50 protein-coding genes and 2 pseudogenes (1 of these 52 only partly in view) are annotated in these 57,003 nt (G+C 57.0%); 22 read left to right on the top strand and 30 right to left on the bottom strand.

Annotated features, from left to right (window positions below):
* The 3 genes from PSH64_RS23320 to PSH64_RS23310 form a co-directional block, all read left to right on the top strand.
* Positions 1-242, top strand: the final stretch of a protein-coding gene (locus PSH64_RS23320) for a phosphate/phosphite/phosphonate ABC transporter substrate-binding protein (protein WP_305478856.1). 550 nt of this gene lie to the left of the window's left edge; 242 of the gene's 792 nt are visible here — the last part of the coding sequence; the start codon falls outside the window, past its left edge; the stop codon is at positions 240-242.
* A gap of 158 nt (positions 243-400) precedes the next feature.
* On the top strand, positions 401-949 hold the full coding sequence (locus PSH64_RS23315; protein WP_305478855.1) for a sigma-70 family RNA polymerase sigma factor: 549 nt from the start codon (positions 401-403) through the stop codon (positions 947-949).
* Positions 946-1,959, top strand: coding sequence for an ABC transporter substrate-binding protein (locus PSH64_RS23310; protein ID WP_305478854.1), 1,014 nt, complete (start codon positions 946-948; stop codon positions 1,957-1,959). Before PSH64_RS23315 ends, PSH64_RS23310 begins: the two co-directional genes overlap by 4 nt.
* A gap of 143 nt (positions 1,960-2,102) precedes the next feature.
* Here the strand turns inward: PSH64_RS23310 and PSH64_RS23305 are convergent, their stop codons facing one another.
* The 4 genes from PSH64_RS23305 to PSH64_RS23290 all read right to left on the bottom strand — a co-directional run bounded on the left by PSH64_RS23305 (position 2,103) and on the right by PSH64_RS23290 (position 5,346).
* Complete coding sequence (locus PSH64_RS23305) at positions 2,103-2,474, bottom strand: DUF6124 family protein (protein ID WP_305478853.1); 372 nt, start codon at positions 2,472-2,474, stop codon at positions 2,103-2,105.
* A gap of 461 nt (positions 2,475-2,935) precedes the next feature.
* Positions 2,936-3,316: a hypothetical protein gene (locus PSH64_RS23300; protein ID WP_105346479.1), complete on the bottom strand. Its 381-nt coding sequence runs from the start codon at positions 3,314-3,316 to the stop codon at positions 2,936-2,938.
* A gap of 301 nt (positions 3,317-3,617) precedes the next feature.
* The gene (locus PSH64_RS23295; protein WP_105346476.1) at positions 3,618-4,250 is read right to left on the bottom strand and encodes a glutathione S-transferase family protein; all 633 of its coding nucleotides are present in this window, start codon (positions 4,248-4,250) and stop codon (positions 3,618-3,620) included.
* Positions 4,251-4,314: 64 nt separating this feature from the next.
* Positions 4,315-5,346, bottom strand: a complete 1,032-nt coding sequence (locus PSH64_RS23290; protein ID WP_105346473.1) for a LacI family DNA-binding transcriptional regulator — start codon at positions 5,344-5,346, stop codon at positions 4,315-4,317.
* Positions 5,347-5,561: 215 nt separating this feature from the next.
* Between PSH64_RS23290 and PSH64_RS23285 the strand changes: the two genes are divergently transcribed.
* Positions 5,562-6,095: a gluconokinase gene (locus PSH64_RS23285; protein WP_305478850.1), complete on the top strand. Its 534-nt coding sequence runs from the start codon at positions 5,562-5,564 to the stop codon at positions 6,093-6,095.
* Between the two features lie 81 nt (positions 6,096-6,176).
* The gene (locus PSH64_RS23280) at positions 6,177-7,529 is read left to right on the top strand and encodes a GntP family permease (protein ID WP_105346470.1); all 1,353 of its coding nucleotides are present in this window, start codon (positions 6,177-6,179) and stop codon (positions 7,527-7,529) included.
* A 118-nt stretch (positions 7,530-7,647) separates the two neighbouring features.
* On the opposite strand, the gene alaC is transcribed toward PSH64_RS23280, so the two are convergent.
* On the bottom strand, positions 7,648-8,865 hold the full coding sequence (gene alaC, locus PSH64_RS23275; RefSeq protein WP_105346467.1) for an alanine transaminase: 1,218 nt from the start codon (positions 8,863-8,865) through the stop codon (positions 7,648-7,650).
* Between the two features lie 139 nt (positions 8,866-9,004).
* Here alaC and PSH64_RS23270 point away from each other — a divergent pair, with 139 nt between their 5' ends.
* The 3 genes from PSH64_RS23270 (at position 9,005) to PSH64_RS23260 (ending at position 11,035) form a co-directional block, all read left to right on the top strand.
* Positions 9,005-9,667: a LysE family translocator gene (locus PSH64_RS23270; protein WP_305478849.1), complete on the top strand. Its 663-nt coding sequence runs from the start codon at positions 9,005-9,007 to the stop codon at positions 9,665-9,667.
* Between the two features lie 69 nt (positions 9,668-9,736).
* On the top strand, positions 9,737-10,222 hold the full coding sequence (locus tag PSH64_RS23265) for a GyrI-like domain-containing protein (protein WP_018926435.1): 486 nt from the start codon (positions 9,737-9,739) through the stop codon (positions 10,220-10,222).
* Between the two features lie 324 nt (positions 10,223-10,546).
* Positions 10,547-11,035, top strand: a complete 489-nt coding sequence (locus tag PSH64_RS23260; RefSeq protein WP_305478846.1) for a GNAT family N-acetyltransferase — start codon at positions 10,547-10,549, stop codon at positions 11,033-11,035.
* Positions 11,036-11,163: 128 nt separating this feature from the next.
* Here PSH64_RS23260 and PSH64_RS23255 read toward each other — a convergent pair.
* Positions 11,164-11,250, bottom strand: a pseudogene (locus tag PSH64_RS23255) (pyridoxamine 5'-phosphate oxidase family protein); the annotation flags it as partial.
* A gap of 1 nt (position 11,251) precedes the next feature.
* The gene (locus PSH64_RS23250) at positions 11,252-11,737 is read right to left on the bottom strand and encodes an N-acetyltransferase (protein WP_105346459.1); all 486 of its coding nucleotides are present in this window, start codon (positions 11,735-11,737) and stop codon (positions 11,252-11,254) included.
* A 141-nt stretch (positions 11,738-11,878) separates the two neighbouring features.
* On the opposite strand from PSH64_RS23250, the gene PSH64_RS23245 reads away from it, so the two are divergent.
* From PSH64_RS23245 to PSH64_RS23230, 4 genes are all read left to right on the top strand, one after another.
* Positions 11,879-12,304: a nuclear transport factor 2 family protein gene (locus tag PSH64_RS23245; RefSeq protein WP_305478845.1), complete on the top strand. Its 426-nt coding sequence runs from the start codon at positions 11,879-11,881 to the stop codon at positions 12,302-12,304.
* A gap of 113 nt (positions 12,305-12,417) precedes the next feature.
* Entirely contained in the window at positions 12,418-12,762 is a 345-nt protein-coding gene (locus PSH64_RS23240; protein ID WP_064616415.1) for a YciI family protein, read from the top strand.
* Positions 12,763-12,788: 26 nt separating this feature from the next.
* Positions 12,789-13,280 (top strand): SRPBCC family protein, encoded by a 492-nt coding sequence (locus PSH64_RS23235; protein WP_305478844.1) that lies wholly within the window; start codon positions 12,789-12,791, stop codon positions 13,278-13,280.
* Positions 13,280-14,515 carry an RNA polymerase sigma factor gene (locus tag PSH64_RS23230; protein ID WP_305478843.1) on the top strand — a complete coding sequence of 412 codons (1,236 nt, stop codon included), beginning with the start codon at positions 13,280-13,282 and terminating at the stop codon, positions 14,513-14,515. The genes PSH64_RS23235 and PSH64_RS23230 overlap by 1 nt, the downstream gene beginning before the upstream one ends.
* Positions 14,516-14,649: 134 nt before the next feature.
* Here PSH64_RS23230 and PSH64_RS23225 read toward each other — a convergent pair whose 3' ends face one another.
* On the bottom strand, positions 14,650-15,504 hold the full coding sequence (locus PSH64_RS23225) for a LysR family transcriptional regulator (RefSeq protein ID WP_305478842.1): 855 nt from the start codon (positions 15,502-15,504) through the stop codon (positions 14,650-14,652).
* An 89-nt stretch (positions 15,505-15,593) separates the two neighbouring features.
* On the opposite strand from PSH64_RS23225, the gene PSH64_RS23220 reads away from it, so the two are divergent.
* The gene (locus PSH64_RS23220; protein ID WP_305478841.1) at positions 15,594-16,031 is read left to right on the top strand and encodes a multidrug/biocide efflux PACE transporter; all 438 of its coding nucleotides are present in this window, start codon (positions 15,594-15,596) and stop codon (positions 16,029-16,031) included.
* Positions 16,032-16,172: 141 nt separating this feature from the next.
* On the opposite strand, the gene PSH64_RS23215 is transcribed toward PSH64_RS23220, so the two are convergent.
* The gene (locus PSH64_RS23215; RefSeq protein WP_105346443.1) at positions 16,173-17,789 is read right to left on the bottom strand and encodes an inorganic phosphate transporter; all 1,617 of its coding nucleotides are present in this window, start codon (positions 17,787-17,789) and stop codon (positions 16,173-16,175) included.
* A gap of 274 nt (positions 17,790-18,063) precedes the next feature.
* Positions 18,064-19,086, bottom strand: a complete 1,023-nt coding sequence (locus PSH64_RS23210; protein ID WP_019581436.1) for a transporter — start codon at positions 19,084-19,086, stop codon at positions 18,064-18,066.
* A 275-nt stretch (positions 19,087-19,361) separates the two neighbouring features.
* On the opposite strand from PSH64_RS23210, the gene PSH64_RS23205 reads away from it, so the two are divergent.
* Together PSH64_RS23205 and PSH64_RS23200 are read left to right on the top strand one after the other, a co-directional pair.
* Positions 19,362-20,987 (top strand): methyl-accepting chemotaxis protein, encoded by a 1,626-nt coding sequence (locus PSH64_RS23205; RefSeq protein ID WP_305478840.1) that lies wholly within the window; start codon positions 19,362-19,364, stop codon positions 20,985-20,987.
* A 112-nt stretch (positions 20,988-21,099) separates the two neighbouring features.
* Positions 21,100-21,534, top strand: coding sequence for a hypothetical protein (locus PSH64_RS23200; protein ID WP_019581434.1), 435 nt, complete (start codon positions 21,100-21,102; stop codon positions 21,532-21,534).
* Here PSH64_RS23200 and PSH64_RS23195 read toward each other — a convergent pair.
* The 3 genes from PSH64_RS23195 to PSH64_RS23185 all read right to left on the bottom strand — a co-directional run bounded on the left by PSH64_RS23195 (position 21,531) and on the right by PSH64_RS23185 (position 24,458).
* The gene (locus PSH64_RS23195) at positions 21,531-22,691 is read right to left on the bottom strand and encodes a GAF domain-containing sensor histidine kinase (protein ID WP_305478839.1); all 1,161 of its coding nucleotides are present in this window, start codon (positions 22,689-22,691) and stop codon (positions 21,531-21,533) included. The genes PSH64_RS23200 and PSH64_RS23195 overlap by 4 nt on opposite strands.
* A gap of 161 nt (positions 22,692-22,852) precedes the next feature.
* Positions 22,853-23,158 (bottom strand): PepSY domain-containing protein, encoded by a 306-nt coding sequence (locus tag PSH64_RS23190; RefSeq protein ID WP_007934833.1) that lies wholly within the window; start codon positions 23,156-23,158, stop codon positions 22,853-22,855.
* 172 nt (positions 23,159-23,330) lie between these two features.
* Positions 23,331-24,458, bottom strand: coding sequence for a glycerophosphodiester phosphodiesterase (locus PSH64_RS23185; protein ID WP_105346434.1), 1,128 nt, complete (start codon positions 24,456-24,458; stop codon positions 23,331-23,333).
* 236 nt (positions 24,459-24,694) lie between these two features.
* Here PSH64_RS23185 and PSH64_RS23180 point away from each other — a divergent pair, with 236 nt between their 5' ends.
* Complete coding sequence (locus PSH64_RS23180) at positions 24,695-25,021, top strand: DUF2025 family protein (RefSeq protein ID WP_305478838.1); 327 nt, start codon at positions 24,695-24,697, stop codon at positions 25,019-25,021.
* A 144-nt stretch (positions 25,022-25,165) separates the two neighbouring features.
* Here the strand turns inward: PSH64_RS23180 and PSH64_RS23175 are convergent, their stop codons facing one another.
* A complete protein-coding gene (locus PSH64_RS23175; RefSeq protein ID WP_305478837.1) occupies positions 25,166-25,489 on the bottom strand; it encodes an antibiotic biosynthesis monooxygenase in 324 nt (107 codons plus the stop codon).
* A complete protein-coding gene (locus tag PSH64_RS23170) occupies positions 25,486-26,193 on the bottom strand; it encodes a CTP synthase (protein WP_305478835.1) in 708 nt (235 codons plus the stop codon). The genes PSH64_RS23175 and PSH64_RS23170 overlap by 4 nt, the downstream gene beginning before the upstream one ends.
* Before the next feature lie 15 nt (positions 26,194-26,208).
* Between PSH64_RS23170 and PSH64_RS23165 the strand changes: the two genes are divergently transcribed.
* Complete coding sequence (locus tag PSH64_RS23165; RefSeq protein WP_305478834.1) at positions 26,209-27,171, top strand: LysR family transcriptional regulator; 963 nt, start codon at positions 26,209-26,211, stop codon at positions 27,169-27,171.
* On the opposite strand, the gene PSH64_RS23160 is transcribed toward PSH64_RS23165, so the two are convergent.
* Positions 27,143-27,688: a DUF1003 domain-containing protein gene (locus PSH64_RS23160; protein ID WP_105346421.1), complete on the bottom strand. Its 546-nt coding sequence runs from the start codon at positions 27,686-27,688 to the stop codon at positions 27,143-27,145. The genes PSH64_RS23165 and PSH64_RS23160 overlap by 29 nt on opposite strands.
* 142 nt (positions 27,689-27,830) lie before the next feature.
* Positions 27,831-28,439, bottom strand: coding sequence for a TetR/AcrR family transcriptional regulator (locus tag PSH64_RS23155; protein WP_305478833.1), 609 nt, complete (start codon positions 28,437-28,439; stop codon positions 27,831-27,833).
* Between the two features lie 215 nt (positions 28,440-28,654).
* Between PSH64_RS23155 and PSH64_RS23150 the strand changes: the two genes are divergently transcribed.
* On the top strand, positions 28,655-29,710 hold the full coding sequence (locus tag PSH64_RS23150) for an MBL fold metallo-hydrolase (RefSeq protein ID WP_305478832.1): 1,056 nt from the start codon (positions 28,655-28,657) through the stop codon (positions 29,708-29,710).
* 52 nt (positions 29,711-29,762) lie between these two features.
* On the opposite strand, the gene PSH64_RS23145 is transcribed toward PSH64_RS23150, so the two are convergent.
* Both PSH64_RS23145 and PSH64_RS23140 read right to left on the bottom strand, forming a co-directional pair.
* Positions 29,763-30,011, bottom strand: a complete 249-nt coding sequence (locus PSH64_RS23145; RefSeq protein WP_305478831.1) for an XRE family transcriptional regulator — start codon at positions 30,009-30,011, stop codon at positions 29,763-29,765.
* An 11-nt stretch (positions 30,012-30,022) separates the two neighbouring features.
* On the bottom strand, positions 30,023-30,340 hold the full coding sequence (locus PSH64_RS23140; protein ID WP_305478830.1) for a helix-turn-helix transcriptional regulator: 318 nt from the start codon (positions 30,338-30,340) through the stop codon (positions 30,023-30,025).
* A gap of 277 nt (positions 30,341-30,617) precedes the next feature.
* Here PSH64_RS23140 and bglX point away from each other — a divergent pair, with 277 nt between their 5' ends.
* Positions 30,618-32,957, top strand: a complete 2,340-nt coding sequence (bglX, locus tag PSH64_RS23135; RefSeq protein ID WP_370694456.1) for a beta-glucosidase BglX — start codon at positions 30,618-30,620, stop codon at positions 32,955-32,957.
* Between the two features lie 89 nt (positions 32,958-33,046).
* Here the strand turns inward: bglX and PSH64_RS23130 are convergent, their stop codons facing one another.
* Positions 33,047-33,814, bottom strand: coding sequence for a helix-turn-helix domain-containing protein (locus PSH64_RS23130; protein ID WP_305478829.1), 768 nt, complete (start codon positions 33,812-33,814; stop codon positions 33,047-33,049).
* Between the two features lie 266 nt (positions 33,815-34,080).
* Here PSH64_RS23130 and PSH64_RS23125 point away from each other — a divergent pair, with 266 nt between their 5' ends.
* Together PSH64_RS23125 and PSH64_RS23120 are read left to right on the top strand one after the other, a co-directional pair.
* Positions 34,081-34,908 carry a sulfite exporter TauE/SafE family protein gene (locus tag PSH64_RS23125; protein ID WP_305478828.1) on the top strand — a complete coding sequence of 276 codons (828 nt, stop codon included), beginning with the start codon at positions 34,081-34,083 and terminating at the stop codon, positions 34,906-34,908.
* 103 nt (positions 34,909-35,011) lie between these two features.
* Positions 35,012-36,175 (top strand): hypothetical protein, encoded by a 1,164-nt coding sequence (locus tag PSH64_RS23120; protein ID WP_305478827.1) that lies wholly within the window; start codon positions 35,012-35,014, stop codon positions 36,173-36,175.
* A 7-nt stretch (positions 36,176-36,182) separates the two neighbouring features.
* On the opposite strand, the gene PSH64_RS23115 is transcribed toward PSH64_RS23120, so the two are convergent.
* The 3 genes from PSH64_RS23115 to PSH64_RS23105 form a co-directional block, all read right to left on the bottom strand.
* Positions 36,183-37,172, bottom strand: coding sequence for a hypothetical protein (locus tag PSH64_RS23115; RefSeq protein ID WP_305478826.1), 990 nt, complete (start codon positions 37,170-37,172; stop codon positions 36,183-36,185).
* A gap of 316 nt (positions 37,173-37,488) precedes the next feature.
* Positions 37,489-38,202 carry an HNH endonuclease gene (locus tag PSH64_RS23110; RefSeq protein ID WP_305478825.1) on the bottom strand — a complete coding sequence of 238 codons (714 nt, stop codon included), beginning with the start codon at positions 38,200-38,202 and terminating at the stop codon, positions 37,489-37,491.
* Between the two features lie 404 nt (positions 38,203-38,606).
* A complete protein-coding gene (locus PSH64_RS23105) occupies positions 38,607-38,816 on the bottom strand; it encodes a hypothetical protein (protein WP_305478824.1) in 210 nt (69 codons plus the stop codon).
* A gap of 715 nt (positions 38,817-39,531) precedes the next feature.
* On the opposite strand from PSH64_RS23105, the gene PSH64_RS23100 reads away from it, so the two are divergent.
* Complete coding sequence (locus PSH64_RS23100) at positions 39,532-41,490, top strand: DUF262 domain-containing protein (RefSeq protein ID WP_305478823.1); 1,959 nt, start codon at positions 39,532-39,534, stop codon at positions 41,488-41,490.
* 164 nt (positions 41,491-41,654) lie between these two features.
* Here the strand turns inward: PSH64_RS23100 and PSH64_RS23095 are convergent, their stop codons facing one another.
* From PSH64_RS23095 to PSH64_RS23065, 7 genes and pseudogenes are all read right to left on the bottom strand, one after another.
* The gene (locus tag PSH64_RS23095; protein ID WP_305478822.1) at positions 41,655-47,921 is read right to left on the bottom strand and encodes a DEAD/DEAH box helicase; all 6,267 of its coding nucleotides are present in this window, start codon (positions 47,919-47,921) and stop codon (positions 41,655-41,657) included.
* Positions 47,922-47,930: 9 nt separating this feature from the next.
* Positions 47,931-51,251, bottom strand: a pseudogene (locus PSH64_RS23090) (STY4851/ECs_5259 family protein).
* Positions 51,252-51,736: 485 nt separating this feature from the next.
* Positions 51,737-53,992 carry a hypothetical protein gene (locus tag PSH64_RS23085; RefSeq protein WP_305478820.1) on the bottom strand — a complete coding sequence of 752 codons (2,256 nt, stop codon included), beginning with the start codon at positions 53,990-53,992 and terminating at the stop codon, positions 51,737-51,739.
* Positions 53,993-54,186: 194 nt separating this feature from the next.
* The gene (locus PSH64_RS23080) at positions 54,187-54,540 is read right to left on the bottom strand and encodes a hypothetical protein (RefSeq protein WP_305478818.1); all 354 of its coding nucleotides are present in this window, start codon (positions 54,538-54,540) and stop codon (positions 54,187-54,189) included.
* Positions 54,541-54,566: 26 nt separating this feature from the next.
* Positions 54,567-55,277 carry a SprT family zinc-dependent metalloprotease gene (locus tag PSH64_RS23075; protein WP_305478816.1) on the bottom strand — a complete coding sequence of 237 codons (711 nt, stop codon included), beginning with the start codon at positions 55,275-55,277 and terminating at the stop codon, positions 54,567-54,569.
* Positions 55,278-55,290: 13 nt separating this feature from the next.
* Positions 55,291-55,584, bottom strand: a complete 294-nt coding sequence (locus PSH64_RS23070) for a hypothetical protein (protein ID WP_305478814.1) — start codon at positions 55,582-55,584, stop codon at positions 55,291-55,293.
* Between the two features lie 152 nt (positions 55,585-55,736).
* A complete protein-coding gene (locus PSH64_RS23065; RefSeq protein ID WP_007934889.1) occupies positions 55,737-56,987 on the bottom strand; it encodes a ribonucleotide-diphosphate reductase subunit beta in 1,251 nt (416 codons plus the stop codon).
* Positions 56,988-57,003: the final 16 nt, after the last annotated feature.

Here is a 57,003-nt window from a genome sequence, read left to right as displayed (position 1 = left end):
GCCTGCGAGTATTGGCGCGCACCGCGTTCAGTCCGACGTTGCCGTACATTGCGGCCGCTGGCACCACTGATGAGCAGGCTGAACAGCTTCGACAGGTGATGAATCAGACGTTGAAGGAACTGCCCGACGTCGCCGAGACGTTGGGCCTGCAAGAAGTGCTGCCCACCAGCGAAAGCGACTATCAGATTATTCTCGATTATCAGCGGGAGGCCGAAGCGCTGGGGTATGGGCGGTTGCGATGAGGCTTGCCCGCGATAGCAATGTATCAGGCGCCATTCATGTAAATTCACTTATGGAATATAAAAATTCATTTTAAGTATTTTTAACGAATAAGGCTCCTTGCTAGGATCGCGCCACCGGATCACCGGACATTCAGCGACCCCTCACCCAAGGAGCCCCTATGTCCGGCGCCGACGTTTCCCATCGCAACGACGTGGGCGGATTGTTCCGCGCCCACTACACTTGGCTGTGCGCACGTCTGCGCCGATATCTGGGAGCCAGTCCCAGTGTCGAAGACATTGCCGCCGAAACCTTCGTGCAATTGCTCGCGTCGCCAGGCCTGACGCGGATTCGCGAACCCCGCGCCTTACTCTCCACCATCGCCCGTCGGTTGATTTATCAGCTGTGGCGCCGCCGGGATCTGGAGCGCCAGCACCTCGACCAGTTACAGCCGGTTGACTCGGTCGGTGGGCCATCGCCTGAAGACCTGGCGCAGTTTTCCCAGACCCTGAAGCGCCTGGATCGAACCCTCGACCGCCTGCCTGGCAAGGTCAGGGCGACGTTCCTGTTGTCGCGAATCGACGGCCTGACCTACCCACAAATCGCCGCCGAACTGGGCATTTCCCTGCGTTCGGTCAGCGTCTACATGACCCGCTCCCAGGCACTGTGCGCGCAGCACAGCGCCAACGAACCCTTGAACCGCACATTCCTGATCCAGAGGTCCGCATGAGATCGATCAAAACCCTGCTCGGCAGTTCCCTGCTGGCCCTGAGCCTTGTGGCTGGCTATGTTCCCGCCGCTGAAAAAACCACCCCCATCCATTTCGGCGACATCACCTGGGAAAGTGGCAGCCTGATCACCGAGATCCTGCGGCTGATCGTCGAGAAGGGCTATGGCTACCCGACCGACACTTTGCCGGGCAGTACCGTCAGCCTCGAAGCAGCATTGGCGAAGAACGATATTCAGGTGATCGGCGAAGAGTGGGCGGGGCGCAGTCCGGCCTGGGTCAAGGCGGCATCGGAGGGCAAAGTGTTCGGTTTGGGTGACACGGTCAAAGGCGCAACTGAAGGCTGGTGGGTGCCGGAATACGTGATCAAGGGCGACCCGGAACGCGGTATTAAACCCTTGGCGCCGGAGCTGAAATCCGTCGCTGATCTGGCGCGCTATAAGGACGTGTTTCGCGACCCGGAAGACCCAAGCCGCGGACGCTTCCTCAACAGCCCGAGCGGCTGGACGTCGGAGATCGTCAACAGCCAGAAACTCAAGGCCTACGACCTGACCAGCAGCTACGTCAACTTCCGCACCGGTTCCGGCGCGGCGCTGGACGCCGAGGTGGCTTCATCGATCCGCCGTGGCAAACCGGTGCTGTTCTACTACTGGTCGCCGACGCCCCTGTTGGGCCGCTTCAAATTGGTGAAACTCGAAGAGCCGCCGTTCGACGCGCAAGCCTGGAAGACCCTGGCCGATGCCAACAATCCGAACCCCAAGGGCACCCGTTCGATGCCGGCCAGCCTGGCCATCGGGGTGTCGGCACCGTTCAAGGCGCAGTACCCGGACCTGGTGGCGTTTTTTGAAAAGGTCGACTTGCCGATCGATCTGCTGAACCAGACCCTCGGGCAGATGAGCGAAAAACGCCAGCCGCCGCGTCAGGTCGCCGAAGCGTTCTTGCGCGATCAGCCGCAGGTGTGGAAGGCCTGGGTGCCGGGGGAGGTGGCCACGAAGGTGAGTTCGAGTTTGTAGTTCAGCGGTATCGGATAACATAGCTATCGCGGGTAAGCCCGCGCCCATACTGGATCTTCGGTGCTCACACAATTCCTGTGGGATTTCATGTCGCAGGGTTGCCCCGCGACATGGAATCTCCCCCATTGTGGTGTACCTGAAAGCTATGCCGGGTCGACGTTATCCAGCGCCCGGTTAACCGCCAGTTCCGCCAGCATGATGCTCTGTTGAATCGCCAGCGCCGTGTAGCGCTGCGGGCCGGTCAGGTCGTTGGCGAAGTCGCTGGCCAGGACACTCGCTGTGGCCAACGATTCACAGGCGTGGGCCAGGAGGCTTTCGGTATCCATATTCGGGGCGACCATGAACATGGTGCTGGGGCGACGAGGTTTTTCGGTGTAGGGCGCCGGGGGATCGAGGTAGTAGTCGAGGGCGCGTTTGATGGCTTCGCGGTCTTTGAGTAATTCTTCGGCGCGCGAGGCTTCGGCGTTGGGGGTGGTGGTATTGAAGGGAGGATCGGGAACGATTTTTTTATTCATTAGGGGTACCAAATCAATTGGAGCCACCACTTATCGTTTCTCACGCGATGAAGGGGTGGCAGCTATGTGCGGAGTGAGAAACCGGTCGTACCCCAAACCCGGCCGGACCGAAGTCCGCCCGCACACAGCCGCCATAGAGCATTGCACGCAGCGGTAAGCTGGCGGCAATTATGGTGGTACTGATGTTGGATTAACAGGGCTACCGGGTTCTCACACCCGATCGCTGAGTTTTCAGCGACAGCCAAAGACTAGAGAGCCCGCTTCCGACGGACAACTTGAAAGATGCGTGGGAAAGGTCTGCGTTCAGACACATCCATTAAACATTCAAAAGCGGAACGCGGAGCGTCCCTGGCGGCATTCCCACCGCAGGAGCGTGGGAACGATCAATTTTACAGATCAGTTGTCGTATCCCAAGAAAGAGTCCTATAAGGACCCTTTCTTCGAAACGTCTGTGGTCACTATTATTTGAGGAAATACTGACCTTCAAATTCTCCTTTGAAGAGGATGGGACGACCAATACCGTCAAGGTAGGAGGCGTCGAATGTTCCAACTTGTTTATCCAGATCGCTACTCACCATTACCTTCACCGTCCCTTGTGGACGGTGAATTATATTTCCAACTTTGTACTCTAGTTTCGCCTCTTCCTCTGGTCCTACCTTCAGCTCATGATCGCCCGCTTCGAGGCTTTGGCCATAGAAGATTTGAACGAAATCTTGCCCCTTCTGAGCGGCGTAGAAGTTCATGGCAAATTGAATCTCTTCTGTGAAGAATTCTGTACCTACCGGATTACCGTTGTATTGAGACTTACCACTGCATTTACCGACAAATTGATTCGTCTTCATGATGAACTCCTGTTCAACGTGATAAAAACAGTGAACACGAATGTGTTCACAAGTCTTATTAAACAAATCGTATCGGAAGTCCGGCTACTATCATATTTGACAGGTTGAGCGTCTTTCTGATGAACGGTCGCGGGAAGGGGGAAAGTTTTTGGGTGATTGTTGACTGGTGGCAGGAGAATTAATGTCTTGCCAGTACCTCTTCTTAATTTGCAGAGCGAGCCAGCGGTTAGCTGTTGCCATCGGGCGGCGGAGGTCGACCGCCCATTCAGAGAAGAGGCCAGGTAAGTCGTTCAGGCGAAAATCAAGGCACACCATTACAGGCGTGTTCCATGAACCCCGGCCGCAACGCCAGTCGTTGGCAATAGGCTTCGACGGCGGGGTAATCCGGGCGCTCCATCGGCGTCATGCGCCAGCGATTGACCGACAAGCCGATGAGGATATCGGCCAGGGTGAAGCGAGGTCCGGCGACATACGCGCCCGTCGCCGCGAGTTGCTGTTCGAGGATGCCCATTTTCGCGTTCCAGCCGCGAACGCCATCCGCGATCCGCTGCGGGTCCTGGAAGTTCGGCAATTGCCGCACCAGCGCAAAAAAGGCATAGCCCCAGGACGGATTGAGTTCGGTGGCTTGCCAGTCCATCCACTGTTCCACGCGCGCACGCGCCGCCGGCTCGATGGGCAACAGGTCGGTGTTTTGGTATTTGCCCGCCAGATAGCGGCAGATGGTGTTGGACTCCCACAGCACGCCGGTTTCGTCGATCAGCACCGGCACCTGTGCGTTGGGGTTGAGCTGGAGAAACTCTGGACTCTGGGTTGAGGCAAAACCGCTGCCCCAGTCTTCCCGTTCGTAGGAAACACCCAATTCGTCGCAGGCCCACAGGACCTTTCTGACGTTGATTGACGAGGCCCTACCCAAAATCTTCAGCGCATGTCCCATTGAGCTTCTCCGTTTGCTGTTACAGGTGTCGGGAATCTAGCACGAGCAAAGGGATGATTGCGTATCAGGTACTCTCGCGCACCTTCAACTCAAACCCCATGTCTTGCACCGGTTTGGCCACCGAGTTGCCGGCCATCAAGGTCAGCATCAGTTCCGCCGAGCGACGGCCAATGGCCTCTCGCGGCGTATTGATGCTACTCAGGCGCGGTACCATGTGTTCGGACATGGGCAGGTCGTTGAAGCCGAGGATCGCCACCTGTTCGGGGATCTTGATCCCGCAGCGCAAGGCTTCGAGCAATGCGCCCTGGGCCAGGTCGTCGTTGCCGAAGAAGATCGCATCGAGGTCCGGATGACTGGCCAGCAGTTGCAGAAACAGCTCACCGCCCAAACCGACGGAGGAGGGGCGCGGGGTCAGCACTTCCAGGTCAGGATCGTATAAACCGGCCTTTTGCAGCGCACGACGGAAACCTTCGCCCCGCAGCAACGTGCGCTGATCCAGTTGCGCTCCGATATAAGCCAGGCGTTTGCGACCGCGTGACAGCAAATGCTCGGCCGCCGTTTCGCCGGCGGCCAGTTGCGAAAAGCCGACGCAATTGAGCCCGGCCGCGCTGTCCAGTTCCATCATGTAGACGCAGGGGATGTTGCTGGCCTCGATCATCCGCCGCGAACTTTCGGTACGGTCGAAACCGGTCAGCAGCAAGCCGCGCGGCTGATAAGCCATGTAGTTGCGCAGCAGGTTTTCTTCTTCGTCGCGCGAGTAATGGAAGTTACCGATCAGCACTTCGAAGCCCTTTGGTCGCAAAACCTGATGAATGGCTTCCAGCGTGTCGATGAACAGCAGGTTGGACAACGAGGGCACCAACACCACGACGGAATGGCTCTGGGCCGAGGCCAGCGCGCGTGCGGCGGGGTTGACCACATAGTTCAACTCGAGGGCCGCCTTCTGGACTTTTTCCACCAGTTCGGTGGCCACCGTGCTGACGCCACGCAGGGCGCGGGAGGCGGTAATCGGGCTGACACCGGCCAGGCGTGCGACTTCGTTGAGGGTAGGACGGCCAGTGGTGCGTGTATTTTTATCGTTTTTAGGGGTATTCATCGGACGGCTTGCCAAACAAAATTCAAGGCACTAAGGTAGCGCTGTCTCGATGCAGCTGCAAATGCGTGAGCGGGGTTTGCCTGATCCTCGCTTTTCGGCATCGGGAACGAACATGCTGCAACCCACAAAAATGACAAGAAGGCGTCGGCAACATCTGCTTTTGCACTAGAGTTTTACTTGGCAAAGGTAGCGCTGTCTGCGCGCTGAGGTGTTACATGAATCATCCCATCACCGCCCTGGTCATCATGGGCGTTGCCGGTTGCGGCAAGACGTGCGTCAGCCAGGCCCTGTGCCAGCTCAGCGGCGCAACCGCCATTGAAGGCGACACTTTCCACCCTGCCGCCAATATCGAAAAGATGAGCGCGGGTATCCCCCTTAATGACGAAGACCGTGCCGGCTGGCTCGACAGCCTGTGCGATGAACTGCGCCGCGTCGATGCCCGTGGCGAACGCCCGGTGCTGACCTGTTCGGCCCTCAAACACAGTTACCGCGAACGCTTGCGCAGTGCCTTGCCGGGCCTGGGCTTTGTGTTCCTTGAGCTGAGCCCTGAAGTCGCCGCCGATCGCGTGTCTCACCGGCCGGGCCACTTCATGCCGTCGACCTTGATCGACAGCCAGTTCGCCACCCTTGAATCGCCCGTGGGTGAGCCCCTGACCCTGGCTCTGGATGCTTCAAGTTACAGCGTCGACGAATTGGCCGCTCAGGCCCACCGTTGGTGGCTCGATCACGGCTTGAAACTCGCCAGTTGAGTTTTGCTCCAAGAGATAGCGCTGTCCTGACGGCTTTTGATTAATTGCTTTAATAACAACAACAAACAGGAGACACCCCCCATGTTTGGCATGTCCCACGAGACGTTTCTGCTGCTCGATGCAGTGGTCACGGTGATCGGCTTGATTTTCCTGATCACCAAATTCAAGTTTCACCCGTTCATTGCATTGATCATCGCCGCTGCGTTCCTCGGGCTGACCTCCGGCATGCCGATCGGCACCATCATCAAGGCGTTCCAGGACGGTTTCGGTGGCGTTCTCGGTTTCGTCGGGATCATCCTGGCGTTGGGCACCATGCTGGGCAAAATGATGGCCGAGTCGGGCGGGGCGGACCAGATCGCCCAGACCCTGATTCGAGCCTTCGGCAAGGACAAGGTGCAGTGGGCCATGATGTTCGCGGCCTTCCTGGTCGGCATCCCGCTGTTCTTCGAAATCGGTTTCGTGCTGCTGATTCCGCTGGTGTTCATCGTCGCCCGTCGTACCGGCGTGTCGATCATCAAGATCGGTATCCCGCTGCTGGCCGGTCTGTCCGCCGTGCACGGTCTGGTTCCTCCGCACCCGGGTCCGTTGCTGGCGATCGGCGTGTTCGGTGCCGACATTGGTAAAACCATTCTCTACGGCCTGATCGTTGCGCTGCCGACGGCCATCATCGCCGGTCCGATCTACGGTACGTTCATTGCCAAGTACATTCCCGGTCATCCGAACCAGGAGCTGGTGGACCAACTGGCGCGCGAGTCGGATTCCGCCGATCTGCCGAGCTTCGGCATTACCTTGGTCACTGTGCTGTCGCCGGTGTTCCTGATGCTGCTCAAGACCTTTGCCGATGTGGTGCTGCCGGACGGCAACTTCTTCCGCACCTTCATGGACCTGGTCGGTCACCCGATCTCGGCCCTCTTGCTGGCGTTGCTGCTGTCGCTGTACACCTTCGGCTACAAGCAGGGCATCGGTTCGCAACAGATGCTCAAATGGCTGGACTCGAGCCTTGCACCGACTGCCGCGATCATCCTGATCATCGGTGCCGGTGGTGGCTTCAAGCAGATGCTGGTGACTAGCGGTGTAGGTGATGTGATCGGTCACATGGCAGTGGCGGCTCAGATCTCGCCGATCCTGCTGGCCTGGCTGGTAGCCGCGGTGATCCGCATCGCGACCGGTTCGGCAACCGTGGCGACGATTACCGGCGCGGGTATCGTAGTGCCGGTGGTGGGGATGATTCCGGGTGTGAACCGTGAGCTGCTGGTGCTGGCCACCGGTGCCGGTTCGTTGATCCTGTCCCACGTCAACGATGCCGGTTTCTGGCTGGTGAAGCAGTACTTCAACATGACCGTGGCGGAAACCTTCAAGACCTGGACCGCGATGGAAACCATCCTGTCCGTGGTGGGCCTGGGCTTTATCCTGCTGTTGTCGTTGTTCGTCTAAACACACCGCAAAACCAAATGTGGGAGCGGGCTTGCTCGCGAAAGCGGACTGACATTCAACTACTACTTTGAATGTTACGTCCCTTTCGCGAGCAAGCCCGCTCCCACAGTTATTTGTGTCAGGCGTTGGTTTTGGTTACTAGCCCATCCGCCCGGAACATCCCGCGAATCCCGCGCACGGCCTGACGGATCCGGTCCTGGTTTTCGATCAGCGCGAAGCGCACATGATCATCCCCATACTCGCCAAACCCGACGCCCGGCGAGACGCAGACCTTGGCCTCGGCCAGCAGTTTCTTGGCGAACTCCAGCGAACCCAGGTGTGCGTATGCCTCGGGAATCTTGGCCCAGACGTACATCGACGCTTTCGGGTTTTCGACCATCCAGCCCAATTCATGCAGGCCTTTGACCAGCACGTTGCGCCGCTGCCGATATTGCTCGGCAATGTCTTTGACGCACTGCTGATCGCCTTCCAGTGCCGCGATGGCCGCGACCTGCAACGGGGTGAAGGTGCCGTAGTCGTGGTAACTCTTGATCCGCGCCAGGGCGCTGACCAGTTCCGGGTTGCCGACCATGAAACCGATGCGCCAGCCCGCCATGTTGTAGCTCTTGGACAGGGTGAAAAACTCCACCGCGATGTCCTTGGCGCCGGGCACTTGCATGATCGACGGAGCTTTCCAGCCGTCGTAGACGATGTCGGCGTAGGCCAGGTCGTGCACCACCAGAACGTCGTACTGTTTGGCGAGGGCGATCACCCGCTCGAAGAAGTCCAGCTCCACGCACTGGGCGGTGGGGTTGGACGGAAAGCCCAGGATCATCATCTTCGGTTTTGGGATCGAACCGCGAATCGCCCGTTCCAGTTCGGCGAAGAAGTCCACGCCAGGGATCAGCGGCACCGACCGCACCTGGGCGCCGGCAATCACGGCACCGTAGATGTGAATCGGGTAGCTCGGGTTCGGCACCAGCACGGTGTCGCCCTGGTCGAGGGTGGCCAGCATCAAGTGCGCCAGGCCTTCCTTGGAGCCGATGGTGACGATGGCTTCGTTTTCCGGGTCGATGTCGACTTCGTAGCGATCCTTGTACCAATTGGAAATCGCCCGGCGCAGGCGCGGAATCCCTTTGGACGTGGAGTAGCCGTGGGTGTCTTCGCGTTGGGCGACGGTGACCAGTTTTTCGACAATGTGCGGCGGCGTGGCGCCGTCGGGGTTGCCCATGCTCAAATCGATGATGTCTTCGCCACGACGACGGGCGGCCATCTTCAGCTCGGCAGTGATGTTGAAAACGTAAGGGGGGAGTCGATCTATGCGCGCAAAGCGGCGCGGCGAACCTTGGTCTGCCATTGTTGCCTCGGATGACGTAAGCGCCCGGAACCGTCCGAGCGACGCTGGCCACTGCGGTGGCCTGTGGCGGAATGTAAGTGCAGCTATGGCAAACTGTCCAGCCTCTACGTAAACAATTTTTTCCGAAGGAAACGGCTTGATGGAATTTACCAGTGGCTTCCTGCTTAGCCTTTCACTGTGTCTGGACATCGGCGTGGCCAATATCGCGATGATCACCCTGGCGATGCAGCGCGGCTATTTCCAGGGCTTTGCCCTGGGGCTGGGGACCTGTGTCGGCGACCTGATTTACGCGGTGCTGGCACTGGCCGGCATGACCGTGTTGCTGCAGTACGAAACCGTGCGCTGGGTGTTGTGGATCGGCGGGTCGGCGTTGCTGCTGTATTTCGCGGCGAAGATGATTCATTCGGCGATCTATCACAACGCCGTGTTGGCCGAGACGGGCGAAGTTGGCCTCAACTCCCATCGCAAAGAGTTCTTGCGGGGGATTTTCCTCGCCATGTCGTCGCCCAGTGCGATTCTCTGGTTCGCCGCGGTGGGGGGCACCCTGATTGCTCGTTCCGGTGGCGGCGGCACCCTCAGCTCGGCGTTGTTTCTCGGTGGATTTCTCTGCGCGGGAATTCTCTGGTGCGTCACGCTGTGCTTCGCGGCGAGCCATGGCGGCAAGTTGCTCGGTGACAAACTATTGCGTTATTCCTACATGGCATCGGCTGCGATCTTCTGCTATTTCGCGGTCTACGTGATTCTATCGGGTTACAACGAGTTTATCGGTGCACCCACCGCCGGGCAGCTTCCGGGGCTCTGACTGGGCGAATCGGGTTTGGCTTCTATACTCCCTGCCGAACCCACCTTTTTCGTTCCCAGGAGTCGAGTCATGGATGAGCAAAAACGCGTCGAACCGGCAGAACCACGCTTCGAAAATGGGCACTTCATGCTCATAGCGGGGCTTGGCGGGCGATTTACCCAAGAGACGGCCGGCAAGATTCCCGAGCTCTGGGATAAATTCGTTCCCCACATCGGCAATGTTCCCGGGCAAAAGGGCGAAGTGACCTACGGCGTTTGCTGCAACCCGGATGGCAAGGGCGGTTTCGAATACATCGCCGGTGTCGAGATCAGCAAGCTCGACGACCTGCCCGAGAAATACCGCTGGGTCGAGATTCAGCCCCAGTATTACGCGGTGTTCGAGCACAAGGGCTCGCTGGATACCTTGCCCCAGACCTTTCAGTACATCTGGAACACCTGGTTGCCGCAGTCCGGTCACGAGGCCGCGGATGCCCCGGAGTTCGAACGCTACAGCGAAGACTTCAACCCGAAGCTCAATACCGGCGTGCTGGAAATCTGGCTGCCGATCAAGTCTTGATCACATCTGAGGAGGCGGCTCAACCGGCCGCCTCTGAATGTCCTGCTGGCACTATTTTCCCTTGTTCACCCGTCGCGCCCGCAACAGGTCGATCGCCAAAGAAACGAAGCCGAACGTGCTGATGCCCAACAGCATAAGAAGACCGATTTGGACGCTGCTCATGGTGTGTTCCCCTCATGGTGACTAGAGACAGGCAACACAAATAGCCCCGGGCGACGCGCAATGAAAGTGCCTATACGAAGGCTTTACGGCACTCGTCGTGATCGATATGAACACCTTATTAATTTATGATCCCAGCCTTTCCCCCGCCGATTCCGAGCTGCCATGAACACCGTCATCCGCCACGTCATTCCCGCTGACCTGGACCGCTGCTACGCCATCGAAACCGTTGCCTACGAAGGCGACGAAGCCGCCACCCGCGAGAAAATCGCCACCCGCATCGCCACCTGGCCCGAGGGCTTCATCGTTGCCGAAGTGGATGGCGTTGTAGCCGGTTTCGTCAATTCCGGTGCGGCGTTCGAGGTGGAAATGTCGGACGAGGCGTTCAAGGAACTGATCGGCCACGACCCCGCCGGCCCGCACGTGGTGATCATGTCGGTGGTGGTGCATCCGGATTATCAAGGTCAGGGCCTGGCGAAACGCTTGATGGGTGAGTTCATCCAGCGCATGCGCGCACTGAACAAGGCCAGCATCCACTTGATGTGCAAAGAGCGGCATATCCCGCTGTATGCCGGGTTTGGGTTTGTCTACATCAAGCCTTCGGCGTCCGACCATGGCGGGATGGCGTGGCATGAGATGGTGTTGGCGCTGTAGCCAGCGGACAGCACAGATCCAGTGTGGGAGCGGGCTTGCTCGCGAAGAGGCCATCACATTCAACATCAATGTTGTCTGACAGACCGCTTTCGCGAGCAAGCCCGCTCCCACAGTGGTTCGTCGTCGTGTCAGTAGAGACTGTCGCGCACTCTCGCCGGCGCTTCCCGGTCATACGTCTCGGCATCGAACTGCCCATCGTTCAGCTGCTTATGAAACTCAGAAAACCAGCCCCATCCGCCGTTCGTAACCGATCCGGCCCTTGTACGCTTCGCCGCTGTCGACAAAACCGTATTTGGCATACAGCGCGATGGCCGATTCATTGTCCGCATCCACCGACAACTCCAGCCCTTTGATTTCCGGCCAGGCCTGGCGCGCCACCTCGGGCAGGGCTTGCAGGCAGGCTTTGCCATAACCTTTGCCCTGGGCGCGGTGATCGACTTGCAGGGCGTGCAGGGTGGCGCTGTGTTCGTTCGCCCAGGCCGGCAGCACCGGCGGGCGCTTGAGCAACAGGAAGGCTACTGGAACCTCTTCGGCCAGCAGGGCAAAGCCTTTGACGCCAGGGCCGGGTTTGGACAGCAAGGTGTGCAATGCACCGTGAATGTCGCCGGAGAACCTGATTTGTTCGGCGTGGATTTCGATAGCCTCGACCTGTTGGCGCTGCAGGTCGTTCAGGCTTTCGTAAGGCACGAGTCGGGCAGTCACTGGAGTGTCCTTTTTCCAACGGAATTGAACCTCGGATTCTAGCGAGTTTGCCTCCATGGATTATTTTTATTTCGGTTGTCGATTTGGCTTTTCTCCAGACGACTAAAGGTGTCTTCAACAAAAAGAACACGGAGAACCCTCATGAATGCTCAGACACACATCCATAACTTGATCGAAAACTATCGCCAGGCGGTCATCACCAAGGACGTGGAAAAGGTCATGGCCCTGTACGCCGACGACATCGTCTCCTTCGATGCCGTCAAAGCCCTGCAATTCAAGGGCAAGGCGGCCTACCGCGCGCATTGGCAGGAGTGCATGGAGATGTGCCCTGGCCCGCACATTTTCGAGTTCCACGAAATCAATATCGTGCCGTCCCAGGAGATCGCTTTCGCGCACTGGCTGGCGCATTGCGGCGGCACCAATGAAAAGGGTGAAACCCAGGCCTGCTGGATGCGCGTCACCGCCTGCTATCGGCAGGACGCAGGGCTCTGGCAGATCGTCCACGAACACTGGTCGGCACCGTTCGACATGACGAGCGGCGCGGCGCTGTTCAACCTGGAACCCTGATCGTCCGGCTGTTTATCGGAAAGCAGCGCCAAAGCGCCAATCTACAGCCATAGTTGATCCGTTCGGTCAGGGCAAAACTCCAGGAGATGGAGACCCCTGAAATGGAGAGCCCCATGAAGTATTTATGCCTGGTCTACAGCAACGAGCACGAATTGCACTCGCTGCCCGAAAGCCCCAATGACGCCGAGTGCATGGCCTACGCCGAATCGATCCAGGGCAGCGGCCGGATGATCGCCGCCGAAGCGCTGGAGTCGGTGCAGACCGCGACCACTGTGCGTATGCGCAATGGCAAAATGTCCATCACCGACGGCCCGTTCGCCGAAACCAAGGAGCAATTGGCCGGCTTCTACCTGATCGATGCCAAGGACCTCAATGAAGCCCTCCAGGTCGCCGGCAACATTCCGGCGGCCCGGGTTGGCTGTGTCGAGGTGCGTCCCGTTCGCCAGTTGAATCCCTGAATAACAATCACAACAGGAGTTCTTTCATGAGTCCGCAATCCGTCCAGCGAAAACCGGCCGAATTCGAGTTGTCCATCAGTCGCCTGATCGATGCGCCGCGCCGCAAAATCTTCCGCGCCTGGACCGAGCCCGCGCTGCTCGCGCAATGGTGGGGGCCCCACGGCATGACCACTCCCGAATGCGAAATGGACCTGTGGGTCGGCGGCCAGTTTCGCACCCTGATGCGGGCGCCGGACGGCAGCGAATACCCGACGATGGGGGTGTTTCTGGAGATCGTCGCCCCGGAACGTCTGGTGTTCACCGATGCGTTCGTCCCCGGCTGGATTCCCTCCGGCAAACCCTTCATGACCGCCGAAGTGACGCTTGAGGACCGGGACGGCAAAACCCTGTACACCGCCCGCGCCATGCACTGGAGTGAAGAAGATCGTCAGGCCCACGAGGCCATGGGCTTTCATGACGGTTGGGGGCAAAGCCTCGATCGGCTAGAGACGCTGGTGACTGAAGGCATGCCGGACTGATGCCGGGCGAGTCGGTACGGGCGCGAGTCGAACAGGTTTACCGCGAAGATTCGCGGCGGATTCTGGCGACCCTGATCCGCTTGCTCGGCGATTTCGACCTCGCCGAAGAGGCGCTGCACGAAGCGTTCTTCGTCGCGGTCGAGCGCTGGCAGCGCGACGGTGTGCCGGACAATCCACGCACCTGGCTGGTGTCCACCGGGCGCTTCAAGGCCATCGATGTGCTGCGTCGGCGCACGCGTTTCAACGCGTCCCGGCCGATGTTGATCGCTCAACTGGAAGCGCTGGAGCAGGCTGACTGGAGTGATGAAGATGTGGAAGACGATCGCCTGCGCCTGATCTTCACCTGTTGTCACCCGGCATTGGCGGCGGACGCGCAGGTGCCGTTGACCCTGCGCGAAGTCTGCGACCTAACCACCGAAGAAATCGCCCGGGCCTTTCTCTCGGCGCCGGCCACCATTGCCCAGCGCATCGTGCGGGCCAAGGCGAAGATTCGTGACGCGAAAATCCCCTACCAAGTGCCCACCCTGACGGAACTGCCCGAGCGTCTCGACAGCGTGCTGCGGGTGATTTATCTGGTGTTCAACGAAGGGTATTCGGCATCTGTCGGTAGCGAGCTGACCCGTGAAGACCTGACGCGCGAAGCGATTCGTCTTGGTCGGTTGTTGATGGAGTTGTTGCCCGAACCCGAGGTGATGGGGCTGCTGGCGTTGATGTTGTTGCATGAGTCCCGACGCCCGGCCAGGACCTCATTGAGCGGTGAGCTGATTGTGCTGGATGAACAGGACCGCTCGTTGTGGAACGCCGAGCTGATGCGCGAAGGCATTGCGCTAGTGGAGCGAGCACTGGCGACTCGACGCTTCGGGCCATATTGCCTGCAAGCGGCGATTGCCGCGGTGCATGCCGAAGCGCCCACGGCGGCGGAAACGGACTGGCCGCAGATTGTCGGTCTGTATGACGTGCTGCTGCGGGTCGTGCCCTCACCGGTGATCGAACTCAACCGCGCGGCGGCGCTGGCCAGACGCGATGGGCCGCAGGCCGGGCTGACGTTGATCGAAGGGATTCTGGCCCGGGGCGAGTTGCTGGATTACCACCTGGCACACTCGGCGCGGGCAGAGTTTTGCCGGCAGTTGGGGAGGGTGGAAGAGGCGCGGGCGGCGTATCAGCGGGCGCTGGAGTTGACGCAGCAGGTGCCGGAGCGGCGGTTTATCGAGGGGCGGCTTCGGGCGTTGGAGTGATCATGGATGTGCGGTGCGGTGGCTGGCGTCTTCGCGAGCAAGCCCGCTCCCACATTGGGTCGCTGGTGTACATAAAATATGTGCCCGACATAGAACCCATGTGGGAGCGGGCTTGCTCGCGAAGGGCAGCACCGCTATTCCAGCATCTTGCAAAGCAACCAACTCCCCGCCGGCCCCGGCGGGTGCAAACGCGACCACAGCGCATCGACGTACACCGGTTTCGGCCAGCCGCGTACCTTCAACTCCACCAACGAACCAGCCCCGAACCGCCCTACCAGCCAGCGCGGCAACGGCGCCCAGCCGAACCCGCCCTGAGCCATTTCCAGCAGCATCAAGTAACTCGGCGCCGACCAGACGCGCCCCTTCGCGCGGCTTTCATACGGATTGACGATCGTCGCCAGACGCAGCTCGCGGTGTTGTTGCAGCACGTCCTGATCGATGTCACTCAGCATCGCCAGAGGGTGCGCATGGGACACGAACAGGGCGATTTCCGTGCGCTCGTCCACCGTCGAACTGACCAGGTCCGGCGGATAGCTGTCCTGCATCTCGGCAAAGGCGATATGCGCGCGGCCGCGTTGCACCAGTGCCACCAGGTCGTCGCATTCGGCGATCAGGCATTCGAGTTCCAGGTCCGGGTAACGTTGCTCGAAAGCACTGAGCGCGGCTTCGAAACGGTCAGACTGGTAAGTGTCGGAAATCGCCACCGTCAGCTTCGGCTCGACGCCTTGGGACAGCTGGCTGGCGGTCATTTCCAGACGACTGGTGGCGGCCAGAATCTCCTCGGCCCGTTGCAGCATGACGTGCCCGGCCGGGGTCAGACTCGGCTTGCGGCTGCTGCGGTCGAAGAGGGCAAGATTCAGGTCGATTTCCAGGCTCGCCACGGCGGCGCTGATGGTCGACTGACTGCGCCCGAGCTTGCGCGCCGCAGCGGAAAACGAGCCTTGGGTCGCGGCCTGGACAAACGCCAGCAGCACTTCGTGGGAGGCCATGAACTATCGCCTTGATCGATGGTTATTGGTTATGAAGTATCGGTGTGAGGACAGATCATGGCAACCACAGTCACTCAGGGAGCCTGGCCATGAATGCCAACAAATCCATCACTGAACGAATTCTCCAGGCCATCGGTTTCGAACTGCTGGCGATATTGATCTGTACCCCGCTACTGGCCTGGGTCATGGACAAGCCCATGCTGGAAATGGGCGTGGCCACGATGGCGATTGCCGCCCTTGCCCTGGCCTGGAACGTGGTCTTCAACGGTGTGTTCGACCGCTTGCTCAAGCGCTTTGCCCTGGTGCGTAACGCCTGGGTGCGGGTGGTGCATGCGCTGCTGTTCGAAGGTGGGCTGGTCGCGTTCGGCGTGCCGTTGATTGCCTGGTGGTTGAAGATCAGCCTGTGGCAGGCGTTCCTGCTGGATATCGGCGTGCTGCTGTTTTTCCTGCCATACACCTACGTGTACCACTGGGGCTACGACGTGGTGCGTGAGCGGCTGTTGGTGCGCAGGGCTTGCGAGGGTTGAAAGCAATCGCAATGACCTGAACCACAACGCATAACCTGTGGGAGCGGGCTTGCCCGCGAAAGCGGTATTACATTCAACGATGATGTTGACTGTCAGTCAGCTTTCGCGAGCAAGCCCGCTCCCACAGGATGTCGCGGTGTTTCAGAACAGCTTGGTGAACAACCAGTACAAACTGCCCGACAACACAATCGCCGCCGGCAGGGTCAACACCCAGGCCATCAGCAGGTTGCGGATGGTCTTCATCTGCAAGCCGCCACCGTTGGCAACCATGGTCCCGGCCACGCCAGAAGACAACACATGGGTGGTCGACACCGGCAGGCCGAACATGTCGGCGGCGCCGATGGTCAGCATCGCCACGGTTTCCGCCGAGGCGCCCTGGGCGTAGGTCAGGTGTGTCTTGCCGATTTTCTCGCCGACCGTCACGACGATGCGCTTCCAGCCGACCATGGTGCCCAGCCCCAGGGCGATGGCCACCGCGATCTTCACCCACAGCGGAATGAAGCGCGTGGCGTTGTCGATCTGTTGCTTGAACAATTGCAGCTTGCCGGTGGTGTCGGCGTCGAAGTTGCCGACCTTGTTCTTGTCCATCAGGCGAATGGTTTCGCTGGTCAGGTACATGTCGTTGCGCACGTTGCCCATCGCTTCGGCCGGGACTTTCGACAGCGATCCATAACCCTTCACTTCGTTACCGATGTGGCCCGCCAGCGCGGCGAGGGCGGGGATCAGTTGCGGGGTGGCTTGCTTGCTGTGCATGTATTCGGTCAGCACCGGGCGTGGATCGGCCGGCGCGGGCAGCGGCGTGTTTTTCATCAGGGCTTGCTGGGTGACTTCGGCCACGGCCGCGAACTGCAAGGCCTGATCCGCCGGCATGGTGCGGTTCAATGCATACGCCATCGGCAGCGTGCCCACCAGAATCAGCATGATCAGGCCCATGCCTTTCTGGCCGTCGTTGGAACCGTGGGCGAACGACACGCCGGTGCAGGTCAGAATCAACATGCCGCGAATCCACCACGGTGGCGGGGTATCACCCTTGGGCGCCTTGTACAGTGCGCGATTTTTGACGAAGACGCGCAACGCCAGCAGCAACAGCGCGGCAAACGCGAAGCCGATCAGCGGCGACAGCAGCAACGCGTAACCGACCTTGGTCGCCTGGGCCCAGTCCACGCCACTGGTGCCGTCGCGACCGTGCATCAAGGCATTGGCCACGCCGACACCGATGATCGAGCCGATCAGGGTGTGCGATGAAGAAGCCGGCAAACCCAGCCACCAGGTGCCGAGGTTCCACAGAATGGCGGCGATCAACAGGGCGAAGATCATCGCGAAACCGGCGGAGGATCCGACCTGCAGAATCAGCTCCACCGGCAACAGGGCGATGATGCCGAACGCCACCGCGCCGCTGGACAGCAACACCCCCAGAAAGTTGAAGAACCCGGACCAGGCCACGGCGAAATTCGGCGGCAGGGAGTGGGTGTAAATCACCGTCGCCACGGCGTTGGCGGTGTCGTGAAAACCGTTGACGAACTCAAAGCCCAAGGCAATCAACAGGGCGACGCCCAACAGCAGAAACGGCGTCCAGGTGGTGACCACCGTGCCGAGTTCGCTCATGTCGTGCATCAGGCTGTAGGCGGTGAACAACAGCCCGCTGCCCAGCACGGCAAAGAACATCACGAAGGTGAGCAGGCCGGGTTTTTTATCGAACTGCGGCCTGGCGCTACTGGCGGGCGCCTGGGAAGCGGCAGTGAAGGAAGGCGTAGCCATGCCGGATAATCCTGAGCAGAGAAGGAGTATCGGCCATGATCGTTGCTAAATATTACAGTGAGGCTGCGCTGGGTCAGTGTTTGGTTTTTTTGTAATGCCGGATGCTAAGGCAGGCAAACACCTGTGGCGAGGGAGCTTGCTCCCGTTCGGCTGCGAAGCAGTCGTAAAACCAGAAAATGCGGTTTGAATGAATAAACCGGATAGGGGCCGCTGCGCAGCCCAACGGGGGCAAGCCCCCTCGCCACAGGATTGGGATAAGGCCCTGGTACTTTGCTTAATAATCGCGCCGCTTGCGAAACGCCCAGCGCCCGGCAATCAGGGTAAACGTCGCCACCAGCGCCACCAGAATCCAGAAGCCTTCCGGATCTCCGGCAAGCGGCACCCCGCCGACGTTCATGCCGAAGAAACCGGCGATGATGTTGATCGGCAGCGCCAGCACCGTGACCACGGTCAGGGTGAACAGCGTGCGGTTGCTCTGTTCGTTGAGGTTGGCGGCGATTTCTTCCTGCAACAGCTTGATCCGCTCACCGAGGGCTGTGAGGTCGTTGATGATCAGCGCAAACTCCTCGGTGGATTTGCGCAGCTCCTTGACGTCCTCCTTCTGCAACCATTGCGGCGGGCGATTGAGCAGGCGCAGCAACGAGCCGGGCTCCAGCGCCAGCAACCGTTGCAGGCGCACCAGCACCCGGCGGTTGGCGCCCAGTTCGGCGCGGTTGGTGGACAGGCGCGACGACAGCAATTCATCTTCGATCTGATCGACACTGAGGCTGGTCTTGCGCACGATCTGTGTCAGCACTTCGCCCTGATCGCGCAGCAAATGCACCAGCAGTTCCAGCGGTGAGCGAAAGCATTCCCCGGCCTTCACCGAAGAGCGCAGCTTGTCCACCGAGTGCAGCGGTTGCAGGCGCGCGCTGATGATCAGCCGACTGCGGGCGCAGACCCACAGTGTCGAGACATCCGAGGAAACCATGCTGCTGAGGTTGAACACCACGTCGTTGACCACCGCCAGCAACGCCGAATCGACATGCTCGATGCGCGTCGAACGGGACCCCTCGTGCAAGGCTTCGAAAAACTCGTCGGGCAATTCCAGATGGCTTTTCATCCAGCGCTCGCACGCCGCATGGGCCAGGTTCAGGTGCAGCCAGAGAAACTCATCACTGTCGTCCGGTTGTTGCAGGCAGTGCAGTGCCTTGGCCGAATCGATCTCGCGACCGCGCTCGCCGGGGCGAAAACTGAAACCGTAAAGCAGGCCGAACAGGTCGGAATCGCGATGGCGTTGGTCAATGCTGTGGTTCATGAAGTCTCGCTGCGAGGAGGCGCCTGTCGCGGGTTTCACAGGTTCACTTGAGCCCCATCATTGCAAGCGCTCATGACGGTTTTGTGACGGCAAGGTGTACGCAAACGATTGCGATACCGATGGTCGGATTTTCCTCAAGAACCGCTCTGGAACGCCGATCACGCTTGGGTTACGTTTGCGCGCCTTCGGCCAAGGGCCAACGTGGCAGACAGGGATGTCCGGATACTTTTCACGCCTTCATCCGCGTGCCTCATTCCTGTTTTGAGTACTTCCCGATGTCTTTGCAAAAGTCTCTTCGAGCACAAATTCTCGCCCTGTTGAGTGGCAGTCTGTTGGCGATGTTGTTGATCGCTTTGGCCTGCTTTCACTTTCTGTCCAATGGCGTCCAGAACTACGCGAACCTGATCGAAGGCCCGTTGCACACCTCGCAATTGATCGATGAAGCCAACCTGCAATTCAAAGTGCAGGTTCAGGAGTGGAAAAACGTCCTGCTGCGCGGCAAGCAACCCGCGGACCTGGACAAATACTGGAAGCAGTTCGAGGACGGTCAGCGCAATGTGCAGGGCATCCTCGGTGAACTGGCCGGGCAGAAGGGTATGGAGCCGCAACTCAAGACCCGCATCGAACGCCTGCGTGAGGAGCATCGTGTATTAGGTGCGGCGTATCAGAAGGGCCGTGATGCCTATGTGGCGGCCGGGGCCGACCCAGCGGTTGGCGACAACGCGGTCAAAGGCGTGGACCGTGCCGCCAGTGAGCAGATGAGCGAGTTGGTCAGCGAGTTGCGCAAGCAGGCCACCGAGAAATCGAAGCTGATTAGCGCCAGCGCCGATCAGACGGTGTTGTTGGGGATCATTGTAATGCTGGTGTCGGGTCTGCTGATTGGCCTGTTGAGTCTGTGGCTGGTCAACCGCAACCTGGTGGAGCCGATCCGCAAACTGATTGACTACGTGGCGCAACTCAGTCAGGGCCGGTTCGCCGAACGCGTGGCCAGCACCCGTCAGGACGAGTTGGGCAACCTGGCCAGGGCCGCCAACACCTTGCGCGATTTTCTCGCCGAAACCTTCAACCGCTTGCAGCGCAGCGCGTCGGACCTGGACAGTGCCAGCGGTGAGCTGAAATCGATTGCCGGCCTCATGGCCAGCGGCACCAACGAGCAGTTCAACCGCACCGATCAAGTGGCCACGGCGATGAACGAAATGTCCGCCACCGCGCAAGAAGTCGCGCGCCACGCCGCTGATGCGGCACGTGCGGCCGACGAAGCCGATCAGTCCGCCCAGCAGGGCGAGAAGGTCATGCAGGGCACCATCCACACCATCACCCAAATGCGCGGCGAAATCGCCAACACCGCCACGGTCATCCGTCGTCTGGAAGAAGACAGCGGGCGCATCGGCAAGGTGCTGGAAGTGATTCGCGGCATTGCCGAACAGACCAACCTGCTGGCGCTCAACGCGGCAATCGAAGCGGCCCGTGCCGGTGAAGCCGGACGTGGTTTTGCGGTGGTCGCCGATGAAGTGCGCAGCCTGGCCCAGCGCACGGCGGCGTCGATCATCGAGATCAACCAGATCATTCAAACCGTGCAAACCGGTGCGGTGGACGCGGCCCAGGCCATCGAAAGCGGCCAGTCGCGCAGTGAACAAAGCGTCGAGCAAGTGACCCAGGCCGGCGCCATGCTCGAGCGCATCACCCATGCCGTGGAAGCCATTCGCGACATGAACCGCCAGATCGCCACCGCCGCCGAGGAGCAGACCTCGGTGGCCGAAGACATCTCGCGCAACCTCACCGAAATCACCAGCATCGCCAGCACCAACCTGGACAACGTGCAGCGCACCGAAGCGGCCAGCCACAACCTGCACGGGCTGTCGGGGCAATTGAATGAAGTGACGGCGCGGTTGAGCGCCTAGTGAAATGGGCTGTGTACCGAATCGGTTACCGAGTCGGTACACAGTCGCTCTCAAGTTCGTGCCGCGCCTGACGATGACGGAAGTTACCCAAACTGCATATTGGATAACGCCCATGGTCAGCATCAGTTCCGTTTCGATCAACCAGACCCTGTCGACTTCTTCAAGCCAGGTTTCGATCAGCGACAACACCGAAGACAGCACCGTCGCGGCATCCACCGAGACCTCCAGTGACACCACCAAGGCTGCCGCTGGCGGCGCAGCCGCGTCGAGCGAAAGCAGCTCCAGCAGCAGTGAGTCCGATACGGTGAAAGAACTGCGCAAGCAGCTCGCCGAACTGCAAAAGCAATTGCAGGAGCAACAGCAGCAACTGCAAGCGGCCCAGGCCAAGCAGCAAAGCAGCGAAGCCAAGGCGGCGGAAGTTGCGGCGGCTCAGTCGCAAATTGCGGCCACGTCGGCTTCGATGCAAACGGTGACGGCGGCGTTGTTGCAGGCGTTGCAGGATGAGGGTGGCAGTACGTCGGGTTCGGTGGTCAGCACCACCGCTTAAGTCCTGGGGGGCAAGCTGAAGGTAAACGTCGTGCCCTGGGGCTCGGTCGATTCCACCTCCAGTTTGCCGCCATGGGCCTGCGCAATCTGGTTGGCAATGTACAGCCCCAATCCGAGGCCGGCCCGCGGTGTTCCGCCGGTCGGTCGCGAGTAGGGCTGGAACAGGTGCGGCAGTGCATCTTCGGCAATCAGCCCCTGGTTTTTCACGCTCAACACGAAGTGCCCGTCCTTGACCTGCGCACTGACCTCGACCGTGCCGTCGGGATCTCCGTGGACAATGGCATTCGCCAGCAGGTTGGACAGCAACTGCGCTACCCGTTCGCGATCGCAATGTATGTCGCTCAGGTCGTCAATCGACGCCTGAATATTGCGCTTGGGGTGAATGCTCTGGATCTCGGCGATCACATGCCGCAGCACATCCCCCAAGTCAGGGCACGGTTCGATATTCATCGGGATGCCGCGACCTAATGACCCGCGCGCGAAGTCCAGCACATCATCGACCAGTTTGGTCGCACGCCGGGCGCTGGTGAGGATATGTCGCGCCCGTTGCTCATTCGCCGGGTCTTTGACTTTGCGCAGGAGCATTTCGGCACCGGCGCTGATGGCGAACAAGGGGTTGCGCAGATCATGACCGAGCACGGCGATGAACTGCTCGCGCAGCTCAGTGGTTTTGCGTTCCTTGATCGACGCCGCTTCGGTCCGTTGCAGGTTTTCTTCGGTTTCGATCTGCAGCGCCAGCATCCGGGCGAACGATTCCATGGTGCTCCGGATCGTGCTGGACTTGAGCGGCGCGGGATCAGGATCGAGGGCGCAGAGGGTGCCGAAGAAGCGTCCATCGGTGCGAAGTATCGGCACGGCAATGTAGCTTTCGAAGGGATGATCGCGGCTGAGCGGGTCTTCACTGACCTTGTCGATGACCACCGACTGCTGGCCCTGGCGAATTTCGTCGCTCAGCGTGGAGACCAGCTGCAGTTCATCGCCCACCTGCACGCCAAAATCCAGTCGATCGAGCACCGCGCAGGCGATCCAGGTGTTGTCGATGACGCGGGCCACCGCGGCGAACCGCAACCCGGTCAGCTCACTGATCACCTGAAGAACCGCCGGCACCGCGCTGATCCGGCTGATCGTGGCGATGTCTGCTGCCGCTGTTTGCCCCATATCCGTGGTTCTCTGCTTCAACATGCTGAGTGGTGGTGTTGAGGGATTCTAGCGGGCTAGCGCAAAAGGGCGCGACTTCGTTCACCACTTCAGCGATTTGCCTTACGCCGAACGCAAAAAAGCCGCACGACCCGAAGATCGTGCGGCTTTTTGCCGTTGAATCACTTGTCTTGTTTGTTGCTCAGGACCTTGCCAGTGGCGGCATCGAAGTCCACATCCCATTCGGTGTTGTCAGCCAGACGCAGTTCAACTTCATATTCGTAACCGTTGAAGTGGTTATCCAGGTCGGTATCAGTAATTGTGGCGCCCGGATGCAACTTCAGCGCGGCCTGGTTCATTTCTTCCAGGGGTTTGATCTTGCCGCTTTTGACCAACTCGGGGATCTGGTCGACGCGAACGTCAGCTTGGGCCAGGCCAGCGGTGAGGGTCAGGGCGGCAGCGGTGAACAGGGCAGTTAAGGTTTTCATCAAGTTCTTTCCTTGGAGGAGCTGTTTAAGTGGGATCAGGTTAAACAGCGCAACTTAATTCACCCTTAAAAAAACAATCGCGGGCAACCACGCTCTCACAGGTTTTGCGCAGACCTTGTGGGAGCGTGGCTTGCCCGCGATGGGGACGACGCGGTGCAGTGCCTGGCGCCAATCAGTACCCGTTGTTCTGCAACAACTGCGCAACACTCGCCGCCGCCGGGCGCTTGTAGAACTTCAGCAGTTCGCTGGCGCGGTTGGTGAAGATGCCGTCGACACCGGCATCCGTCACTTTCTGATAATCCACGGCATCGTCGATGGTGTAGACGTGCACCAGCAGGCCCTGATCGTGGGTGAACTGGTTCATCCACGGTTTCACCAGGTCCGAATAGCTCTGATCGCCGCCCTTGGTCAGCGCGGCAGAAGGCCCGGTGCCGATAGCGCCCTGGGCCTTGGCGTACTCGACCCATTGCTGGAATTCGGCTTTGTCTTTCGGTTCCTGTTTGGCGTAGTAAGTCGCTTTGTCCTTGTCACCGGACTCGGCGAACGTCACTTTGGATTTCGGCTCGATGCTGCCTTCGCCCACCCACAACAGCAGGATTTTCGGCACTTGCGGCATTTCCTTCTCGAGCAGTTCGAGGCTGCTCTTCTCGAAGGTTTGCAGCACCACTTTGCCTTTGCCCTGGCCGACCGCCAGATTACTTTTTGCCAGTTTGGAACCGGCCGGGCTCAGCCAGCCACGGTCCTGCAATTTATCCTTGAGATCGCGCTCGATGCCGGGAAACTGCTTCGGCTCTTTGGTTTCGATGTACAGGCCAGGTTTGTGCAGCGGATTGCCTTGGGCGATGTCGATGATTTCGTCCAGGGTCAGGATCTTCAGACCCACGTAGCCCGGACGCGCGCGATCCGGGTACGCCGTGTTGAACCAGCTGCCGGCATCCAGGGTTTTCAGTTCAGCGATGGTGAATTCGTTGGCCGGGCTGTCCTTGCGCTCAGGGAACTTGGTGGCGACGTCGGTGGTGCGTTGCAGGTTGTTGTCGTGCAGGGCGAACAGCACGCCATCCTTGCTGCGTTGCAGGTCCATTTCCAGGTAGTCGGCACCCAGGTCGCGGGCCAGTTTGTAGGCGGCGGCGGTGGATTCCGGTGCATCGAAGGACGCGCCGCGGTGGGCGATCACTGCCGGGTGCGGAATGCCCAGGCGGCTTGCCAGTGCGGCAGGGCTTGGTTCGTTGGTGGCCTGTGCCTGGCCGAGGCCGAGCATCAGGCTCAGCAGCAGCGCGCTCTTGGTGAAGGTGGCAGGCATGGTCGAAGTCCTTTTGCGATGAGTTTTCAAAGACGTATCTTTTAACAAGTGAGCGGCGCTTGTGCTATCGCCAGACCGACATAAACGTGTTTAAAGAAGATTTCTTCAACGCTTTTGTGCGGCTCTTTGCAGTAATCTTCACACCGGCAGTTTCCCCGGCAGAGGGAAACCCGTTCACTTGCCCTGCGTGTAAACCATCGATCACCGGTCCTTTGCGACCTTTTGTGAGGTTTACCATGCGCATCACTTCCCAGCTCATTTGCCAGGCTGCCGACCAACTCAAAGGCTTCGTCGGCCTCAATCGCAAAACCGGCCAATACATCGTGCGTTTCAGCGAAGACGCCTTCGGTATGGACGTGGCTGACGACGGCATCATCCCCGCCAGCGAATTCGTCTGGGCACCCGGCCCCGAGCAGACCATGACGCTCAAGCGCGAACTGATTCAGTTGCTGCTGGACCAGAACATCGACGACCGGATCAACATCACCGAGCCGTTGCGGGTGTACATGAATCGACGGGACGTGCCGCAGATTACGGCGGTGAGGAGTTTGGTGCGGGGGTGAGGGTTTTGCGGTGGCTGTTCTGGCCTCTTCGCGGGCAAGCCCGCTCCCACATTGATCCCTGTTGTGCACAAATCTTGTGGACGCAGGAGATCCCTGTGGGAGCGGGCTTGCCCGCGAAGACGGCCTCCAGAATCACCGGGTCATTCACTGTTTGAATGCATAGGCCCGCTCAACCTTGCACACCCGCGTATGACACGCCGAATACCAGGTCGATCGCCCGCGCTCACGAATCGCGCTGTGTTCGGGATGATGCTTCCAGGCCAGGATCGCCGCTTCGCTGGCCCAGTAGGACACTGTAATCCCGAGCCCATCCGCGCCCCGGGCCGATTCCACGCCCAGGAAGCCGGGTTGCTCGCGGGCCAATTCCACCATGCGTTCGGCGGCCTGTTCGTAACCGTGATCGCCTTCGGTGCGCAGCGAGGTGAAAATCACTGCGTAGTAAGGTGCTGCAGGTGTCGGGGCGATCATGATTTTTGCCTCGCACAAGCCTCGACCAACGCCTTGACCAATGGCGGCAGCAGGCCCTTGAGCGCGGCGCGTTCCGGTTGGAACAGCGTTGCGACAAAGAATGGATGATCCTTCAGCTCCACCGCCCGCAGATCCCCCGCCGAATCGTGGCCAACCGCGTGCAACTGTCGCGTCAGTAGCTGCCGTTCAAACTCGGGATTCACACCGTAACGGCAGTGATAGCCTTCACGAATCTCCGCATTTTCGTACGCCTTGGCGACCAACGAGCCTTCAACCAAATGAATGCTGTCGACGGCCTCCACCAGGGCACAGGTCAGCGGTGTGAGCAGCGCCCGCGTCGCGTCGGGCGATGTTTCGCCGTGCTCGGCATCTTTCCAGCCCAGAACATTGCGGGCGAACTCCAGCACCGCGTGCTGAAAACCGCCACAGGTGCCGAGGAACGGTCGCTGTTGTTCCCGGGCAAAACGGATCGCCCGTAACGCGCCATCCATATCGCGATATGGGCTGGCGGGCACGCACCAGAAACCATCGAAGTCATCCAGCGGCGTATCGGTGGTGATGCGATCGGTGGGCAGCCATTGAAACTGCAGGTTCTGGCCTGAGTGTTCGGCGGCCATGCCGAGGGCGACGGGGATGGCTTGGTGGGCGGTGACCTGTGGGTCGTAATCGCCGATCAGGGCGATGCGGATGGCGCTGGTTTCCATGGATGACCTCGACACTTGTTGATTCCTGGCGCCCACTATAGATTGGCGTTCACGCAATCAATATTGGCGTTATCCCAAGTGATCAATGCATCGGCGCACTATCGGCTGGACTACCCGGATCTGTCGTTGATCCTCGCTTTGGTGCGCGGCGGCTCTCTGGCCCGGGCTTCGGCGTTGTTGAAGGTCGACGTTTCGACAGTGTTTCGCGCGGTCCGTCGACTCGAAGCCGCGCTGGGCCAGCAACTGTTCGAAAAGAGCCGTGCCGGTTACCTGCCTACCACGTTGGCTCAGACGCTGGCCGAGCAGGCTGAGCGGGCCGAACAAGCGCTGGAAGCGGCGCGCATTGGCGTGGAGCAGGGCGGTGAAATCATCAGCGGCACTGTGCGCCTGACCTGCACCGATTCGGTCCTGCAAAGCCTGCTGCTGCCGGCGCTGGCGCAATTCATGCCGTCTTACCCGGCGCTGACCATTGAGCTCTGCACCTCCAACGACTTCGCCAACCTCAGCCGCCGCGATGCCGACATCGCCTTGCGGCTGACCCGCACCCCGCCCGAGCATCTGGTTGGACGGCAATTGGCCGACATTTCCTATCGGGTCTGTGCCAGTTCCGCCTATCTGCAATCGGTCGACTCCCACGACCTGGCCTCATTGACCTGGATCGCCCCGGACGATTTTCTGCCTGATCACCCCACCGTCGCCTGGCGGCGTCAGCAGTTGCCCGGCGTAACACCCGGTTATCGCTGCAACAGCATGTTGTCGGTGACCGAGTTGGTACGGGCCGGTCTGGGTGTCGCGGCGTTGCCGGACTTTTTGATCGGTGACGGTCTGCAACCGTTGACCGAGCCCTTGCACGGTTATGACACCGCACTGTGGCTGCTGACCCGACCGGACTGCCGTGCGCTGCGCTCGGTGGTGACATTGTTCGACGAGTTGGGGCGGGCGCTCCGGATCAAACCTTCGGTGGCTCCTTGCCGATGAAATGTTGATGCATTTCCGACGTCAGGCTTTCAATGCGCTCGCTCAGGGATTTGGTGATTTCGGTGAGCCGGGTGTTTTGCTCCAGCAGTTCCATCAATTGCGCGGTGGTTCGCGCAGCGTGGGCCTGACGTTCAATGTTGGCGATGGCCAAGGCTTCGCGGTGTTGCGCATCGGCGTCCGACTGGGCTTTGTCCCGCGCGGCCTGACGCGTCTGGGCCAGCAGAATCAGCGGCGCGGCATAGGCCGCTTGGAGGCTGAACGCCAGGTTGAGCAGGATGAATGGGTACGCATCGAAGTGGGTTATGCCGGCCAGGTTCAGGTACATCCAGATCACCACAATCAGGGTCTGGGCGCCGAGAAAGGTCGGTGTGCCGAAGAACCGCGCAAAAGCTTCGGCGCGCAGGGCAAAACGGTCGGTACCGAAAGTGGGTGCCAGGTGAGCGTGAGGGCGATGGAAGCGCAGGTGATCGACGGGGCCGGTGATTTCGGTTTCGGTTTCGCGGGTCGGAGTGCTCATGATGCTCTCTGTATGGTGCTGGAACTGAGAACTCACTATAGCTCCAGCGTCAGTCTCATTCAGAAACACATTACCGGGTTCTTAATTCAGAGCGACCGATCAGCGATAAAACGGCGGACATTGTCATTTTTTGCAGCTTGATTCAGCACGCATAACACGCCAGGAACATGTCCAGCGCCGACTCCACCACGGTGTGCTGCATGTCGGGCGACAGGCCCGATTGGCCCATGGAGATCTGCGGCCAGAACGCAAAGGACTTGAGCAATCCATGGATCTGCTGCGCGGCGAACTCAGGCGCGACCTGTTTCAAGCGGCCATCAGCCTGGGCGGCGCGAATCCACACGGTCAAACTTTCTTCACGCTCACCCATTCGGGCAACCATGTTCTGCGCACGCTCGGGAGAGTGGATGGTGGCGGCGATCGCCACCCGCGCCAGGTCGAGAAAATTGTCATCGGCCAGCATCTGCAATTTCGCCTGCAACATCAGGCGCAGCTGATCGCGCAGGGGCAGGTCATGGCGGTAGGCCGTTTCCTGCTCGGCCGTTACCCGGGTCCATAACTGATTGAGGATTTCGGCGAACAACTCTTCCTTGCTCGGGAAGTGGTTGTACACCGTGCGCTTCGACACACCGGCGGTGGCGGCAATCTTGTCCATGCTGGTGATGTCGAAACCGTTGGCACGGAATTCGGCAATCGCCGCCTGAATGATGGCTTCGCGTTTTCGGTCGGTGAGGCGCTGTGGAGCTGTCATAAGTACGCTTCGGCAGGGAGAAGTGGAGAACTACACTTAGTAGTTTACTTGTGATCGGCTTTGATGCAACCTAGAAACTACACTGTGCAGTGTAATGTTTTGTTAATCCTGCACCGTGAAAAATAGAATCTCCGGCTGATGCGTGCGTGCCTTGGCCATTAATCGTCCTAAGCGGAAAATCGTCAATTGCGCGGTTTTTCTGGAGTCTTTCGGTCATGACCACTTCCACTTCTCCAGCAGATAACGCCTCAATGCCTGAAGCGTCTCGACAGACCCAAGGGCAGTACCAAAACCACACGCCAGTGCAGCGCGAAGGCATTCGCAAAACGTTGCGCATCCTGTGGAATTTCATTTTCCACAAACCGCGAGACACCCGGCCATCGGCCCCTGTCCCGGTGCAATCCCTGACCCAGGCGGCGTTGATTGCGGCGCCCAACCACAGCGTCTACCGCCTCGGTCATTCCACGGTCCTGCTGAAATTGCGGGACAAATTCTGGATCACCGATCCGGTTTTCGCCGAACGTGCCTCACCGGTGCAATGGGCCGGCCCCAAGCGTTTCCATCAGCCGCCCATCAACCTCGAAGACCTGCCGCCGATCGAAGCGGTGATCCTGTCCCACGATCACTACGACCACCTCGATTATCAGGCCGTTCTCAAACTGGCGGACAAGACCCGCTACTTCCTCACACCGCTGGGCGTGGGCGACACCCTGATCAAGTGGGGCGTCGATGCCAGCAAGGTGCGACAGCTGGATTGGTGGCAGGGCACCGAGGTCGATGGCCTTCAATTCGTCGCTACACCTTCGCAGCACTTTTCCGGGCGTGGCCTGTTCGATGGCAACAGCACCCTATGGGCGTCGTGGGTGATGATCGACGGCGACACGCGAATCTTCTTCAGTGGCGACAGCGGCTACTTCGACGGCTTCAAACGCATCGGCGAGCAGTATGGCCCGTTCGACCTCACGCTCATGGAAACCGGCGCCTATAACGTCGAGTGGCCTCACGTGCACATGCAGCCCGAGCAAACCCTGCAAGCGCACATAGACCTTAAGGGACGCTGGTTGCTACCGATCCACAACGGCACCTTCGACCTGTCGATGCACGTCTGGTACGAACCCTTCGACCGTATTATGGCGTTGGCCTGGGAACGGAACGTGTCGATCACCACACCGCAGATGGGCGAGGCGTTCAATGTGATGTATCCGCAGCGTGGTGGCGCATGGTGGCTGCTGGAGGATACAAGCGATCAGGTGGCGCCTCAGAACGCTTGATCGTGTGCTGCCGGGCCGCTGCCATGGTAGCGGCCTGGCATGCGCAATTGAGCTATTTGCGTTCGCCCACCAGCAGATCCAGATATTCGGAAATCTTTGCGACGGTCAAATCGCGAAATTTTCCATGGAGAATTTCACTCAGTTCCTCCCCAGACAGTCCGAGCTTTTGCGCGGCCTCAGGCTTACTCATCCGACCGGACTCGAGGAGCATGCCTATCTTCATGACATATTCGGCTTTGGCCCGCATTTCACCCACATCGGGATAGCTCAGCGCCTTATTGCTTCCATCGATTTCATTCATCTGCCGAAGCCTCACTCAACCATCGCGTAATCCGCCCGTCCCACGGGATTAGGCGTCGACCCTTTCACATTCATTCCCCGGCCCGGTGCAAACCCCGGGAAGAACACCAGGCCTTGCGATTCAAACCGATACGCCAACGCCAGCCGGGTGACATCCAGCACATCTCGCTGGGCCTCGAAACGCTGGATGGCGTCGACGGAAACCCCGGATTCCTCGGACAACTCTTCCACACTCCAGCCCAGCATCGCTCGGGCCTGGGCGCAGTGGGCGGGGGTGAACTGGAAGAGGGCGATGCGTTCCAGGGTGATTTTCATTGCAAGAGAGGCCATGGTTTTCTCCGGGGCTCGAGAGTGGCGATTCGATAAATTACTGTGTTTTTGTACAGTTGTTTTATTCCCGGATCAAACTCATTTTTTTGATCGATTCCTTTTTCTTCTCAGGCAGGAGCGTCGGACCGGCTACGCTATTTTCAGGCGGGGCTGAAAGCTCAACAGGTTTTCATACCCGCCAGCAGCACTGATTGAACATCAGCTTTCTGATTTTCAATACAAGGAAAGGTGGCGTTTCAAAGGCAGTGCGCCACAGCGTTGCGCGGGGAAGGGAATCATGAAAAGACTACGTCTGCTTTGTGCCCTGATCGGTTTTACAAGTCTGCCCGTCATGGCCGATACGGTATCGCCAAACAAAGATGCCTTTGTCACCAACCTCATCAATCAGATGACCCTCGATGAAAAAGTCGGCCAACTGCGGCTGATCGCTATCGATGACAAGATGACGCCCGAAAGAATCCGCCTGGAGATCGCCGCCGGGCGAATCGGCGGAACGTATGGCTCGGTAAGCCGTTACGTAAACCGCCCCATGCAGGACGCCGCTCAGCAGAGTCGCCTGAAAATACCGATGTTTTTCGGTTGGGACGTGATCCACGGTCATCGAACCATTTTCCCTATCGGCCTGGCCCTGGCCTCCAGTTGGGATATGGACGCCATCGAGTTGAGCGGTCGAACAGCGGCGAAAGAAGCCAGTGCGGACGGCATCGATTTGACCTTCGCACCGATGATCGATGTCGCCCGTGATCCTCGCTGGGGGCGCACATCCGAAGGCTTCGGTGAAGACACCTATCTGGTTTCACGCATTGCCAGGGTGATGGTCCAGGCCTACCAGGGCCAAAGCTTGAACGCACCCGACAGCATCATGTCCAGCGCCAAACACTTTGCGTTGTATGGCGCTGTCGAAGGAGGGCGCGACTACAACAGCGTCGACATGGGCCTGGCCCGAATGTACCAGGACTACCTGCCACCTTATCGTTCGGCGATCGAGGGTGGCGCGGGAGCCGTCATGGCGGCGCTTAACTCGATAAATGGTGTACCGGCGGCGGCCAATAAATGGTTGATGCAAGACCTGCTTCGCAAAGCGTGGGGCTTCAAGGGACTGGTCATCAGCGACCATAACGGGGTCACCGATCTGGTTCAGCACGGTGTTGCGAGGAACCCTCGCGACGCGGCCAGGCTCGCCATCAGGGCCGGCATTGATATGAGCATGAACGACTCCTCCTATGGGCCGGAGTTACCGGGGCTGCTGGAGTCCGGCGCTATTTCCCAGAGCAATATCGATGATGCCGTGCGCGAGGTCCTGGGGGCCAAGTACGACATGGGGTTGTTCGAAGACCCTTACCGGCGCCTCGGTGTTGCCAGTGAAGACCCTGCCGATAACAACGCCGAAAGCCGTCTGCACAGGGCGCAGGCCCGTGAGGTGGCGCGCAAGACACTGGTGCTGCTGAAGAATGAAAACGGGCTCTTGCCGCTGAAAAAAGAGGGCACGATCGCGCTCATCGGCCCGTTGGCAAAAAGTACCGTCGACATCATGGGCAGTTGGTCTGCGAGCGGTGTGCCCGCGCAATCGGTGACGATCTACGACGGGCTGAAAAACGCGATGAATCAGGGCCAGTTGGTCTACGCCCGAGGCGCCAATCTCACGGAAGATCCGGAGGTTGTTAAATACCTGGGAGTGGCCGAAATCGAAAACGACACCCGGACGGCGGCAGAAATGATCGACGAAGCGGTCAACGCTGCGCAGCAAGCCGATGTTGTGATCGCCGTGGTAGGCGAGCCCCGCAGTATGTCCCATGAGGCGGCCAGCCGAACCAGCCTCGATCTGCCAGGGCGCCAGAGTGAATTGATCACCGCCCTGAAAGCCACCGGCAAGCCGCTGGTCCTGGTATTGATGAACGGTCGGCCGTTGTCGATCGGCAAGGAGCAGAAACAGGCCGATGCGATTCTGGAAACCTGGTACAGCGGCACCGAGGGAGGCAACGCCGTTGCCGATGTATTGTTCGGTGACTACAACCCCTCTGGTAAATTACCCATTACCTTTCCACGCTCCGTGGGGCAGATCCCCAATTATTACAGCCACCTGAACACCGGCCGTCCGTACCTGCCGGGCGCGCTTCGCAACTATACGTCGCAATATTTCGATCAGTCCTATGGTCCGCTGTATCCCTTCGGCTATGGACTCAGTTATACCGATTTCAGCCTGACCGACATGGCCCTGTCTTCGACCACACTGAACAAGAACGAGAACCTCGTCGCCAGCATCATGGTGAAAAATACCGGCCCGCGTGACGGCGAAACGGTGGTTCAGCTGTATATCCGTGATGTCGTTGCCTCCGTCGCCCGTCCGGTCAAGGAACTGAAGAACTTTCAGAAAATCATGCTCAAGGCCGGCGAGGAAAAAGCGGTGCACTTCAGCATTGATGAGAACGACTTGAAATTCTTCAACGCCCAATTGGAATACGTCACCGAACCGGGCGAGTTCCGGGTGCAAATCGGCCTGGATTCCCAGGATGTGAAGGAGCAGAGTTTTGAGTTGCTGTCAGTACAAGACAGTCAAGACAATCATGCGCCTGGTGCAGAACCTGTAGACGCGAGGCTTGCCCGTGATGAACGATGACGCGCAATCCCTGAGAAACCGCGGTGCATTCTTCGCGGGCAAGCCCGCTCCCACAGGTTCTGCGCCAGGCGCATGATTGGCTTTAGTGGTCATTTCACCTGCTCCAACCAAACGGATGGCGCCTGCCCCAACACACGCCGAAACATCGTTGAAAACGCCGCCGGGCTTTCATAGCCAAAATCCAGGGCAATGCGCGTCACCGGCGTGCCCACCGCCAGCCGCGCCAACGCCAACACCACACAAGCCCGCTGCCGCCATTGTCTGAAACTCAGGCCAGTCTGTTGGCGGAACAGGCGATTGAACGTACGCAAACTGATATGCAACTGATCGGCCCATTGTTGCGGCGATGGGTGAGCGTTCGGTTGCCGAAGAAACACCTGACACAACCCCAGCAGCCGCGAATCCACAGGCAGCGGAATATGCAACGGCAGGGGAGCACTGCGCGCCAGTTCATGCAGCAACAAGTCGATCAGAGCACCGTCACGCCCGGCCTCGTCGTACTCCAGTGCAACTTCCACCGCCTCCATCAACAAATGGCGCAGCAACGGCGAAACACTGATCACCTGGCAACGCTTGCCCAGATCCACCGTCCCCGGTTCGATATACACACTGCGGGTGCTCACCCCCAGCATCAACACCTCATGCGCCACCCCCGGCGGAATCCACACCGCCCGCTGCGGCGGCACCACCCAATTGCCGTCCAGCGTGCTCACCTGCATCACCCCCGTGGCGCCATACAACAACTGCGCCCGCCGATGGGTATGACGTGGCAACCGATGACCATCGGGATAATCCGTGCCGATGGCCACCACCGGTCGTGGGGTGTCGTCCAGCAGATCAATCGAAACATTGCGCATCGAGCGGCACCCAGCGGTTGGCGTAAACGCAAACATTATTGGCTGACTTGCTGAAGCAGGCCAAGTCCTAATGCCGGTAAGTTAAGAGCAATCCATGTGGGAGCGGGCTTGCTCGCGAAGACGGCGGCACAGTCAACATTGATGTCGCCTGACACACCGCTTTCGCGAGCAAGCCCGCTCCCACATGGATTGCTCTGACTTTACCGGCGATAGGCCAAGCCCCAGTGCTCTATCGTCGGCCACTCTCAACCCACGGACGATGCGCGATGTTCTTCTACCTCTTGCTGGCACTCTTCGGCTGCATGACCGGCGTCACCGCCGTGCTATTCGGCTTCGGCGGCGGCTTCGTCGTCGTGCCTGTGCTGTATCGCATGCTCACGGCCAGCCACGGCGCTGACGATCCCATCGGCCAAGCGGCGATGCACATTGCCGTGGCCACCTCGACCTGCGTGATGATCGTCAACGCCCTGATCGCCACCGGAAAACATCACCGCGCCGGTCATCTCATTCGCCATTACCTGTGGCCGTTGGGCGGGTTCATCGGCCTGGGCGCTATCGTCGGCGCCGTGGCCGCGATGTGGGCGAGTGGTGAGTTGATCCGGTTGGCCTTCATCGTTTACCTGGGCGTGACCATTCTGGATTGCTTGTTCAGGCGCGGTTTTCTTACGCAGTCCTACACTGAAATCCCACGGCGATTGGGCAGGGCAGAAGTGTCTGGCGGGGGTGTGGGCATTGGCGCTATCGCCACGTTTCTCGGCGTGGGCGGCAGCGTCATGACCGTGCCGTTGCTGCGCCGTTGTGGGTTGAGCATGTCTCATGCGACGTCCATGGCCAATCCGTTGAGTCTGCCCGTGGCGGTGGCCGGAACGCTGACCTACATGGCGATGGCGGGGTTTGCCGAGTTCGATCTGGGGTCGTGGTTTGTCGGATATGTGGATGGGCTGGCGTTTGCGGTGCTGACGGTTGGGTCGCTGGTGGGGATTCGGCTGGCCACGCCGTGGATCGGGCGGATACCGGATCGGGTGCATGCGCGGGTTTATATTGGTTTGCTGGTGGTGGTGATGCTCAGCATGGCGACGAAGTGGGGCGTGTGAGGCTCGATTCTCCCCTGCAACCTCGCCATAATCCGTCCGCCGTTCAACCTGCGCCGCATTCAATCTGCCCGGCGCTGTTTCCAGCTCATTCAGGGATCGATCAATGCTCAAAGGATTGTTACGCCTGGCGCCAGTCGCGCTGTTACTGATGTTGTGTTCCACGGCTCATGCCGAAGACGGGAAACGGGTATTTACCGGCACACTGGGCAAGATGCCAATCGTGCTGGAGGTGAATACTGCTAACGCTGAAAACATAAGGGGTCGCTATTTCTATGAGAAGTACCGCAAAGACTTGGTGCTCAGCGGCAAGAAGGAAGGGGAGATGCTGGTTCTCGATGAGGGAGAGCAGCGTTATGGAGATAAAGCACCTCGCCCTCAAATCCATCTGAACATCGAGCCCAATAGATTTTGGGGGGATTGGAGCAACGATGAAGGAAAAACTCTGAAGATAGAATTGGTGGAATCCAAACTGCCGGCAATACCTGCCGGTACTCTGCCTTACCTCGCCAAACTCCATGAAACTGATCCGTACGAATATCTGCGCCTTCAAGGCATGAAGCTCAAACCAGGAAAGACGGAAACGTTCAATGGCTACTCACTGCAATGGTGGAGCGAGCCGCAAACAAAGATGACGCTGTTTGAAGTCGTTTCGGGCTACAGCGCTGAAGAACGCCAGCGCATCAATCAACAGTTGATGGGGCGCTTGTGGCAGGAAGTGGTGGGGTATTACGGATGTCTCGCCGGCGGTGGTGTGAACTTCTACCACCAAACGATCAAACCGTTGTTGATGACACCTTCGGTCATCAGTGTGAACATCGGTACGGAGTACAGCTGTGGCGGCCCTTATCCGGATCAGAACGATGTACCGCTTAACCTCGATGCCAAGACAGGCAAGCCCTTGGAGCTTGAAGATGTTCTTTGGGTAGGGGAGGGGAAACCGCTGCATTACGAAGAACTCTACGGTGAAAGCGATCAATCACCTGACACGTTCAACGCGTTTTCTGCGTACCGCTCCAACGAGCTCGCGCCCTGGTTGGTGGCGCAACTCAGTAAGCTTTATCCGGATCAAATGACCAGTGATGAAGATTGTGCCTACAGTGACGGAGATCCGTGGCGTTTCCTGTCTTGGCACTTCACCGAAAAAGGTATCAAGCTAGAGCCATCATTTCCCCATGTGGCCGCTTCGTGTGGGCATGTCGAATGGAGCGTCCTGCCTTACAGCCTCATCAAACAACATCCCGGCGGTGTAGCGTTGCAACTGCCCTGAGGCGAAGCTACTTATCCGCCAACCCCGGCGCTTCACGAATAATGAAGTGATCCAGATTTTCGATGTTGGCACTGAACACCCCGAACGTCTGTTCGGGGTTTTTCTTGCTCGGCACCTGCTTCAACTCCGGCGTCACGCCATAAAAGAAGCAATACAACTCGGCATCGCTGTCGACGGCGTGCTTGATCTCCTCCAGAAACGCCTTGCGCTTGCGGTAGTTGTCGATCAGCTTCTTGCTCAGATAAACGTTCACCGAATAAGGCTTCTTCTTCGCCTCGTCCGCTTGCTTGAACCAGACCTTCTGTTCGAAATCGATGCGAAAGCTCTGGGTGTAATCCTTGATCTCCTTGATCTTGCCCCAGTAAATCAGCCCCTTGTTGTCCTGCAGGTACTCGATCTTCTTGAAGAACGACCCATAAGGCGCCGTGTGCTCGCCAATCTTCAGCGGCATGCGCTTGAGCAGCTCCTTGTCCGCGAAGTTCGACACAAAACACTCCACCGGGTGTGCGAAGACACTGGTCTTGTCCGGCGCCGACTCCCGGCTTGGCTGCTCGACGTTACTGGCCGCTGAAGTGGGTGTTGGGTCATCGCGCAAAACATCCGCCGCCACCGCCGGGTTCGGCGGCTTACGCACATACTCACGCCGAGTCAGCAACAACTCCGACGGGAAATGCTCCTCCCGACCGTCATCCGATTCCGCCCCGTCCGTCTCCAGGCCCGACGCTGGCGTCTTCAGACTGACATAAGGACAATCCGCCACATGCCGCGTGCTGGGCATGTTCTTGAAGTGCGGCGTGCGTACGTAATTCACATTCTTGGCGTTGAACGTTCCCAACACGTTGGCGGCATCGAAGGACAAACGACAAGCATCGTTGGGACACTGGAAGTGCTCCTTGGCGGAATCGAACTCCATCGTCTCGTCGAAATTCAAATCGCGCACGTCATAGATCGACAGCTTGTCGTCGAGGCTGAGGCAGTAGGCGAGGTCGAATTTCATGGCGGGCTCGGGTCCGTGAGTGGGGAAGGGTATTAATAGCGGGAGGCGGGGCGGGTTGCACTGACTGTTTTCAACTCACCGCAAAATCTGCGGTAACACAGCAATACTGTGGGAGCGGGCTTGCCCGCGACTCTCAAAAACACCACAGCAATCAAGCCCGACACCATCCCTGTGGCGAGGGGGCTTGCCCCCGTTGGGTCGCGAAGCGGCCCCAAAACCAGCAACTGCGGTGAATCAGACATATCAAGTTGTTTGCTTGGCGACTGCTTCGCAGCCGAACCGGAGCAAGCTCCCTCGCCACAAATGTTAGACCCGGTTACTCGGGCCTTAACCGCCCCACCTGCTTATAAAGCGACGCAGTGAACTCTTCCCGGTCACTCGAATGGTGACAACGTCGATGACAGTTCGGGCACAGCGCGACAGTATTGCTAGGACGATCCGAACCCTCCTGCGCCAAATGCTTAACGTGATGAACCTCAAGAAACGGACTGCCGTCCTTTTCGAACGGAGCAGGTTGGCGGCAGCCCTCGCAGATACCTTTAGCTTGTTTGCGAACCCACGCTCTCACCTCTGGATCACGGAGATAAGATTTTCCGGTGGTCTGAGTTTGTTCTGGTTTCGCAATCCCTTTCGGCTCACCTTTGAGCGGCTGTTTCTCGAGTTTGGCAGCGCGGCGCTCTAGTGTTGCCTCATCAGCCGTTGGAACAAAATCTTCGGGCGTCAAAGTGCTTTGAGTGTTAAGCGCTTCACGAATACTGCGTTCAACATTCGCACCGACATTCTTGGCGGGTTTGTACCCCTCAATGCGATCTCTTCCGAGTTCGACTAACACGGTAGAGATGTTCTGCATCCGAAACTCAACCGAACCTTTGGTGCGGCCCGCTAAGGCACCCTCGCGCAGCACGCGATTCTCATGAGCCTTATTGACCTTCTGACCGCTTTGCTCGCGTGACAACATGTTGAGATAGGCATCGACCGCAGCATGAATCTCCGCGTTACTCCAATCGCTGTTGCTCTTTCCAGTATCCATACAATCGCCGAGGGTTGAAAACCCTCGGACGATACTGAGTGGCCATCACGGGTGTCTACGAAAATTCCTACAAAAAATAGCGATGGATCTCGCAATAGATCCTACAAACACGTCTTCTACCAGTCCTCTGCCGGCAGCTGTGCGCGATCATACAGTTGCATGCGCTGATCCCCCCAATAGATGAAACTCCACCTGATTGAACCGAAATCCGATTATGCGCAGCGCGGTTCAATCCCATTTGCCCTGCTGGCGAGCGACTCCACGTTTCCACTTCGTGGCGACCGTTCATTGTGCTTCCTGTACAGCCCTTGGCTGGCATGAACCGAGTTGAATGTCTTCGCGACGTCCTGGCGATGCTCTGCAAAGGAGCCGTGCACTAACGTTTGCCGTCAGCCCAGCGATTCTCACCCCTTCACACGTGAGTCTTCTGGTGTGTCAGCGAGCAGCTGTTCCAGAGTCAGCTTTTTGCGAACCGGCCTTACGATCAGAATGTCCGGATTGACCATCGAGCACTCCACGACCGAGCCCACTGTCAGGCGATTCTGCGCAACAAATTCATTTGGCAAGGTAAGGGTCAGTGCACCTTTGAAGCGACGAAGCACAAGCGTATTCATCGGTATGTCCTCAGGCTCAAAATCGATGGATGCCGAATCAGCCAACCAACTGCACGTGACGGCATCGCCAGAGTCTGCGTAAACCTGTTGTTTGCGTAAACCTCACGGGTTTATACAAACAACAGGTTTACGCAGAGCTAGTTCGACGGGGACGACGTCACTCGACTCACGCCGCAGCAGCGATCCAGCGTACACGGAAGCATCAACCACCATCCCTGTCGACAGCAACTGAATCGAAACGGATTGCTTGCTCGGTCCAGTCAGGCTCGGTAATGACTGGGATGTGAAAGGGCTGCATAGCGCTAGAGTTTGCCATCCTGCCTTTAACCAAAACCCTGTTATGCGCACAGCGGTTCGACTGCCCACGACCCAGCCCTGGCTGAATCGCATTGACCGTCAAGCGGCGCGTTTCACAGTCATTGCCGATTGACGTTCGCCCGCTGGGAAATCGTATTGGTCGCGGCTGGGCTGCCGCATCTACCGAATACCTAAACCCAATCTGTAATAAAAATTTACCGCTGAGTGCGATGGCGGCATAGTGGCATCATGGTTCGCCCGCCACGTCGGGGTTGCTCAACTGGGCCGATTTTACTGCCTACAACGATCATTCAGTCGTTGGCGGATCCAGCAGGCTTAAGGTTACTGATGGCGTTGAGTGGGCACGTGATCTCTCACGTTCTCTGCACGCCCCCCATTTAAGGAGCGATACACCGCAATGACCACACAAGGATTTGGCGCTCAACTGCTGACGCTGCCGAGCATCTTTTCGGATCGGCTTTTCACCATTCCGGATTATCAGCGTGGCTACGCGTGGGACAAAAAGCAGGTCGATGAACTGCTCAAGGACGTCGATCATCTGATGCAGGATGGTGCTGCGTTACGTCATTACACCGGCACACTCGTCCTCAGTCGTCCGAAACATGCGACAGACAACGCCTTCCACGTAGTGGATGGTCAGCAGCGGCTGACCACGCTTGCCATTTTTCTGTACCTGCTGTGTGAGTCGCTGCCTATCGAAGAAAGGGCTGCGTTTTCCGCGCTGTATTTACGCCGTGGTGAGCTTGGCAATGATCGCGCTGTCTTGCGCTTGAACTCGGATACACGGTTGTTTTTCGAACGTGTGGTGATGGCTGAAGGCAACCTCGATAACAGTCCGATTAAACTTGAGGCGCACCAACGATTACTCGGCGCCAGAGGTTCGATTAAGAAGTGGCTTGAGGACAAAATCGCTTTGGGAATTGAGCCACAGCGGATCAGGGACATCCTTGAGTCCAGGCTCGGCTTTCTGGTGTTCGCGCCTGAAGAAGATGCTGAAACGGGGATCATGTTCGAGGTCATCAACAACAGGGGGAAACCGCTTAGCGAGTTGGAGAAGGTTAAAAACTATTTGATTTACTGCTGTGTGAAGCTTTCTGCGGCTTCGCTCAGGGACACAATCGATCAGGATTGGTCAGAAATCCTAAGGGCCTTGAACATCGCTGGCAAAACCTCAGCCGGCGACGAAAGTGCATTCCTTCGTTACTGCCTAGTCGTCCATTTCAAACTGAATAAAACCGATAGCCAATACGGTTATGAAGAGCTGAAAAAGCGAGTAAACCTCGACAGCTGTCTGGCTGAGGATTTACCCCGCGAGCCGGTGATCAAAAAAATTGCCGCCTTTGTGCAGTTTATGAAAACCGCCGCGCTCTGGTATCAACGTCTGTATGGGCGTGATCACGCAGGTTTAGAGCCTGAGATGGTGGTACTTCTTGATCAAATCCGCGCGCAGGCCCGTCATGCGTCGGTTATGCCGCTGTTCCTGGCGATGGTGATCAAATTGCAGGGCTCGGGCGAGCGCCTGCATAAACTGCTTCGGTTGTTGGAGATCCTCAATTTTCGGGTCTACATGGCGCGGAACATGACGTCACGTAATGACACTGGACAAGGCGATCTCTATTGGTACGCGGCACATTATTACCACTCTGGGCTTTTGGCCGCGCTTCAGCCTGAAGAGCTTAAGGTCGGGCGTATCCATTTGGAAACCGATGAGGATGCGTTGGAATACCGGCTCGTTAATTTTATCAATTGGCTAGCGGCGGATCACCGGTTTATTAAGTCCTTCTCTCTGGACCCTGACAGCCCCGACGATTTTTACAAATGGCGTGGCTTGCGGTACTTCCTCATGAACTACGAGGCGAAGCTCCAACCGCGAAAAACGATTCAAATTGATAAAATTCTTCTCGGGGTTTCGGAAGGTAAAACCTCAGACTATTACTCGGTGGAGCACCTCTGGGCTACTGAAAATAGAAATGGTGGGGGGGAAAACAACCGTAAACAGGATAAGTACCAACGGCGCCGGCTAGGCAATTTTGTCTTACTGGAACTGCGCCTGAACATTCAGGGAAACAACGATGACCTGGAAGACAAGCTTCCACGCTACTGCGAGGGACTGGGGGAAGAGCCGCCTACAGAACTTCATCAAGTTCGAAAAATGGCTTTCGACACGCATTCGCTGATCGAAAGTTTCGATGGCAGAAGGCGGACGATCAACTTTTATCACGACCTTCATGGCGAGCTAAATGACCATCAAGAGCAACGGTTCATCAAGTTCGCCCAAGCACGTTGGTCGCTGAAGCCTTTCATTGGGTACGCGCAAATTCAGCGGGAAGCGGCCGCCGCGAACGAAGAAAGCTGAGGGTTGCGTTCGAATGAGCCGAAGGGGGGCGTGACAGCTGAAGTAGAGGCCTAGGCCTAAAGAAATTCGACGCACACCTTATTTTCGAGTGCCTTTAAAGACAGAAAAGTGGCGTCCACTTGATCTTAAGTGGACACCGTTCTCTGGCTCATTGGGTGCTTGGCTTAGCTCACGAGCAGGCTCATGTAAGTGGGCCAATCACCGCTAGGACACATTTGCGCCATTTTATATTTCTCCAGCATTTGTAGCGCTTGGCTCTCGTGGTTAGCGCGGAAGTCAAACCCCATCTGGTCGCGATACGGCATCCTACCTCGCCAGTATCCCATTCCTTGATCAAGGAAAACTTTGCTGCGCTTACCCGACACCCAATCTACCGTTATCACTCTCGCGTGTTGAAGCTCTCTGCTTCGTTCTTTTACTTCAATTTCAGGTGAGATGGAGAACTGACTACCCAACCAAAGCTTTAGAAGTGCTTCTTGATCAAGTTGAAACCTCCAGTCATGACTAATTTGATTGCTGGACTGATCACCACTGGATGCTAGCGTTTGAACTCGAAGCGACTCAAGTTTTTCATTTTTGAAAAGTTCAAGAAAACCGCTTAACAACATCAACGACCATGGAGATTTCAAATACCGGTCGGAATAGCTGACGACTGATGCTTGGTCCGTGGCAATCAACTCAGTCAGTTCGGGCGCGTGCTTCTCAATGAGAGTAGCGAGACGTCTATGCAAGCTGCTGATAGGCCCGTCAAGTTCATGGGTGATTTCGATGACTCGCGCACCTTGCTCAAATTGGCGCCAGGTCCGGACGTCGATAGACTGACTACCGCAAGCAGAAACACAGTCGCTTCCAGCCCATACTATTCCATCGTTGCTACTCAGCCAGCTGGCTCCTGGAATCGCAGCGGAGGCATCGCTGCTAAAAAGACTCTTGATGCCTGACTTGGAATGAATTTGGGCCACCAGGTATGGCCTGATCGCAGGGACGGTGTTGTCCATTTCCTCAACCCTAACCCCAAGGCTAGCCAGGTCAAAGAGGGTGTTCTTCTGTTCTTTGCTTAGCGAAACTCTTGACGGAATTGCCAGCTTCACCTTGAGTTTGTCAGCGATAGCCCAAGTCAGGATCTTTTCACGGAAGGAAGGGTGGTCTAGGTCCCAATCCTCTGCATCTCCCCTCATCGCCAGGAAAATAGAGGTGTCGTTTTCACCGCGATCCACTGAATTAATCGCTGAGGACAAATAGCGGATCGGGCCGGTCGAGCAATAACTAGCCCCCAATACAGTTTCAAACTCACTGGGCAAGTCTAAATGTTCGATTAGACCCGACACAGTCAGCCACTCCATGGCGCGTTCACGGTCTAGCTCCTCTCGCTCCACTCGACTGTCTTGACCGGCAAGACAGTGTGAGCAGACGTTTTCGCAGTTAACCGGGCAATGCAGTTTCCCTAACGTTTTGCGTAATAGCTCGGTTGTATTCGCTAAGCCAGCCAGGACAAACCCGGCTCCTCCGCTGACTTCATCGAACAGCTGAATGACCGTTCGCCCTTGTCCACTTTCGATATCGCGATCAAGACGGAAGCCAAAGCCCATTTCTGTGCTGGCAATACCTAAGAGTTCGGCGATTACGTCGCGTAGCGCAACGGCAAGAGTCGTGGCTATGGTTTGCTCTGCCAGACTATCTCCGAGCCACAGGCCTGTCTGGGGACTTCTCAAGTAAAGCTCCATGACGTCAGTGCGAATTTGATAGCCCAAGAACAGGTTAGGCTTAACTGCCGTGCCGGGGCAGTCGAACTCTTTACGACTGCCTGTGATCCCGCCCACTGGCCGGTGTAGCTGATCTGGAAGCAGATTTTTAGGAATGTCACCGGAGGCGAGCATTGAATCTGCACGTCCGCAGGTTAGGCACACGGCGTAACCTTTTTCGTGTTCGCCGGATGAATGATGAAAGACACTGCCATCGTGACCAAATCGAACGAAACCACACCGCTTGTCGGGCAGCGAGATCGTCTCGCCAGTCAGTTGGATGCGAGGTCGTTCGACTCGGATGAACTTCTGAGAAGTGATGTCGTTTGTCGTGGACTCATAAAAGTCCGTAACAAAGCCGCCAGGGCGAAGGACGGTTCGGCGCTCGTTTGGTTGAATTGCGTGCATGCAGTGTGAGCACGCTAGCTCGGTGCTGTTGGTGTAGGCATTTTCGATTACGTCTGTCGCGCCACAATTTGAACATCGCCAGGCGATATCAAATTTTTGTGCTTCGTTTACTTGGCCTGACGCATGCCATTGCAAACTGATTCCTGCCGAACGATAGACTCGCCCATCGATTACCACTTGCGACCCAGGTGCATACTCTCGGATCGCAATGTTTAAGCCGCGAGACGGAAGCTCCTTGTTGTTGAAAATGCTGTCTTCACGACTCTCAGGATGAGTTCGCTGGTGCTTGAAGTCCTCAATGTTGTAGGTATTGAGTGTCACGACATCGGTAGGGAATCCATATCCTGGAAGGAACGCACGGGACGCGAGATCGCGCAGCAAGTACTCACCGTCGTGACGTTTTTTCTCCAGCTCTAGCGCTTTTTTGTACGGTAAATCTGTCGCCGCTTGCAGCTTAGCGTTGAGCTTTCGAGACTCTTCAAGCCACCGGTCCTCCAGAATACGTACGCTTTCCTGAGTCTCGGCTGAGATTGTGCTGAGCAGGCAGCCATCTAAGCAAGTTCCGCTGACAAGGCGTTTGATTGGGTCTGCGAATTCTGTCTGACAACTAGTCAGCCAGCTTTTGAATTGCTGGCAGGGCGAGTCGTCCCCGCCAAAAAACCATTGGAGAGTCAGCCTGGTTCGGTCACCGTCACTACTGGTTTTTGACTTTAGGAAAATAGACAAGAGCAGCGAATTGACGTGCCTCTGAACAATGCGAGAAGAGCTTAAAGTAATGGTGGGAGCGGGAATGGCGGTAATGAATGGCCACTTAGGCTGTGCAAACGCGCGCTGGTTATGAGGGTCCGCTTTACATAAGGTGTAGGCTATCGCGCGTGCCTCACTACGGCGTCCGGCGCGTCCCGCCCGTTGCAAATAGTTGGCAGGGTGGGGCGGCAGATTGTTCATCACTACAGCAGAGATGCCTCCAATATCTACGCCCATCTCCATAGTCGTGGAGCAGTTGAGTACGTTGATATCACCCTTCTTAAACAGATCAACATAGTCATCGAGTCTCTGGGCCGACTGCTGAGCCGAATGTTCTGCGGTTCGATAGTAAAATCCGCCTTCCACGGTACGGTCGCTGATATCGGTCCAGAGATTCTCAGACCGAAGGTGCTGGATGACCGGGTCTTGTAAGACCTGCGTACGAATCTGCAATTGCTTGGCCACGGCGCTACCATCTATCTGGAGATTAGCTAGCGAGGCGAGTTGGATTTTCTGGCAACGATAGTCTTGCGGACGCAACTTTATGGGTAAATAAGGGGTTAGCCCACGAAAAGTCGAGTCAAAAATTCGGTGCGTTATCGGGCAGAGCCACCCCTCTTCTAATAGCGAAAAGGTCAGTGTTTCTAGCTTCAGGCGGTGCCCTGGGTCTGCGGGCTCCAGGATGAGAGCCTGTGTTAGAGCAGACCATGCAGCCTCTAGCCAAGCATTGATTTTGTCCGCATCTGTAGCGACCGTCCGATTCAATCCGGTGGCTTGTTCCAATAGTTTTACTAACCGATGCGGATTCCCAGACTTTACTTGAGGCCATTTTTTTACTGTAGTGCTTTCTTCCAGCTCGGTTTTTGGAGAGAACAGCGATTTGGGGGTGAACCTGCTGCCCATCCAGGATTGCATGTCGCGATCCATGTTTATAAAGGTGTTCTCGCGCACGTAAAAATCAAGTGCAACTTTAAGGTAGTCGTGCCAATCCTCAAGAGTTAAGCGAGTTTCAGGCGCCGAAAATGGTCCTGTCGCCGGTACCGCGTTTGTTTCCGTCCACATCGGCGGTGTAGAGCTAATTTCTTTGAGGCCTCGGTAGGCTACTTTTACGAGGCCGAGAGTCTCCGTACTGTTTTGATTTTTTGGGCGTCGGGAAAATTCCCGAGCTAAAAGTAGGCGGGCCATGGTTGCGCCACCTTGGCTCCCGTCAAAAAGGACCGGGTTGGCGTAGCGGTTGTAGCGCAGGATTGACTGTTCAACATCTTTGGAGGCTGCTAGCTCATACACCATGCTTGCCCAATCGACGTTGACGATTCGTTTTTGTGGGGCGCTGCCGGATCGTAGCGCGGCCGCTTGTCTGCGTAGCTCTGCCGCCATGACACCCATTCCCGACTGTTCTAAGCCTTCTGCCTGGCGCATCAGCAGATCATAGTTGCCAGTGGGAACGTCTTTAGGTTCCGCATCAGCTTTGGCCTGAACGTTCCGAAGCGTTTCAAATACCAAGCCACGCAACCGCGAACGCTCGGCTTCTTGTTGCATGCGTACGGCCATACGTGCCGTACCTTGACGGCTATCAGTGAACGTAATTAGCTTGCGCCCCCGACCGGGTAATTCTTCTGGGGAGCGCTCATTGCTGTCTTTTTTGTCGGCGTCTGGGCAAAACTCCAGCACCGTCGGGACGGCATTCGCAACATAGAATGGAGCGCCCAGGTACGCTTTTCTCAGAAAGCTTTTTTTGTTTGGAAGTTCGTGATCGCAGTGACTACAGCAAGCCGCTTTCTCTTCAGCGATAGTAATGTTGATAGGGCGCGCTGAGTTAGTAGCACATAAGCCGTGGGTGTCGAGATCGAGGCTGACGCTGAAAAAGGGATCTTGTGCAACCTGCAACCCGGCAATTACCAAACGTTGTGCATACGTACGACTAGTAGTGGGGCCGGTTACCTCACGTTCAGGCGACGTCTCTTCTTCGCCGCTTTCGTAGCTCAGAGAAAACTCATCTCCTGCGTACGGGCTCAATTGGTGAAGAACCCCATTGCGATCCTCTGCAATCAAATGCGGAGTTTTACAGTCATCGCAAAATCCTAATTCGTACACTGGCGCGTTGCATTCGCAGCGTGCACGTTGATGAACGTAGACGTTGCCAAATGGCCATTCAATCAGACTGTTAGATTTTGCAGTGCAATTGGGGTCTATGCAGGACCATAGTCCATGAAGCATTCGTTGAAAAAGATGGGTCCGTAGCTTAAGAAACGGCGGTTCGTCCTTATGGCGTCGGGTGCCGGTTGATACATCGAGCCAACCTAACACTTCCCGTTGCTGCTCCAGCCGCGAGCCGGGCATCAATTCGGATTTCAGTATCGTCAGTAATTCATCTAAATCTAACGGTTTCGTCGAGTTAACAATCGCATGCCTTAACGCGCGTGCTATTAAATTGCGTCCTAAAGCATCAAAACGGGACAGTGATATTTCTTGTTCATTCTCGATAGCCTGCACGACCTCCAGCGAGGCCTTTTCGACTTTCGAGTCGAACAAGATATCCGGCCAAACACGAGATCCTCCAATGACGTCGACTTGTTCTAGCCGCACTCCTGCAAGGTCTGCAAGGTACCGTTTCAACTTTTCTTCGGCCTCCCCCCCGGCGATGGTGGCCGATGTCGCGACAAAACGAATCTCTTCAGGATTTTTACCGAAGGCTTGAACGACGCGGCGCAGCAGGAGGGACATTTCTGCGGCTTGAGAACCAACGTAAGTATGTGCCTCGTCGAGGACAATCCAGCGTAGAGACTGCTGCTGCTTTGAAATCTCCAGGATAGGATTGTCTACCTGACGAACCAGCATGTATTCGAGCATTGTCGCGTTGGTCATTAATATTGGCGCGGGCTCTTTGCGCAAAAGCTCACGTGACAAAACCTGGTTGGGTTTCTGTTCTTGAATTTTACGAATGACCCCTTCGCGTTCTTCAGTTTTACCGTTGTATAAACAAAACCGGATATCTTTACCGTACGCACGGGTCCATGCATCTAATCGCTCCTGTTGAGAGTTGATTAGGGCGTTGAGAGGATAGAGAAATAGCGCTCTTACCCCAATCAAAGACGACTGATTTCGCTCACGCTCCCGGATTAGATCTTCAAGGATAGGCACCATAAAACATTCTGTTTTCCCCGAGCCGGTGCCACTGGTGATGATGGCAGATCGAGGTTTCTCGTTAAGCAACGTTCGCCAAGCCTGAAGCTGGTGCGTATAGGGATGGGCTTCTCTTGGAAAGTCATACGCATGGGCGTTTTGTAATGTATTGAGCAGGCTTTTGGAGAGCAATGACCCCTCTAAGTCGAGAAGACGTTTTTCCGACTCTTTCCAACCAAACGTATGTTCGAAAACCGGCGGAGCCAGAAAGCAGCCATCGGCGCCCAATTCATCAACCATTTGTTCGTTCAGATGACGGCGAAGCCCTGGTTCGTTAACTCCTAGGACGCCTAGGGTTGCTTCCCGCGTGCGGTTAAGGCTTTGCTCAATTAAATCCGTGAAAAAACGCATCGGAACTCCTTATGCCTCGTCTTCGGAGGCTAGCAAATACGAAACCATCAGTGCGTGAGTAGGTGCGAACCATCCCTGACGGTCAAAATCAGAAACCAATCGAATGGCGAATTTTAGGTACGCCATCGGCACAGGAAGATCATTTAGGGTGGCTTTGCCTGCCGTCACATAGGCCAAAAAAATTGGTAAGTAAGAAACCGCTTTAGTGAAACCAACAGGGGTAATCTCTCTCAAGAATGCAGGTATCGGATTCTGAAGGAGCCAGCTAGTCAACTCCGCAGTAAGATCGGTAGGCCACTGTCTGTCGGTAGCGTGTTGTTGGCGTAAGGCTTGATTCCAGCCTGGTACCACCAATTGGGGAGGGATTTTGGTCAGACTGCTTTTATTGCCAGTACTTAGGTAGTCGCCCAAATAATCAAAGCCGGAAACCACAAGTCGCAACACGGCCGCGCGATTCGTTTCAAGGTTCTTGATAAGAATCTCCGGCAAGCCACATGCCATCAGCCCTTGTAAAAATCGTGCATGCGCTTCGGCCCACATGGGGAGAGGAATTGCTTCCCAGATTACCGCCAGCTCATCGCGAATTCGAGCGCAGAACGCTTCGTCCATTTCTAGTCGGAGCACCGCGAATGCCAGCGCCTCTGGTTGCTTTGACAGTGCCTTCCAGCTTTCAAATGAGGACAACGGCAGGTGCGCGTAATGTTGCTTCAAATCCGCTAAATATTGCCAACCACTGTGTCCGAACTCTTTTGCCATGACGGTGATTTGTTGACTGATGGCGTTTGGGTTGGCTTTTGGGTGGAAAACCTGTGTCGCTCTGTGCAGGGAAAAAACTTCAGTTTGAATTTCAGTAATCTACGAAGCCGGCACGAACAGTGCAGGGCGAAATTGAGTTTTACTATCTTTGGCCGGATAGATTAGCCATGGGCCATCACGTTGCATGGTGTTGGGTATAATAAATCGCCCGGTGCCAACATCCTGACTCTTGAGTTCCTCAATTTTGACTGGCGCTTGTTTAGGATCAGAAAGCAACATTGCTTCAACTTCGGTGTCATTCAAAATTGTCGCGTTACTTATTTCGCAGATCGTGAATGTGTCTCGACTTTCCCATTGTAAGCGGCCGTTGTACCGTCTGATATTCAGGCTGAGCGCGCGCTGTTCGGTTTCTAAGGTGAGCTTAATAAACGCATCTTGTTCGTCGACAGCTCCCAGCATTTGAAGCATGTCATTTTGGTAGCTAAACAAATTTAGCAGCGTGGGCGATGAGCCTACTTTGATCTCATAGTGCCGTTTTGGATGTGGTAGCGCCTCGCACACCAGTTCCAGTTGCATGTAGAAACTTTGCCCTTGAGTTTGCCCTGAGGTCAATGCGATGCGATGACCTATAAGCTCAGGTAACGTAAGTTCGTGTGCTCGTGAGGGCCGGTCGTCTGGTCCAATAAGCCGGGCTCCTTGATACGGGTACGGGAGGCGAAGTCGTAGTGGCTGATTGCTGCTTTTCTGGTCGATCTCCAGCGTAAAACCAGCAGGAGGTGTATCGGTTCGATGAATAAGGCTGAAAGTGGTTGCGGAGTGATCAGACTCCAATCGCTTGGCTATTAGCAGAGAGCTGTCGATTTTTAAGTCAAGCTGGAGCGCACCTTTGACCTGCAATCGAGCAGGTTTTTCGGTGGTTGCGGGAAGCAACGAGGTACTGAATTCTTTGGGTAGGACGGCAAAGCGGCGAGTTAAAAGCGTTTTTCCCGTGCGGTTTTTCAAGGTGTAACGAACGACACCGAAGGGCCCGGTACGGCGAAGAGTGTCCAGCGGTTGCCCATTGGCAAATTCTAGAATATCGCCCAGACCAAACTCATAGTCTTCGGGCAACTCCAGTCGTGGCCAACCCAAATATACAACACCTGGGTTACTGTCATAGAGCCCCTGAACACCGGCCAGAGCGGGCTTTCGGTGTTCGTTTTGATTTTGATTTAATTCGATTCGATAGAGGTCAGGGCCGTTTTGGAGCGATACATCGGCCCGTAGATCCAGCCACTGGCCGCTCTCTTTGTCGGTAGTTAGCAGCGATGGTGCGAGGCCGTCTGACGAAAAACTAAATTTGGTCGGAATGCGAATACGTGCGGACTCACCAGCGACACCGCAAGAAGATGTTCCGACCAAATGCCAGCAATCAGCCCGCTGCTCAAAAACTAACGGCGTTTCTTCGTAATCCAACTCGCTGCCGTCGAATTGGTAACATTGAACAACTCGTCCATTGTCGAGTAAGCGCAGCGTGACAGGTTCGCCTAGCCGGCGACGTTCTATTGATATTGAGGGATTGGAGAAGCGGATCGTCAGACGCGACTCGTTCAGCTGGGCATACACCGCAGGCCCACGAGCTAATATGTGCTCACCTTCGTAATAGGCTTGATCGAGCCGAGTGCTACCCAACTGCTGGGCATCAATGTCAAATGAGTGTTCCTTTGGCAAGGCCAGCTCTGTCCTAATCCTCCAGTCCGGCAGTGTGCCTAATAGAAAATGCTCACAGGTGAATGCTCTGGCTTGAATTAGGGCCTCTTTTCTATCAAGCCGCTGCTTGCCAGCATCATGTAGCCAATCATTGATCAGGCCTCTAGCGTTAGTTTCATCGAGAGGGATTGGAAAGGCTTCTGTCCACTCAGGAGCGACTTTATCCAGGTAGGCAGCAGGGTCTTTCTGATCCTTAAGCGGATATTGCCCCGCCAGATGCATCAACTGTTCAACAATGCCGGCAAGCAGCTGCCTGGTTTCTAGATTTCGAAAGGAAATTGGCAATTCATCTTCGTGCGCCGCTATTAGGTCAGCCGTTGTTCGGTGGCTGCTCCCTGCGCTGAAGAGATTAATGCCTCGATTGACAGCCTTGCCAAAGCCATGTGATTCCTTTTGAACTAGGGGCCAAGGTAACCCACCTTCTGCGAAAAGGGACCCTAGCCAGTCCCTACCGTTTTCACGGTACCGAATAGGGCGTTTCCAGTATTCCAGTCCTTTACTGGTCAAGGTTGCATGTTGGCTGTGTGAAAGTGAGACGGCTAACTCGCTCTCAGCGCCTGACCAGGACCATGAGCTGTTGTAATTTCTACGGTACTGCTCACTGACGAATAAACAAAAACATGCTCCCAGGTGTATGACCTGAACTGGGCTGGACGCTAGGCGAAGGTACTTTTGAAGTAAATCGCGTAAGGATGCGTACTCGTGTTCGGACAATTGGTAGCTGTACAGAGGCTTGCCGTTAGGTCCTTTGAATAGCTCGCGGGTGAGCAAAAACTCGCTGAGCCAGGCTTTTATGGGATTTACAGCAGGAGTGGACGCGGTCATTGACGCAAATCCTTATGCTGAAGATTCAAAAGCATGCCACGCAGCGCAGACCCTCTACGACGTCTCCAGCTGCCCCATCTCAGTTTTTTAGGCGTGTGTCACTGTGCCATCTTCGCGAAACGCCGTCGACATTTGAATCTTGATAGGTTGGAGACTCCAATCGGTATTTATGCTCGCAACAGCGCCGCTGTTCATTCGGCTGATGATGTTCAAGGCAGCGAGCTATGTCGGCCATAAGATCTGTCGTCCGGGCGATATCGTAGTTATCACCCTCTGGGCATGGATGGCTGCCTTGGGCGCGGCGCGCCACACTTGCTTGGTCAGTCCTGCCTATGGCATTTACCGCCCTCGCGAGACCGACAGTTTCAATCCGTCGTACCTCGACTACCGCCGCTAGGCGTGGCATAGACATCTTTGGCCTTTGATGTCCCTTCAGGGGGGGCATTCCCGCCACAGCTGTTCGGTAACTGCCTGAGGTGCGCGTCTCAATTCCGAACGTCTTGCTGTTTCAGTTCTCGCCAGACCGCTAATTTGAACGCCGTTGCGAAAGTCGAGTTTTCCTTATGCTCGTAGTAATAATGCAATATGTCGATGAACTGTTTGAATGGTTGTGTGGCGGCCATCAGACGTCCGCTATGAACAGTAAACAAGGGCCCTAGAAGGCCTGCTTTCTGGGTTTCATCTAATACAAACGACAGGTTTTCGTTGCTTAAATAACGGTATCCATCGGGGGGGACGTGCGATTTCCAGTCTTCGTCGAATAGATTAGGCACTTCAGCGGCCTTTCCATCGTTCCGGCTGAGGTAAAGCAGCTTCAGGTCCTCACTATCGCTGTCGATTGGATATCTTGGATTCTCTAGCCTGCAAATTCGGAAGTGAAAGTGATCGACCATGTCTTGCAGTACATGTGGCATCACTTCGTCTTCCACCAGTGCCTTTGGCAGGCAGAGTTTCACCGCCAGCAAGTGAAGCAACGATTCGGTATTCGCTGACGAAAGTACGGACAGTTTGTCGTGTCCCACCAGTGATGCCCACGAAGGCTTGGCATGAAAGGCCAAGTTCGGCATGGCGCGGACAAACGCTGTCGCTACCTTCAAGTCCTTTGCCTTGGGGGTTGCATAAAACTGTGCATGATCATAGCTGTTGCGTAGGTCTTGTTGAGAACTCCAAATCATGCCGCGAGTTCGGGCGTATTGAAGGACTTGAGATGGTGAGTCGAGAAAGTGCCTCCGTTTGGCCAGCAATGCCTTGCTGGCGAGAAAACGCCAGGGCACTGGCTCACATTGCAATGCGTCTAATGGGCCCCTCCCATTTACTGCTGACACAAAATCTCTTCTGACCATTTCGAGTAGGCTTCTAAGCCAGACTGCGTGGTTCTCCAACTCTCCGCTCGTCCAGCGCAGGAATGTTTCATCCGGCTCGACCAGTCGCTGAGTCATTACCACAATCGGAGTTGCGCCTCTTGCTCCCGTGTCGGAGACACATCCTGGACGGTCCATCGACTCTGCATGTCGTGTCAGGGTCAAGACGGACTGCATTGGCTGTTTGTTTTTGCTGCACTCAAAAACCTTGTGACAGCACTTATTCTCGGATTGGGTTTCCGCTGGCGGCGTAATTCGCTCCATCCCACGGACATTTGTACACATCACAGCGGCTCCTACCGCACGCAGGGCATCTCGTACGCGATTGTGTGGCAAGTTATATGTGCCGCTTGCGCTGACAATTGCTATGCGCGGACGTAGCCAGAGGTATGTTTGCTCGACAACACCGGCATCCTTGCTTTCTTGGTCGCTGTCCTTCCTATCCGCTAAGTACACCATCCCACCGTGATGGGGGGCCTTTAGCACATCAACGCCCAGTCCAGCGGGGTGTCGAGATGCAATGTACGCCCAGTTTTCCTGGTCTCCTGTGAGAAGGACGCGACGACGATGTGTCCCATCCAGCCACACATCCAGAGCAATCACTAACGAGGTATCGTTCAGCACGCGATTGCCAAAGAAGTTCGGTTCGTCAACCGCCTCATCCGAGAACCAGTCCAATGAATTTGGTTCGCGGCTGGGGGATGGGGGGCTACTAGGGAAGTCATTCGGTTCGCTGAATGTACGCTGTCTGAGGTCGAGTCCGAGTACTTCGCCCTCTTCCCTGGGGGCAGGGCCTACTAGCCACTCTAACGGTAGTCGGCCGGCGTCCATCAAACCCTTTAAGTCGCCTTCTGATCCATACAACAACCGATTGAGCAGTCGTGCAGCTGGAGAGATGACGCTCAGCATCACTTGGCCGTTCACCCATCGATCAGTATGGCCTTCCAGGGGGTAGATGATTGGAATGGCGCGTGTGCTAATCGCTGATTCCAGCAATGCGGCAGAATCGACTGCGTGTTGGACACGATGGGAAAACAACCACCGGGCTCGCCGAAAGGCCGGAAGACACGGTCCCCAATAGGCACCAATGCGGATCGACTTGTCGGCAAAAAGCTGATGTAAGCCGCCTTGGTGGTCAGCATCGACGTGCGACAAAACTACTAGATCCAAGTCCAGGTCGTCGGTGCGTTTGTTTTCCTTCAAGTGTACAAGCAGGCTATCCACATGGGGGCCCGCTTTGCCCGCATCATTCAGCATGCGAAAGACGGTTTTTCCGGCTTGCTGAAGTTCAACCAGGAAACAGTCGCCGTGCCCTACGCCGAAAGCGTGGATCTTCAGTTCATCTGGCAGCTGTGGGGTAGATGGAGGTACGGTGACCATGGTCTTCCTATTGTTCGGCATGCGCTTCTTCCCTGCTCAAGCATGTGCTGGCGCGAGATTCTAGAGGGTGTAGTGTTCTGATGCGAGGCGCATGACTCTTGGAGTCGGCTTACTCAAATCACCACGCGACCAGTGTCGGCAGGTGGCTCCAATTAATTTCAGTGATGGGGTAGGTAAAAAAACTGTGCTGCGGATTAAGCGTAAAGGGGCGTGAGCCACTCCTTGATCAGGGCCTTCAGGAATGCGACTCCCACCCCGTGAGGTAGGAACTCCGTGATAGCGCCGACACCATGAGCGTGGATGAAGTTGGGTTCACCTAGGCTTTCTACATCGCTTGCTCCCGGCAGAAGCAAAATGCAGCGGTTGGGGCGTTCCGCCGCCAGATCAAGACCAAGACCAAGGCGAAGGCTGTCATGGTAGATGTGTGCGGACTCCATCGCTTTCAGGACATTGCTCCTTCCGCTACGCCATTTAGCATCGAGGATGAGCGAACGACGTGTCGTGCCCTGGTGCTCCACGATGAGTATGATTGAAGTTGTTAACGGCATCTATCCAAGCACGATTCAGCTAGATCTCACACCGCATCGCCAAATGCCGCCCGCTCCAGCACCTGATGCTGCCTCTGCCAATCCGGCATATGGCTAGCCACCATCGCCCAGAACGTCTTGGTGTGGTTCTTTTCCACCGTATGACACAGCTCATGGACGATGACGTAATCCTGCACGCTGGCAGGTAGCTCCATCACGCGCGGATGAAACTCCAAGGTGTTGTTCGCATCGCAGCTAGCCCAACGGCTTTGGAAGTGACGGATACGAGCGCCAGTCGCTTGCAGGCCTGTTTCTCGCTGCCAATGACGGACACGCACCAACAATTTCTCGTGAGCACGCTCCCGGTAGAACCGCTCCAGCAAGGGCATCAGCGCATCGGGATGGACACTCACACCATCCGGGTTATCAACGATGAAACGCGATGCTGTGAAGGTTAGTCGGGGCTTGAGGATATCCGGCACATGCCTTACCTCGGTGAAGTAAGTACGCCCGGCATAGCGCAGACGGCTGCCCGTTACGATGGGCTCGCTGGCCAGGGGCTGATTCACCTGAGCCAGCCTTTCACGAATCCAGCGTGCACGACGGAGTACCAAAGCCTCTTGTTCAGGCTCATCCACCAGCGGCCCGCGCAGCAGAACAGGTCGCCCCCGTTCCACAGTTACGTAATGGCGCTTAAGCTTCGTATCGAACTGGAAGTACCACTCGATAGGTGTTTGGCCGTAATTCAATACTGGCATGGGCAACGCCGCGTTAGTTTTTCAGCAAGATATCGAAGATTCGTTTGGCGTGATCACGCGCTACTGAGCGCTCCCAACCCGCCAGAGGCATCAATACCCCCCGCAGATGGTCTCTAAAGTCAGGGTGTGTATCCGGCATTTTTTTCCAGTTTTCAGTCGCCAGCTCGGGTTCGTTCTGCTCGATGGACTCGCCGGAAAGCCTCACTGACTCGCCCATCATGCGGGGCACCCACGTCAGGATGTTTTCCGAATCAACTGTGTGAGGGGGCACGTTTCCGCGGAAGCAAAAAGCAAAAAAGGCTGCCATCTGGCAACCCTTTTCGCAGAGCCCGTTTCATTTTCTATGAGGCGGGTTTAGGTTTTGATGCTGCTCCCCGATTTGACAGCCCTTTTTTGGTGCGTCTATTTCACGAATAGCGAGAAGGTTTCTCGATATAGTGATTTTGAGCGGCTCGGAAATCAATCCCAGCTCAACGCCCCACCAGTCTGATACTCAATAACCCGAGTCTCAAAGAAATTCTTCTCTTTCTTCAAGTCCATGATCTCGCTCATCCAAGGGAACGGGTTAGTAGTCCCTGGATACTCTTCCTTCAACCCAATCTGCGACAGACGACGGTTAGCGATGAACTTCAGATAGTCCTCCATCATCGCCGCATTCATGCCCAATACCCCGCGTGGCATGGTGTCCCGAGCGTATTCAATCTCCAGCTGAGTCCCCTGCAGAATCATCTGCGAAGCTTCTTCCTTCATCTCGGCATCCCACAAGTGCGGGTTTTCGATTTTGATCTGGTTGATCACGTCGATGCCGAAGTTCAGGTGCATGGATTCGTCGCGCAGGATGTATTGGAACTGCTCGGCGACGCCGGTCATTTTGTTGCGGCGGCCCATGGAGAGGATTTGGGTGAAGCCGCAGTAGAAGAAGATGCCTTCCAGAACGCAGTAGTAGGCGATCAGGTTGCGCAGCAGTTCTTTGTCGGTTTCGACGGTGCCGGTTTCGAACTTCGGATCGGAGATCGAACGGGTGTATTTCAGGCCCCAGGTGGCTTTTTTCGCGACCGATGGGATCTCGTGGTACATGTTGAAGATTTCGCCTTCATCCATGGCCAACGATTCGATGCAGTACTGGTAGGCGTGGGTGTGGATCGCCTCTTCGAAGGCCTGGCGTAGGATGTACTGGCGGCATTCCGGGTTGGTGATCAGGCGGTACACGGCCAGGACCAGGTTGTTGGCAACCAGGGAGTCGGCGGTGGAGAAGAAGCCGAGGTTGCGCATCACGATGCGGCGCTCGTCGTCGGTCAGGCCTTCCGGGTTTTTCCAGAGGGCGATGTCGGCGGTCATGTTGACTTCTTGCGGCATCCAGTGGTTTGCGCAGCCGTCCAGGTACTTCTGCCATGCCCAGTCGTATTTGAATGGCACGAGCTGGTTGAGGTCGGCGCGGCAGTTGATCATGCGCTTTTCATCGACAGCTACACGGGCAGAGGCGCCTTCCAGTTCGGCGAGGCCTTCGGCGACGTCGAGGGAGTCCAGGGCAGCCTTGGCGCGGGCGATCGCGGCGGAGTCCGTCGCGGTCACGGCGCGGGCCTCTTGAGCGGCGGCACCACCGGCGCTGTCGAGGCGGTCCATGTTGGCTTCAGAAGCGTGGCCGGCATTGGCGCCTTTTACAGCGACTTCGCCGTCATCTTCTTTGTCGAATTCGTCCCAGCTCAGCATGACGTGTCGTCTCCTG

The sequence above is a fragment of the Pseudomonas sp. FP1742 genome, assembly GCF_030687145.1.
Taxonomy (GTDB): domain Bacteria; phylum Pseudomonadota; class Gammaproteobacteria; order Pseudomonadales; family Pseudomonadaceae; genus Aquipseudomonas; species Aquipseudomonas frederiksbergensis_D.
The sequence above is the reverse complement of the archived record's forward strand: the minus strand, read 5'-3'. Positions and strand labels throughout refer to the sequence as shown.

Coding starts and splice junctions, on each gene's coding strand:
- PSH64_RS23080 (WP_305478818.1), bottom strand. CDS start 54,540: ATGCCGTTAACAACTTCAATCATACTCATCGTGGAGCACCAGGGCACG.
- PSH64_RS23285 (WP_305478850.1), top strand. CDS start 5,562: ATGAATCATCCCATCACCGCCCTGGTCATCATGGGCGTTGCCGGTTGC.
- PSH64_RS23180 (WP_305478838.1), top strand. CDS start 24,695: ATGCGCATCACTTCCCAGCTCATTTGCCAGGCTGCCGACCAACTCAAA.
- PSH64_RS23230 (WP_305478843.1), top strand. CDS start 13,280: ATGCCGGGCGAGTCGGTACGGGCGCGAGTCGAACAGGTTTACCGCGAA.
- PSH64_RS23220 (WP_305478841.1), top strand. CDS start 15,594: ATGAATGCCAACAAATCCATCACTGAACGAATTCTCCAGGCCATCGGT.
- PSH64_RS23235 (WP_305478844.1), top strand. CDS start 12,789: ATGAGTCCGCAATCCGTCCAGCGAAAACCGGCCGAATTCGAGTTGTCC.
- PSH64_RS23245 (WP_305478845.1), top strand. CDS start 11,879: ATGAATGCTCAGACACACATCCATAACTTGATCGAAAACTATCGCCAG.
- PSH64_RS23145 (WP_305478831.1), bottom strand. CDS start 30,011: ATGAATGAAATCGATGGAAGCAATAAGGCGCTGAGCTATCCCGATGTG.
- PSH64_RS23265 (WP_018926435.1), top strand. CDS start 9,737: ATGGATGAGCAAAAACGCGTCGAACCGGCAGAACCACGCTTCGAAAAT.
- PSH64_RS23110 (WP_305478825.1), bottom strand. CDS start 38,202: ATGGATACTGGAAAGAGCAACAGCGATTGGAGTAACGCGGAGATTCAT.
- PSH64_RS23195 (WP_305478839.1), bottom strand. CDS start 22,691: ATGGGGCAAACAGCGGCAGCAGACATCGCCACGATCAGCCGGATCAGC.
- PSH64_RS23130 (WP_305478829.1), bottom strand. CDS start 33,814: ATGCGCAATGTTTCGATTGATCTGCTGGACGACACCCCACGACCGGTG.
- PSH64_RS23310 (WP_305478854.1), top strand. CDS start 946: ATGAGATCGATCAAAACCCTGCTCGGCAGTTCCCTGCTGGCCCTGAGC.
- PSH64_RS23215 (WP_105346443.1), bottom strand. CDS start 17,789: ATGGCTACGCCTTCCTTCACTGCCGCTTCCCAGGCGCCCGCCAGTAGC.
- PSH64_RS23280 (WP_105346470.1), top strand. CDS start 6,177: ATGTTTGGCATGTCCCACGAGACGTTTCTGCTGCTCGATGCAGTGGTC.
- PSH64_RS23095 (WP_305478822.1), bottom strand. CDS start 47,921: ATGCGTTTTTTCACGGATTTAATTGAGCAAAGCCTTAACCGCACGCGG.
- PSH64_RS23115 (WP_305478826.1), bottom strand. CDS start 37,172: ATGAAATTCGACCTCGCCTACTGCCTCAGCCTCGACGACAAGCTGTCG.
- PSH64_RS23190 (WP_007934833.1), bottom strand. CDS start 23,158: ATGAAAACCTTAACTGCCCTGTTCACCGCTGCCGCCCTGACCCTCACC.
- PSH64_RS23295 (WP_105346476.1), bottom strand. CDS start 4,250: ATGGGACATGCGCTGAAGATTTTGGGTAGGGCCTCGTCAATCAACGTC.
- PSH64_RS23125 (WP_305478828.1), top strand. CDS start 34,081: ATGTTCTTCTACCTCTTGCTGGCACTCTTCGGCTGCATGACCGGCGTC.
- PSH64_RS23270 (WP_305478849.1), top strand. CDS start 9,005: ATGGAATTTACCAGTGGCTTCCTGCTTAGCCTTTCACTGTGTCTGGAC.
- PSH64_RS23075 (WP_305478816.1), bottom strand. CDS start 55,277: ATGCCAGTATTGAATTACGGCCAAACACCTATCGAGTGGTACTTCCAG.
- PSH64_RS23065 (WP_007934889.1), bottom strand. CDS start 56,987: ATGCTGAGCTGGGACGAATTCGACAAAGAAGATGACGGCGAAGTCGCT.
- PSH64_RS23290 (WP_105346473.1), bottom strand. CDS start 5,346: ATGAATACCCCTAAAAACGATAAAAATACACGCACCACTGGCCGTCCT.
- PSH64_RS23260 (WP_305478846.1), top strand. CDS start 10,547: ATGAACACCGTCATCCGCCACGTCATTCCCGCTGACCTGGACCGCTGC.
- PSH64_RS23205 (WP_305478840.1), top strand. CDS start 19,362: ATGTCTTTGCAAAAGTCTCTTCGAGCACAAATTCTCGCCCTGTTGAGT.
- PSH64_RS23160 (WP_105346421.1), bottom strand. CDS start 27,688: ATGAGCACTCCGACCCGCGAAACCGAAACCGAAATCACCGGCCCCGTC.
- bglX (WP_370694456.1), top strand. CDS start 30,618: ATGAAAAGACTACGTCTGCTTTGTGCCCTGATCGGTTTTACAAGTCTG.
- PSH64_RS23185 (WP_105346434.1), bottom strand. CDS start 24,458: ATGCCTGCCACCTTCACCAAGAGCGCGCTGCTGCTGAGCCTGATGCTC.
- PSH64_RS23240 (WP_064616415.1), top strand. CDS start 12,418: ATGAAGTATTTATGCCTGGTCTACAGCAACGAGCACGAATTGCACTCG.
- PSH64_RS23175 (WP_305478837.1), bottom strand. CDS start 25,489: ATGATCGCCCCGACACCTGCAGCACCTTACTACGCAGTGATTTTCACC.
- PSH64_RS23210 (WP_019581436.1), bottom strand. CDS start 19,086: ATGAACCACAGCATTGACCAACGCCATCGCGATTCCGACCTGTTCGGC.
- PSH64_RS23105 (WP_305478824.1), bottom strand. CDS start 38,816: ATGAATACGCTTGTGCTTCGTCGCTTCAAAGGTGCACTGACCCTTACC.
- alaC (WP_105346467.1), bottom strand. CDS start 8,865: ATGGCAGACCAAGGTTCGCCGCGCCGCTTTGCGCGCATAGATCGACTC.
- PSH64_RS23300 (WP_105346479.1), bottom strand. CDS start 3,316: ATGAAGACGAATCAATTTGTCGGTAAATGCAGTGGTAAGTCTCAATAC.
- PSH64_RS23225 (WP_305478842.1), bottom strand. CDS start 15,504: ATGGCCTCCCACGAAGTGCTGCTGGCGTTTGTCCAGGCCGCGACCCAA.
- PSH64_RS23170 (WP_305478835.1), bottom strand. CDS start 26,193: ATGGAAACCAGCGCCATCCGCATCGCCCTGATCGGCGATTACGACCCA.
- PSH64_RS23200 (WP_019581434.1), top strand. CDS start 21,100: ATGGTCAGCATCAGTTCCGTTTCGATCAACCAGACCCTGTCGACTTCT.
- PSH64_RS23305 (WP_305478853.1), bottom strand. CDS start 2,474: ATGAATAAAAAAATCGTTCCCGATCCTCCCTTCAATACCACCACCCCC.
- PSH64_RS23150 (WP_305478832.1), top strand. CDS start 28,655: ATGACCACTTCCACTTCTCCAGCAGATAACGCCTCAATGCCTGAAGCG.
- PSH64_RS23085 (WP_305478820.1), bottom strand. CDS start 53,992: ATGGTCACCGTACCTCCATCTACCCCACAGCTGCCAGATGAACTGAAG.
- PSH64_RS23120 (WP_305478827.1), top strand. CDS start 35,012: ATGCTCAAAGGATTGTTACGCCTGGCGCCAGTCGCGCTGTTACTGATG.
- PSH64_RS23070 (WP_305478814.1), bottom strand. CDS start 55,584: ATGGCAGCCTTTTTTGCTTTTTGCTTCCGCGGAAACGTGCCCCCTCAC.
- PSH64_RS23100 (WP_305478823.1), top strand. CDS start 39,532: ATGACCACACAAGGATTTGGCGCTCAACTGCTGACGCTGCCGAGCATC.
- PSH64_RS23315 (WP_305478855.1), top strand. CDS start 401: ATGTCCGGCGCCGACGTTTCCCATCGCAACGACGTGGGCGGATTGTTC.
- PSH64_RS23140 (WP_305478830.1), bottom strand. CDS start 30,340: ATGGCCTCTCTTGCAATGAAAATCACCCTGGAACGCATCGCCCTCTTC.
- PSH64_RS23155 (WP_305478833.1), bottom strand. CDS start 28,439: ATGACAGCTCCACAGCGCCTCACCGACCGAAAACGCGAAGCCATCATT.